Source organism: Dyadobacter sp. 3J3 (assembly GCF_009801115.1).
Classification (GTDB): domain Bacteria; phylum Bacteroidota; class Bacteroidia; order Cytophagales; family Spirosomataceae; genus Dyadobacter.
In genome coordinates, this window is sequence record NZ_VTOL01000008.1 from 115,343 (window position 1) to 173,013 (window position 57,671).

General features: G+C 39.9%; 55 protein-coding genes and 1 tRNA gene (2 of these 56 running past the window's edge). 30 read left to right on the forward strand and 26 right to left on the reverse strand.

Going from position 1 to position 57,671, the window contains the following annotated elements:
* The 7 genes from FZF08_RS17970 to FZF08_RS18000 form a co-directional block, all read left to right on the forward strand.
* On the forward strand, positions 1–868 hold the 3' portion of the coding sequence (locus FZF08_RS17970; protein ID WP_159471249.1) for an HTTM domain-containing protein. It extends 482 nt beyond the left edge of the window; 868 of the gene's 1,350 nt are visible here — the last part of the coding sequence; the start codon falls outside the window, past its left edge; its stop codon occupies positions 866–868.
* A complete protein-coding gene (locus FZF08_RS17975; RefSeq protein WP_159471251.1) occupies positions 849–3,263 on the forward strand; it encodes a TonB-dependent receptor domain-containing protein in 2,415 nt (804 codons plus the stop codon). Before FZF08_RS17970 ends, FZF08_RS17975 begins: the two co-directional genes overlap by 20 nt.
* A 94-nt stretch (positions 3,264–3,357) precedes the next feature.
* Complete coding sequence (locus FZF08_RS17980) at positions 3,358–5,760, forward strand: ABC transporter permease (RefSeq protein WP_159471253.1); 2,403 nt, start codon at positions 3,358–3,360, stop codon at positions 5,758–5,760.
* A gap of 146 nt (positions 5,761–5,906) precedes the next feature.
* Positions 5,907–6,425 carry an RNA polymerase sigma factor gene (locus FZF08_RS17985; protein WP_159471255.1) on the forward strand — a complete coding sequence of 173 codons (519 nt, stop codon included), beginning with the start codon at positions 5,907–5,909 and terminating at the stop codon, positions 6,423–6,425.
* On the forward strand, positions 6,409–7,203 hold the full coding sequence (locus FZF08_RS17990; protein WP_159471257.1) for a HEAT repeat domain-containing protein: 795 nt from the start codon (positions 6,409–6,411) through the stop codon (positions 7,201–7,203). Before FZF08_RS17985 ends, FZF08_RS17990 begins: the two co-directional genes overlap by 17 nt.
* A 103-nt stretch (positions 7,204–7,306) precedes the next feature.
* Positions 7,307–8,089 (forward strand): DUF4097 family beta strand repeat-containing protein, encoded by a 783-nt coding sequence (locus FZF08_RS17995; protein WP_159471259.1) that lies wholly within the window; start codon positions 7,307–7,309, stop codon positions 8,087–8,089.
* Between the two features lie 26 nt (positions 8,090–8,115).
* Entirely contained in the window at positions 8,116–8,811 is a 696-nt protein-coding gene (locus FZF08_RS18000; protein ID WP_159471261.1) for a hypothetical protein, read from the forward strand.
* A gap of 72 nt (positions 8,812–8,883) precedes the next feature.
* Here the strand turns inward: FZF08_RS18000 and FZF08_RS18005 are convergent, their stop codons facing one another.
* The gene (locus FZF08_RS18005) at positions 8,884–9,366 is read right to left on the reverse strand and encodes a low affinity iron permease family protein (RefSeq protein WP_159471263.1); all 483 of its coding nucleotides are present in this window, start codon (positions 9,364–9,366) and stop codon (positions 8,884–8,886) included.
* Between the two features lie 378 nt (positions 9,367–9,744).
* Between FZF08_RS18005 and FZF08_RS18010 the strand changes: the two genes are divergently transcribed.
* Both FZF08_RS18010 and FZF08_RS18015 read left to right on the forward strand, forming a co-directional pair.
* A complete protein-coding gene (locus tag FZF08_RS18010; protein WP_159471265.1) occupies positions 9,745–10,155 on the forward strand; it encodes a nuclear transport factor 2 family protein in 411 nt (136 codons plus the stop codon).
* A 205-nt stretch (positions 10,156–10,360) separates the two neighbouring features.
* Positions 10,361–12,928, forward strand: a complete 2,568-nt coding sequence (locus FZF08_RS18015; protein ID WP_159471267.1) for a M12 family metallo-peptidase — start codon at positions 10,361–10,363, stop codon at positions 12,926–12,928.
* Positions 12,929–13,344: 416 nt separating this feature from the next.
* Here the strand turns inward: FZF08_RS18015 and FZF08_RS18020 are convergent, their stop codons facing one another.
* The 3 genes from FZF08_RS18020 to FZF08_RS31825 all read right to left on the reverse strand — a co-directional run bounded on the left by FZF08_RS18020 (position 13,345) and on the right by FZF08_RS31825 (position 14,037).
* Positions 13,345–13,569 carry a hypothetical protein gene (locus FZF08_RS18020; protein WP_159471269.1) on the reverse strand — a complete coding sequence of 75 codons (225 nt, stop codon included), beginning with the start codon at positions 13,567–13,569 and terminating at the stop codon, positions 13,345–13,347.
* A gap of 127 nt (positions 13,570–13,696) precedes the next feature.
* Positions 13,697–13,855: a hypothetical protein gene (locus tag FZF08_RS18025; protein ID WP_159471271.1), complete on the reverse strand. Its 159-nt coding sequence runs from the start codon at positions 13,853–13,855 to the stop codon at positions 13,697–13,699.
* 50 nt (positions 13,856–13,905) lie between these two features.
* Positions 13,906–14,037: a hypothetical protein gene (locus tag FZF08_RS31825; protein ID WP_229216586.1), complete on the reverse strand. Its 132-nt coding sequence runs from the start codon at positions 14,035–14,037 to the stop codon at positions 13,906–13,908.
* Between FZF08_RS31825 and FZF08_RS31830 the strand changes: the two genes are divergently transcribed.
* Positions 13,972–14,112 (forward strand): hypothetical protein, encoded by a 141-nt coding sequence (locus tag FZF08_RS31830; protein WP_229216606.1) that lies wholly within the window; start codon positions 13,972–13,974, stop codon positions 14,110–14,112. The genes FZF08_RS31825 and FZF08_RS31830 overlap by 66 nt on opposite strands.
* A gap of 46 nt (positions 14,113–14,158) precedes the next feature.
* Here FZF08_RS31830 and FZF08_RS18035 read toward each other — a convergent pair whose 3' ends face one another.
* The 8 genes from FZF08_RS18035 to FZF08_RS18070 all read right to left on the reverse strand — a co-directional run bounded on the left by FZF08_RS18035 (position 14,159) and on the right by FZF08_RS18070 (position 20,425).
* On the reverse strand, positions 14,159–15,214 hold the full coding sequence (locus FZF08_RS18035) for an ArsO family NAD(P)H-dependent flavin-containing monooxygenase (protein WP_159471273.1): 1,056 nt from the start codon (positions 15,212–15,214) through the stop codon (positions 14,159–14,161).
* Between the two features lie 7 nt (positions 15,215–15,221).
* Positions 15,222–16,310 carry an ACR3 family arsenite efflux transporter gene (gene arsB / locus FZF08_RS18040; protein WP_159471275.1) on the reverse strand — a complete coding sequence of 363 codons (1,089 nt, stop codon included), beginning with the start codon at positions 16,308–16,310 and terminating at the stop codon, positions 15,222–15,224.
* 9 nt (positions 16,311–16,319) lie between these two features.
* Positions 16,320–16,733, reverse strand: a complete 414-nt coding sequence (locus FZF08_RS18045; protein ID WP_159471277.1) for an arsenate reductase ArsC — start codon at positions 16,731–16,733, stop codon at positions 16,320–16,322.
* 103 nt (positions 16,734–16,836) lie between these two features.
* Positions 16,837–17,331: a GNAT family N-acetyltransferase gene (locus FZF08_RS18050; protein WP_159471279.1), complete on the reverse strand. Its 495-nt coding sequence runs from the start codon at positions 17,329–17,331 to the stop codon at positions 16,837–16,839.
* A gap of 18 nt (positions 17,332–17,349) precedes the next feature.
* On the reverse strand, positions 17,350–17,928 hold the full coding sequence (locus FZF08_RS18055) for a DUF6428 family protein (RefSeq protein WP_229216587.1): 579 nt from the start codon (positions 17,926–17,928) through the stop codon (positions 17,350–17,352).
* A 47-nt stretch (positions 17,929–17,975) separates the two neighbouring features.
* Positions 17,976–18,305, reverse strand: coding sequence for a helix-turn-helix transcriptional regulator (locus tag FZF08_RS18060; protein WP_159471280.1), 330 nt, complete (start codon positions 18,303–18,305; stop codon positions 17,976–17,978).
* 133 nt (positions 18,306–18,438) lie between these two features.
* Positions 18,439–19,680, reverse strand: coding sequence for a sodium:proton antiporter (locus tag FZF08_RS18065; RefSeq protein WP_159471281.1), 1,242 nt, complete (start codon positions 19,678–19,680; stop codon positions 18,439–18,441).
* A 58-nt stretch (positions 19,681–19,738) separates the two neighbouring features.
* Positions 19,739–20,425 carry a phosphatase PAP2 family protein gene (locus tag FZF08_RS18070; protein WP_229216588.1) on the reverse strand — a complete coding sequence of 229 codons (687 nt, stop codon included), beginning with the start codon at positions 20,423–20,425 and terminating at the stop codon, positions 19,739–19,741.
* Positions 20,426–20,799: 374 nt separating this feature from the next.
* Between FZF08_RS18070 and FZF08_RS18075 the strand changes: the two genes are divergently transcribed.
* Entirely contained in the window at positions 20,800–21,540 is a 741-nt protein-coding gene (locus FZF08_RS18075; protein ID WP_159471282.1) for an Ig-like domain-containing protein, read from the forward strand.
* A gap of 75 nt (positions 21,541–21,615) precedes the next feature.
* On the opposite strand, the gene FZF08_RS18080 is transcribed toward FZF08_RS18075, so the two are convergent.
* The 3 genes from FZF08_RS18080 to FZF08_RS18090 all read right to left on the reverse strand — a co-directional run bounded on the left by FZF08_RS18080 (position 21,616) and on the right by FZF08_RS18090 (position 23,568).
* Positions 21,616–21,690: transfer RNA gene (locus tag FZF08_RS18080), tRNA-Val, on the reverse strand.
* A gap of 23 nt (positions 21,691–21,713) precedes the next feature.
* Complete coding sequence (locus FZF08_RS18085) at positions 21,714–23,030, reverse strand: MFS transporter (RefSeq protein WP_159471283.1); 1,317 nt, start codon at positions 23,028–23,030, stop codon at positions 21,714–21,716.
* 79 nt (positions 23,031–23,109) lie between these two features.
* Positions 23,110–23,568 carry a hypothetical protein gene (locus FZF08_RS18090; protein WP_159471284.1) on the reverse strand — a complete coding sequence of 153 codons (459 nt, stop codon included), beginning with the start codon at positions 23,566–23,568 and terminating at the stop codon, positions 23,110–23,112.
* A gap of 158 nt (positions 23,569–23,726) precedes the next feature.
* Between FZF08_RS18090 and FZF08_RS18095 the strand changes: the two genes are divergently transcribed.
* Together FZF08_RS18095 and FZF08_RS18100 are read left to right on the forward strand one after the other, a co-directional pair.
* The gene (locus tag FZF08_RS18095; RefSeq protein WP_159471285.1) at positions 23,727–25,382 is read left to right on the forward strand and encodes a T9SS type A sorting domain-containing protein; all 1,656 of its coding nucleotides are present in this window, start codon (positions 23,727–23,729) and stop codon (positions 25,380–25,382) included.
* A complete protein-coding gene (locus FZF08_RS18100; protein ID WP_159471286.1) occupies positions 25,382–27,391 on the forward strand; it encodes a thioredoxin domain-containing protein in 2,010 nt (669 codons plus the stop codon). The genes FZF08_RS18095 and FZF08_RS18100 overlap by 1 nt, the downstream gene beginning before the upstream one ends.
* Positions 27,392–27,454: 63 nt before the next feature.
* Here the strand turns inward: FZF08_RS18100 and FZF08_RS18105 are convergent, their stop codons facing one another.
* Positions 27,455–27,976: a DinB family protein gene (locus FZF08_RS18105; protein WP_159471287.1), complete on the reverse strand. Its 522-nt coding sequence runs from the start codon at positions 27,974–27,976 to the stop codon at positions 27,455–27,457.
* 244 nt (positions 27,977–28,220) lie between these two features.
* Between FZF08_RS18105 and FZF08_RS18110 the strand changes: the two genes are divergently transcribed.
* The 5 genes from FZF08_RS18110 to FZF08_RS18130 all read left to right on the forward strand — a co-directional run bounded on the left by FZF08_RS18110 (position 28,221) and on the right by FZF08_RS18130 (position 33,113).
* Positions 28,221–28,769 (forward strand): hypothetical protein, encoded by a 549-nt coding sequence (locus FZF08_RS18110; protein ID WP_159471288.1) that lies wholly within the window; start codon positions 28,221–28,223, stop codon positions 28,767–28,769.
* Positions 28,770–28,928: 159 nt separating this feature from the next.
* On the forward strand, positions 28,929–29,849 hold the full coding sequence (locus FZF08_RS18115) for a hypothetical protein (RefSeq protein WP_200837123.1): 921 nt from the start codon (positions 28,929–28,931) through the stop codon (positions 29,847–29,849).
* A gap of 22 nt (positions 29,850–29,871) precedes the next feature.
* Positions 29,872–31,434, forward strand: a complete 1,563-nt coding sequence (locus tag FZF08_RS18120) for a phosphatase PAP2 family protein (protein ID WP_159471289.1) — start codon at positions 29,872–29,874, stop codon at positions 31,432–31,434.
* 166 nt (positions 31,435–31,600) lie between these two features.
* Complete coding sequence (locus tag FZF08_RS18125) at positions 31,601–32,236, forward strand: hypothetical protein (RefSeq protein ID WP_159471291.1); 636 nt, start codon at positions 31,601–31,603, stop codon at positions 32,234–32,236.
* A 139-nt stretch (positions 32,237–32,375) separates the two neighbouring features.
* Positions 32,376–33,113: a hypothetical protein gene (locus tag FZF08_RS18130; protein ID WP_159471293.1), complete on the forward strand. Its 738-nt coding sequence runs from the start codon at positions 32,376–32,378 to the stop codon at positions 33,111–33,113.
* A gap of 209 nt (positions 33,114–33,322) precedes the next feature.
* On the opposite strand, the gene FZF08_RS18135 is transcribed toward FZF08_RS18130, so the two are convergent.
* Positions 33,323–35,488 (reverse strand): molybdopterin cofactor-binding domain-containing protein, encoded by a 2,166-nt coding sequence (locus FZF08_RS18135; protein ID WP_159471295.1) that lies wholly within the window; start codon positions 35,486–35,488, stop codon positions 33,323–33,325.
* 27 nt (positions 35,489–35,515) lie between these two features.
* On the reverse strand, positions 35,516–36,007 hold the full coding sequence (locus FZF08_RS18140; protein ID WP_159471297.1) for a (2Fe-2S)-binding protein: 492 nt from the start codon (positions 36,005–36,007) through the stop codon (positions 35,516–35,518).
* Between the two features lie 177 nt (positions 36,008–36,184).
* On the opposite strand from FZF08_RS18140, the gene map reads away from it, so the two are divergent.
* Positions 36,185–36,949, forward strand: coding sequence for a type I methionyl aminopeptidase (gene map / locus FZF08_RS18145; RefSeq protein WP_159471309.1), 765 nt, complete (start codon positions 36,185–36,187; stop codon positions 36,947–36,949).
* Positions 36,950–36,976: 27 nt separating this feature from the next.
* On the opposite strand, the gene FZF08_RS18150 is transcribed toward map, so the two are convergent.
* Both FZF08_RS18150 and FZF08_RS18155 read right to left on the reverse strand, forming a co-directional pair.
* Complete coding sequence (locus FZF08_RS18150; RefSeq protein WP_159471312.1) at positions 36,977–37,483, reverse strand: antitoxin Xre/MbcA/ParS toxin-binding domain-containing protein; 507 nt, start codon at positions 37,481–37,483, stop codon at positions 36,977–36,979.
* 76 nt (positions 37,484–37,559) lie between these two features.
* Positions 37,560–38,474, reverse strand: coding sequence for a sugar phosphate isomerase/epimerase (locus FZF08_RS18155; protein WP_159471314.1), 915 nt, complete (start codon positions 38,472–38,474; stop codon positions 37,560–37,562).
* 130 nt (positions 38,475–38,604) lie between these two features.
* Between FZF08_RS18155 and FZF08_RS18160 the strand changes: the two genes are divergently transcribed.
* The 5 genes from FZF08_RS18160 (at position 38,605) to FZF08_RS18180 (ending at position 43,546) form a co-directional block, all read left to right on the forward strand.
* Entirely contained in the window at positions 38,605–39,099 is a 495-nt protein-coding gene (locus tag FZF08_RS18160; RefSeq protein WP_159471316.1) for a VOC family protein, read from the forward strand.
* Between the two features lie 61 nt (positions 39,100–39,160).
* The gene (locus FZF08_RS18165) at positions 39,161–39,853 is read left to right on the forward strand and encodes a molybdopterin-dependent oxidoreductase (protein WP_159471318.1); all 693 of its coding nucleotides are present in this window, start codon (positions 39,161–39,163) and stop codon (positions 39,851–39,853) included.
* Positions 39,854–39,936: 83 nt separating this feature from the next.
* Positions 39,937–40,239, forward strand: coding sequence for a Rha family transcriptional regulator (locus FZF08_RS18170; protein WP_159471320.1), 303 nt, complete (start codon positions 39,937–39,939; stop codon positions 40,237–40,239).
* Positions 40,240–40,380: 141 nt separating this feature from the next.
* On the forward strand, positions 40,381–40,812 hold the full coding sequence (locus FZF08_RS18175; protein WP_159471322.1) for a response regulator: 432 nt from the start codon (positions 40,381–40,383) through the stop codon (positions 40,810–40,812).
* A gap of 133 nt (positions 40,813–40,945) precedes the next feature.
* Positions 40,946–43,546 (forward strand): ATP-binding protein, encoded by a 2,601-nt coding sequence (locus tag FZF08_RS18180; RefSeq protein WP_159471324.1) that lies wholly within the window; start codon positions 40,946–40,948, stop codon positions 43,544–43,546.
* Positions 43,547–43,549: 3 nt separating this feature from the next.
* Here FZF08_RS18180 and FZF08_RS18185 read toward each other — a convergent pair whose 3' ends face one another.
* From FZF08_RS18185 to ruvC, 6 genes are all read right to left on the reverse strand, one after another.
* Positions 43,550–44,974: an amidohydrolase family protein gene (locus FZF08_RS18185; protein ID WP_159471326.1), complete on the reverse strand. Its 1,425-nt coding sequence runs from the start codon at positions 44,972–44,974 to the stop codon at positions 43,550–43,552.
* A gap of 311 nt (positions 44,975–45,285) precedes the next feature.
* Positions 45,286–46,860 carry a DHA2 family efflux MFS transporter permease subunit gene (locus FZF08_RS18190; RefSeq protein ID WP_159471328.1) on the reverse strand — a complete coding sequence of 525 codons (1,575 nt, stop codon included), beginning with the start codon at positions 46,858–46,860 and terminating at the stop codon, positions 45,286–45,288.
* A 75-nt stretch (positions 46,861–46,935) separates the two neighbouring features.
* Positions 46,936–48,048, reverse strand: a complete 1,113-nt coding sequence (locus tag FZF08_RS18195) for an HlyD family secretion protein (RefSeq protein ID WP_159471330.1) — start codon at positions 48,046–48,048, stop codon at positions 46,936–46,938.
* A 69-nt stretch (positions 48,049–48,117) separates the two neighbouring features.
* Positions 48,118–49,440, reverse strand: a complete 1,323-nt coding sequence (locus tag FZF08_RS18200) for a TolC family protein (protein ID WP_229216589.1) — start codon at positions 49,438–49,440, stop codon at positions 48,118–48,120.
* Positions 49,424–50,065 (reverse strand): TetR/AcrR family transcriptional regulator, encoded by a 642-nt coding sequence (locus tag FZF08_RS18205; protein WP_159471332.1) that lies wholly within the window; start codon positions 50,063–50,065, stop codon positions 49,424–49,426. The genes FZF08_RS18200 and FZF08_RS18205 overlap by 17 nt, the downstream gene beginning before the upstream one ends.
* 397 nt (positions 50,066–50,462) lie before the next feature.
* A complete protein-coding gene (gene ruvC / locus FZF08_RS18210) occupies positions 50,463–51,050 on the reverse strand; it encodes a crossover junction endodeoxyribonuclease RuvC (RefSeq protein WP_159471754.1) in 588 nt (195 codons plus the stop codon).
* 7 nt (positions 51,051–51,057) lie between these two features.
* Here ruvC and FZF08_RS18215 point away from each other — a divergent pair, with 7 nt between their 5' ends.
* From FZF08_RS18215 to FZF08_RS18240, 6 genes are all read left to right on the forward strand, one after another.
* Entirely contained in the window at positions 51,058–52,059 is a 1,002-nt protein-coding gene (locus tag FZF08_RS18215) for a lysylphosphatidylglycerol synthase domain-containing protein (RefSeq protein WP_159471334.1), read from the forward strand.
* Positions 52,060–52,092: 33 nt separating this feature from the next.
* Positions 52,093–53,244, forward strand: a complete 1,152-nt coding sequence (locus FZF08_RS18220) for a glycosyltransferase (protein WP_200837124.1) — start codon at positions 52,093–52,095, stop codon at positions 53,242–53,244.
* 121 nt (positions 53,245–53,365) lie between these two features.
* Entirely contained in the window at positions 53,366–53,602 is a 237-nt protein-coding gene (locus tag FZF08_RS18225; RefSeq protein WP_159471336.1) for a hypothetical protein, read from the forward strand.
* A gap of 731 nt (positions 53,603–54,333) precedes the next feature.
* On the forward strand, positions 54,334–55,239 hold the full coding sequence (locus tag FZF08_RS18230) for an AraC family transcriptional regulator (protein WP_159471338.1): 906 nt from the start codon (positions 54,334–54,336) through the stop codon (positions 55,237–55,239).
* 219 nt (positions 55,240–55,458) lie between these two features.
* Complete coding sequence (locus FZF08_RS18235; protein WP_229216590.1) at positions 55,459–56,811, forward strand: TolC family protein; 1,353 nt, start codon at positions 55,459–55,461, stop codon at positions 56,809–56,811.
* A gap of 69 nt (positions 56,812–56,880) precedes the next feature.
* Positions 56,881–57,671, forward strand: the beginning of a protein-coding gene (locus FZF08_RS18240) for an efflux RND transporter permease subunit (protein WP_159471342.1). 2,446 nt of this gene lie beyond the right edge of the window; only the first 791 of its 3,237 coding nucleotides appear in the window; the start codon lies at positions 56,881–56,883; the stop codon falls past the right edge of the window.

A 57,671-nucleotide genomic window follows, 5' to 3' on the forward strand; every position in this document is an offset into this window, starting at 1 on the left:
CTATGCTGGCGTGGCAAAATTAAACAGCGACTGGCTCTTAAACGCTTTACCGCTCAAAATCTGGCTTCCGGCAAAAAACGACATGCCCGTTATCGGTTTCCTTTTCAATTATAAATGGATTCCTTACGTATTCAGCTGGTTTGGATGTTTTTACGATCTGAGTATTCCATTTTTTCTTTGGAACAAAAAAACGCGCCCCTTTGCTTTTATTGCTGTGGTTATTTTCCATGGACTTACCGCAATCCTTTTTCCAATCGGCATGTTTCCTTACATCATGATCGTCACGGCATTGATTTTCTTTTCAGGTCCGTTTCATCAGAATATCATCAACAGGCTTGGAGGTATACTTGGGTTAAAGGTTTCGTTTTTGAAAAATGACAAAAAATACGTTTATAACCAACTTACTTCCAATATTGCAAGCACTGTTTTTTCAATATTTTTTCTAATTCAACTCGTACTTCCCTTCCGGTATTTAGCATATCCCGACGAACTATTCTGGACCGAAGAAGGCTATCGTTTTTCCTGGCGTGTGATGCTCATGGAAAAAGCGGGTTATACCCAGTTTCAGATTAAAGACAAAACAGGAAAAACACTCATTGTAAATAACAATTTGTTTTTGACCACTTTACAGGAAAAAGCCATGTCCACACAACCCGACATGATTTTACAATACGCCCACATACTTCGCGATTATTACAGTCGTCACGGATTCAAAAATCCTGAGGTATATGTTGATTCTTACGTCGCGCTCAATGGCCGTTTGGGAAAACCACTGGTCAATCCCGAAGTTAACCTGGCCGCAGAAACGGAATCTTTCCAACACAAATTCTGGATAACTCACTTCGATAATGAAATTAAAGGTTTTTAATATTTTTATATTTTGTCTGATGATTACCAAAACGCTGGCGCAAACTCAGCTCTCGGGAATTATTATTTCAAAAAAAGATAGTTTGCCGGTTCAGGGCTGCACAATTTTTGTAACCAAAGGAGGTCAAAGCACTACAAGTGACGAGAATGGCAAGTTTCTAATTTCCATCAGCTCAGGAAATCATAGCGTCCATATCTCCCACCCCGATTTCAAATCGTATCAGCATTATTTTAAAACTGACGGTCAACCTGTCATTCTAAATTTTACACTGCATAGTAGAGAAAACGATCTGGAAGAAATTACCGTCACTGAAAAACAAAGTGATTTTGGCTATGCCCGAATGCGCGGCGTTGAAAATATGGGAATTTATGAAGGCAAAAAAACAGAGGTAATTTTGCCGGATAAGCTGGTTGCAAACCTTGCAACAAACAATGCCAGACAAGTTTATGCGCGTGTTCCGGGACTTAATATTTATGAAAACGACGGAGCCGGATTGCAGCTTAGTATCGGAGGCCGCGGCCTGGATCCGAACCGGAGTTCCAATTTTAATGTTCGTCAAAACGGTTACGATATCAGCGCCGATGCACTGGGTTATCCGGAAAGTTATTATACACCACCCATAGAAGCTGTGGGCAGAATACAAATTATTCGCGGTGCAGCATCTTTACAATACGGAACGCAGTTTGGTGGATTATTAAATTTTGTAATGAAAAAACCGGTTGAAAATAGGAAGCTGGAATTGGTTGTCAGACAAAGTACCGGCTCATTCGGTTTTTATAATTCCTTTACGAGCGCCAGCGGAACGGTGGGAAAACTGAGTTATTACACTTTTGTTCAATACAAAAGAGGTGACGGATGGCGACCGAATTCCCATTTTAATAATGTGACTGTTTTTTCAAATGTTAATTACAAAATCTCCGAAAAGACGAAAGTTGGTATCGACATTACACACATGAATTATCTGGCTCAACAACCTGGCGGTCAATCTGACGATATGTTCAATACCGATCCCCGTCAAAGTAATCGTGAACGTAACTGGTTCAAGGTCAATTGGAATATGCTTGCGTTAAATTTTGACCATAAGTTTAATGCGATGAATGAATTTAACCTTCGCCTTTTTGGTCTATCCGCTTTTCGTTATTCGCTGGGTTTTCGGCCAAACCGCGTTGCCACTATTGATGACAATAGCGAAAGAGATTTAATCAAAGGAAATTTCACGAACTGGGGGGCAGAAGCTCGTTATCTAAAAAGATATTACACCGGAAAAATGCAAAATGTTTTACTGGTGGGAACAAGATATTATCACGGTTTCAACCACAGTTTACAAGGAGCAGGAAGTAATGGAAAAGATGCCAATTTCAATTTCGTTGACGCTGATAAACTCGTTACATATGACTACCGTTTTCCAAACCGAAATATTTCTGTTTTTGCTGAAAACGTTTTATATGTCAATGATCGGTTTTCAATAACGCCGGGTATTCGCTTTGAATACATCCATACTATTGCGGACGGTTATTATGGAAATATTTCGAGAGATTTAGCAGGAAATATTATCAATATCTCAAAGACGGATGAGTACAGAACCAACGGCAGACAATTTGTAATTGCAGGTTTGGGACTGAGTTACAAACCTGCCCCGCATCTTGATATGTATGGAAATTTATCCCAAAATTATCGTTCTATCACATTCAGTGACATGCGAATTTCAAATCCTTCATCGGTTATCGACCCGAATATGAAAGATGAAAAAGGTCATTCACTTGATATTGGAATCAGAAGTTACCAGACTTCATTATACAATTTTGATGTAAGCGGTTTTTACCTGAACTATAACAACCGTATCGGGGAAGTACAATTTTATGATGAAAGCAACCGCGTGCTCCGGAAAAGAGGAAATGTCGGACGGGCCGTGATTATGGGTTTAGAATCATATGGTGAAGCCGATTTTTTGAGATTACTAATCCCGAAAACAAATTTTAGCGGCGTTTTATTTACCAATATTGCAGTCATTCATTCCACTTATAAAGAAAGTGAAATTGTTGGTGTAAAAGGAAAACAAGTTGAATTTGTTCCGAAATTCAACATAAAATCCGGCATACGGTTTGGTTATAAAAATCTGAAAGCATCTTTTCAATATACCCATTTATCTGATCAGTTTACCGAAGCAACCAACGCGGTTGATGGTGGCGTAACAGGAGTTGTCGGAATTATTCCGGCCTATACGATTATGGATGCCAGCGTTTCTTACGAATATAAAAAACTTAGATTTGAAGGAAGCGTAAATAATCTGGCAAACCGCATGTATTTTACCCGTCGCGCCACGGGTTATCCCGGACCAGGAATTTTACCTTCCGATGGTCGTGGATTTTATATTACCGTTCAGGTGAAGATTTAAATACGTATGCTCCCCGAAAGTTAAAAATCGTTAAATACCTTTCAGTGATTAGATTAGCAGCATTGAGGCTCTTACTTTTATTACAAAAAACCTCATGCTGCAAAACTACTTCAAAATCGCCTGGCGTAATCTTGTCAAACGGAAATTCTTCTCCCTGGTAAGTATCCTCGGATTATCTGCCGGGATGACTTTCACTTTCCTGATCGGAAGTTATGTCTGGGGAGAATTACAGGTAAATAAATCTTTAAAAAATCCGGATAACCAATATATCCTGCAAAGCAAATGGAAACAACCGGATATGGTTGTTGAAATTGCTACACTTGGGCCGCTGGGAAAGACATTAAAGGAAGAATATCCAAATCTGGTTGCCAATTATTACCGTTACGACGGAATAACAGTTGTTGTGTCAAATGGTGAAAAACACTTCAGGGAGGAGGCCCAGGCGGGGGATTCTACTTTACTTTCCATGTATGGATTTCCTTTGATATATGGTAATCCTCGAACAGCACTTCAACAGCCGAATTCAATCGCACTTACGGAAGAAAAAGCCATTAAATACTTTGGGACAAATGATGTTCTGGGCAAAAATATTACCCTGGATAATTTTGTTGGCGGAAAACAGGAATTCAAAATAACAGCTGTTCTAAAATCTTTACCAAATAATTCCGTAACAAATCTTCTAAAATCACCTGCGGAAATTTTCATTCCATTAAACGGCCTGAATGGCAGAAACGGTGCTGACAGTTGGTCATTTCCTTATATGATCACATTTATAGAACTTAAAAATGGCGTGACAACAAAAGATCTGGAAAAACCGATTGCCCGGATTTTAAAAACAAACACCACTGAAAATATTAAAGCCAATTTGCAGGTATACTCGACACCGTTGAAAGCATTTTACATGGAACAAAATAACGGTCTGGTAAGAAAAATGATCTATACACTTCTCGGTGTATCCATTTTTATATTGCTGATGGCTGTGGTAAATTTTGTCAATATCGCCATAGGAAATTCGTCTTCCAGATTGAAAGAGATTGGTGTCCGGAAAGTGTTGGGCAGCAGGAGAAACCAATTGATATTCCAGTTTTTGGCTGAATCCTTTATTCTGGCCGTTATATCAATGATATTATCCATAGGTCTTTACGAGTTGTTCAGACCTTATTTTGAAGATATGCTCGGAAAAAGCATAAATTCAATTTTCACGCTTCTACCTTATTCTTTAATTATTTCTGTTTTAATTGCTGCGGTAATGGCCTTGCTGGCAGGTATATATCCGGCTTTCATTTTATCTTCCCTTCCCGCAATTGAGTCTGTCAAAGGAAAACTGAAATCAGTTAAGGAAAATATTTTATTCCGAAGAGTGTTAATTGCCTCTCAATTTTCGATTGCCCTATTTGTATTTATCGCTGCAACTTTGGTCTCCAGGCAAGTCAGTTATTTTTTTAATAAGGATCTGGGTTATAATAAGGAATCGATTATTTCGATCGCTACGCCACGGGATTGGACGCCCGGAGGTGTTATCAAAATGGAGGGAATCCGGGAAGAAATGGCTCATCTCAAAGAAGTTGACAAAGTAAGTTTATCTTATGAAATTCCGAATGGAAACTTTGGCGGAAACACGGGATTGTACAAAATGGGACAAGATTCCACGGAGGCTATTTATACGCAAATTCTTTCCACCGACGAAAAATATGCAGAAACATACCAGCTCAACGTTTTAGCCGGAAAATTTTTCTTCGCCAAACAAGGTGTATACCGGCCAGATGAAATTATCCTGAACGAAAAAGCCGCAAAATCACTTGGTTTTATGAATCCCCAGGATGCTATTGGTCAGCAAATCAGGATGCATTTCAGCTCTACTCCTTTAACTATCGGCGGTGTTGTCAAAAATTTTCATTTTGAATCAATGCATCAGGAAATTAAACCTCTGGCCTTTCTCCATATTCGGAATGCGAATATTTATCGGTTTCTTTCTTTTAAAATTCCTGCTGGAAATGTCTCACAATCACTTGCCGCTATTGAAAATAAGTGGCGAATTTTGATGCCTGAAACTGCGTTCGAATATTCTTTCATGGACGACACACTCGCGAAGCTATATAAATCCGAAATGCAGTTAAAACAGGCTGCAAATGTGGCAACCATACTTTCCGTCATCATTGTATTACTTGGAATCCTAGGAATGGTTTCCATGAATGTTTCCCGACGAACACGTGAAGTGGGAATCAGGAAAGTCCTGGGCGCCTCTTATGCAAATGTCACGATGTTATTTTTAAGCGAGTTTTTAATGATGATTTTCACCGCGATGCTCATTGCTTTTCCACTTGCGTTCCTTAGTATGAATAAATGGCTGCAAATTTATGCTTACCGTGTTGAGATTAGCTGGATTAGTTTCGCCACGGTCGGTATCATTTTCTCCTTGGTCGTTTGCATTTTAGTTGCCCTGGTTACTTACAAGGCAGCGGTTATGAATCCGGTTAAAGCAATAAAGATGGAATAGTACACAATTTATTTTCCAAAATATAAAATCCATAATAATCTAACAGACAGATTATTATGGATTTTTTTTGATTTACTTTCAGCATTATCAAAAAAAAATTTCTTAATCTGTAACAGTTTTCCGGTTCAGTCGTCTTTGTCATTGAAATGGATTTACAAGCTTTTAAGCAACATATCGTTCCCGTGCAAGCCCGCCTTTTCCGGCTGGCTCAAATGTTTCTTCGCAATCGCGAGGAGGCTGAGGATGCAACGCAGAATGTGCTTTTAAAGCTTTGGACAAACAGACAAAAATTGGACAGCTATCAAAGTGTGGAAGCTTTGGCCGTACAAATGACCCGAAATGAATGTCTTGACAGGATTAAATCGCATAGCAGAAAAAAGATGGCCCATGATTTTGATATGAAGGAAGTGAAGGCAAATCAGATTTCACCCTATAAGCAGGTGGAAAATGCAGACAATGCCTCCCTGATCGGGAAACTGATCGGAGAACTTCCTGAACAGCAAAAACTTGTTCTTCATTTGCGCGACGTGGAGGAATATTCATTTCAAGAAATTGAAAAAGTTACAGGATTAAGCGCGGCAAACATTCGGGTGATTTTGTCCAGAGCACGCCAAAGGTTGAGGGAGAATTATTTAAAAGACAATGACTATGAACCAGGATATTGACGATTTACTAAATAAATATTACGAGGGAGAAACAACGCTGGAGGAGGAAAAATATCTTCGGTCGTTTTTTCAAAAAGATAATATTCCTGCGTATTTACAAAGTCACGCGGCTCAATTCCGCTACTTTGCTGATGCTGGAAAAGAACAGCCATCAACAGCATTTGATTTTGAGATACCGCAGGAAACTATCGGTAAAAAATCAGTAAAAATAAAGGCATTAACAAGCTGGACTTTACGAATCGCGGCCGGTTTGGCTTTATTAGTTACAGGTTTCGCCTCTGGTTTTATTTATAGTTACAAACTTGAAAAAAATCACAATTCGGAGAATAGTTATATTTCTAAAAGTGAAGCTGAACCCTTTTTAAAAATGAGAAAAGTACTGGCTTTTGATCAATCTGAAAATACTTCGGCCAGTGACCGAATCCAGGCGGTTTCCCAGAGTTATGAATTGTCAGGCGCAGATGCCGAAATCACAGAATTGCTGGTCAATGTCCTCAATTTTGATGTTAATGTAAACGTTCGGCTAGCTGCTTTTCAGGCTTTATTACGCTTTGAAAATGAAGACGGCGTACGTCAGGCATTGATTCAGTCACTGTCAATTCAAACAGACCCGAATCTTCAAATCAGGCTTATTGAGGCTTTGGTGCGAATGAAAGAAAAACGTGCTGTGGACCAAATTCAGCGAATTGCAAAAAATCAGGAAGTGATGGATATCGTTCGGGCAAAAGCGGAAGAAGGACTAAGCTTTTTGAATCAGAAAAAAAATCCAGCCTCTTAATTATTAAACACCGTGTAGTATAAATCTTCATTTTGGAGAGCAGGATATCTATGCCCTTTTCAATTAATAAATAGTATCGATTCACATTTTTTAAATCAAGTCCATGAAAAAAATCACCTTATTAATTTCAGTTATCCTGTGGCTTGCCACGCACGTTCATGCACAGGAATTTAAAACCAAGCTCGCTAATTCAAAGGATCAAAAAGTATTCATTGAAATGAACACGAGCGAAATCACGATTGAAGGAACTAACTCGGACGAAATTTCAATTACGGCTTCCTCCAAAATTGATCCGCTTCCTGAACGTGCAAAAGGATTGAAACCGGTTTATTATGGTGTGGAAGACAACACCGGAATTGGCCTGTCCGTAACGAAAGAAGACGGCGCGATCAAGATTGAAAAAGCGGTGAGAAAATCTATCAAGTACACCATTCGCATTCCTAAAAAAGTCGCCGTAAAATTTAAAGAAACCAACTGGCAGGGCGGTTCCAGCTTGTCCATCAGCAACATGGACGGCGACCTGGAAGTGAGCACACTTAGTGCAGATATTGACCTGTTGCATATAAGCGGCCCTGTGGTGGCAAACAGTACAAGTGGCTCCATTAAAGTGATTTACGAAAATTTAAATCAGTTAAAGCCATCGGCCATATCAACCATTAGCGGTTCGGTAGATGTGACCTTACCGGCAAGTGTCAAATCCAATCTCAGCCTGCACACCATTAACGGAGAAATATATACCGACTTTGACCTTGGGTTGAAAAATGAGAAAAACGGCATGTCGAAAATCAGCATGGGAAGCTCGGTGAAAGGCGCAACCAATGGCGGCGGCGTGGAAATTCAGCTTAACACCATCAGTAATAATATTTATATCCGTAAACAGAAATAACAACAATCTCCCTGACTTTTTTAGCTATGAAAAAATATACATTTTTACTTTTGGTTTTGATCTTCAACCAGGCGTTTTCGCAAAAAATTATTGATAAAAAACTTCCGTTCACTCCCGGTCAAACGGTCAATCTGAATCTGAGGTTCGGAGATAGTATCAAAGTGCGTTATTGGGATAAAAACGAAGTTTCCGTCCACATTTCCGCAACGATCAACGGCGGAAAACTGAATGATGCTTTAACAATAACCTCGGAGAATACGGCTCAGCAAATATCTCTCAAAACGGATTTGAACCAGGATATGCTTTTGGACGGAAAAGCAGAGGATTGTCCGGATAAAAAATACTCTTACAATTCAGAGAAAGGTGGAAAACGGTTTTACGTGTGCAGCGAAATAAATTACCAGGTTTTTCTGCCGCGTCAGGCCAAACTTATTCTTGAAACGATTAACGGGAACATTGATATTGAAGGTGCATCGATGGCCGTAAATGCTAAAACGATAAGCGGTTTCGTGGACATGAGCTGGCCAAAATCAAAAGGCGCCAACCTTGGTATGAAGACAATTACAGGTGAAATTTACACAGATTTTACCATTGATTACAAGGATAAAAAACAGAAAAATCCTATTGTAGGTTATTTACTTGAAGGATCAATGAATGGCGGTGGACCTGAAATAAAGCTGGAATCAATCAGTAATAATGTCTATTTCCGACAAATAAAATAGACATATTTTGTAGTTATTCCAGGCAAAAAAATAACCCGGAATTCATATTACTACCGGGTTATTTTTTGATATTTATTGCTCCGCTATACCTTCATTAGTCTTCTTTTTTATTTTATAACTGTTCTTTTCTTTCTGTAAATTCTCCGCTGCATCAATGGAATGTGAATGATGAATATCATGATCGTCCTCGGAAATATCGGATAATTTTTGGTAAAACTTGTGCAGCACATTGAGCTCATCCTCAGTTAAATCTTCTATGTCAACCATCCTGTTACTTGCATGTTTGCTTGCTGCTATCAGCTCATTCAGTTTGAGATGGACTGCTTTGGAATCTTTGTTTTGGGATTTCTGAATTATAAATACCATCAAAAATGTGATGATGGTTGTGGACGTGTTAATGACCAGCTGCCATGTATCCGAGTAATTAAACAGTGGCCCTGTTACTCCCCAGATGAGGATAATTAAAAAAGCAATCAGGAAAGCTGGTGAGCTTCCCGTCCAGTTCGTGATTTTTGTTGCAATTTTTTCAAACCCCGCACTTATTTTATTTGGCATAGGTATTATTATTTAGTGGATGGTTATAAATTTTGATAGAACCTTTACCATCAAATTTTGTGCCTGATTTCTAATTCTTACAAGAACATACCGTTAAAGCTTCTCATTTAACTACAATTTAATCTGTCCCGCCTCCATACTATTAATGAATTACTGAATTACCATTAATAAAATCGGTTAGATTGGAGCAATTTCTCAATGTTCCTTCTCTAACTGTAATTACCACCACAGGATCATTGACTTGTACCGTTACACCGGCTGATTCAGCACATATCTTTGTGAAGCACAAAGAAAGTACCGTATACAAATCTAATTGGTTAGAACCTGGCCAATAAATTTGGACAAAAGTTTAGAATTCATTTCACTCTATATTAAATCATGGAACAGAAGCTTCCCTTACCACCGTTTGATTTCGATAGCGCTACTCAAAAAGTCCAGCTTGCAGAAGATGCCTGGAATAGCCAGAATCCAGAAAGAGTCTCCCTTGCCTACACGGTAAATACCGAATGGAGAAATCGTTCGGAATTCGTGAATGGTCGGGAAGAAGTCGTAAAATTTCTATCGACCAAATGGCAGAGAGAATTGAGTTACAAACTTAAAAAAGAACTCTGGGCTTTCACTGAAAACCGAATCGCTGTCCGTTTCGAATATGAATACCACGACAAAGATGGTCAATGGTTTCGTGCTTACGGAAATGAAAACTGGGAGTTTGATGAAAATGGATTAATGCAAAGAAGATTTGCAAGTATCAATGATCTTGCCATTAAAGAAGAGGACAGAAGATTATAGTATCATTGTACGTCTTTTTCATAGGTTCGCGAAGCGATAATAGTGTCCGGTTTGGGAGGCGAGCCGGTTTAATAATTTCTAACAAGTACTAAGTAAATCGCTTAATTTCAGTGTACTATCATTAAAATATTTAACTTTATTTCCTTGTTCTCAACGTAGCCTATACAAAGCTGTGTGAGATTTCACCAACCACCACAAGGAAAGAATGATTAGAACTTTTACTATTATTATGCTGATTTGCTTTACGGCGAGTTTAGTTGTTGCGCAATCTGGACAGATATTAAAAAAGTTGGAAAGACCCAAAGATATTTCGGCTACAAACAGCGTCCTTACAAAAACTTCAAATGCACAGCTTAAAGGAATAAACCAGAATTTCCGTCTTGTTTCGTTAAATTTCAGTGCCGATCAATTTCGAAATCTGATTGATAAAAATCTTGAAATTGAAATTCCCGGAATTGAAGATTTGCCGGTCGAATTGGAATTACATCAGGTTACGATCACATCTTCCGATTTTACCATATCCAATTTAACTGATAAAAACCAAACTGAGGCAATTATTGACCAAAGCGTTTTTTACCGCGGAAAAATAAAAGGCGATGAAAACTCGCTGGCATCTTTGAGCTTCATAAATAATGAGCTTTCCGGAATGATTATCGACAGCAGCGGAACAAGAGTCCTGGGAAAAAACCAGGATCCGACTGCGACGGAAACCAGCTATATTCTTTACTACGAAAATGACATTACCGCTGATTTCAAATTTCTTTGCGGATCAATAGAAAAGGATTTCTCCGAAAGAAAAAATGCCCGCTTAACTGAAAAATCCGAGACAGAAGAGTGTAAATATTTAGGTGTTTATATTGAAACAGACAAGTCGGTATATGACAAATTTGGCAGCAAAGCAAATGTCACAGCTTATGTCCTCGGACTTTTCAATCAGGTAGCTACTTTGTTTGCAGCAGAGCACATCGCCTTTCGTATTTCAGGATTATATATTTGGGACACACTTGATCCTTATGCATCAAGCCAAACCAACTTGGATGATGCCTTAAGCGTCTTTCAAAGTTATTGGAATGCTAAAAACAATAATTTTCCGGGACAGTTCGCTCACCTTTTAACCTGCCGGCCTCTGGGTGGCGGAAATGCAAATATGGATGCCATGGACAACCGGAACAAGGCATATGGTGTGAACATGGTTTATGGTAACTACAAAATTGTTCCTGCATATTCCTGGGATGTAAAAGTATTTGCACATGAGCTTGGCCACAACCTGGGCTCACCACATACACATTCCTGCACTTGGCCGGGCGGCGCGATTGATAACTGCACGACGGTGGAAGGAAATTGCCCTCCCGGACCAACTCCCGTAAATGGCGGAACGATCATGAGTTACTGCCAAAATACCAGCATTGGCATCAATCTGGCCCTGGGTTTTGGTCCGCTCCCCGGCAATTTGATACGCAGCAGAGTTTCAAATAATAATACTTTACCCGTTTCGAATAGCATGCCTTCCGATTTACTAGCCTATAATGTCGCAGCACGAAGTGCAACTTTACAATGGAATTTCAGCGGATCGAATACTTCACATATCCTTCAATATAAGACAACATCTTCAACTGGAAACTGGATCGAATTGCAGACGATAAAAAATACAATTCTACTCTCTAACTTATCACCCAATACCAATTACAACTGGCGGATAAAAGGGAATTGCTCTGAATATACAGAAATCCAGACTTTTGCGACAAACAATACTCAGCCGACTTATTGTCAGCCTGTTGACCAATGTTCAAAAGCGATTGGAGTTGGTATAAATTCTGTTTTCATCAATAATCTGTCTTTAAGCACGGCATCGGATTGCGCCGTTGGCGGTTATACATTTAATACTTCCGCTCCCATTCCGCAACTTATTGCAGGGCAAAGTTATGCTTTTAATATTTCATTGATTGGTTACAATTTTGCACAGTACATTAAAGCATGGATTGATTATAATAATGACGGGGAATTCACAACCGATGAATTAATTGCAGAAACGAAAACTTCACTAACCGGCAATTTTTCCGGTACATTTAAAACACCTGATAATCAAATTTCCCTTAGCACCAGAATTCGTATACGATCAAATTATTTCTATGCCAGTTTCAACTCCTGCGACAACCTATCGCTGGGAGAAACGGAAGATTATCTGGTTAATTTTATTCCTTCCATGCCTCTTCCAGTCAAATTTATTTCAGTAAATGTGTCCAGACAAAATAACAATGCTGTTTTGAATTGGGAAACAACGGATGAAGATGCTGGCTTTTTATTTGATATTGAGAAAAGTATTAATGCCAAAGATTTTAAAAATATAGGACAAATTCCAGGCAACGGGCCCTCTTCACAGATTAATAAATATAATTTCAGTGATGAAATAGCCGAACAGAATGTACCAGCATTCTATTACCGGATAAAAATGCCGGATGGTTCAAATAATTTCATTTATTCAAGAATTCTAGCACTGAATTTCAATGTACTGGCAAACCCGGATATCATGATCTGGCCTAATCCATTTCAGGATTATTTGAAGCTTTCAATAAAAACATTAAATAAGGGACTTGTTCATTTCATCCTTTACAACATTCAGGGCAGGGCGGTCAGGAGAGATCAAAAGTATCTTTTACCAGGTGAAACAAGTTATGAAATGAAAAACATTTCAGGATTATCGGCGGGGAATTATATCTTAAAAATTAATGATGAGAAAAATGCTTATTCAGAGATTGTTATTAAAAACCCCTGACTGATAAATCCGTCATAATGAGGATATAGGTAATATTACAATTTTAATTAAAAACTTATCTTTCGAAAATTTTAAATATTCTTAGTATTTCAAATTAAAGATTTCGAAATTATTCTCCTTTGAATTTAGACAAAATAAATAAAATCCATTCCCGGTCAGCCACTTACAAATAAAAAAAGAATCCCGGAAGCCCGAGATTCTTATATATGTTACCCTCCTCTACACACTAAGTAAGTGTGTTATGCTACAAATATATTATAAACAAGCAGAAAAACAAAACCTTACAAAATAAGAAATTATTCACTGGTAATTTTAGTTTGAAGATAATTAGCCCGACATATCAAATAAACTTCGAAATACGGTCATTTGAAAGAATTTTACAAAACCCGCTATTTTTGGATATCTATTAACCTGTATTACAAAACGGTTATAAACTCCGGATCAGAATTTCTGGACTCAAGAAACTCCCATTGTACAATCTCACTTTCCGGGAAAATATTGCTACAATCCCTTACATTTGAATCGTCCGCTGATTCTACATAAGCATTCATGTCCATCACATAAATGCCTTCGCGCCGCACACCTTTCACATCTGTGAAAAGCACTTCGGCCTGATCCGGTGGATATATTTTATCTTTCATGGCAACTTTGAGTAGTAATTTTTCTGCACCTTAAAAAAATCAATCCAGAAAAATTACGTCAAATTTCACCTCTGTGTGTAAGCATTAACGCAAACAAGTGCCACAGTTTTTAAACCCTTGGGCTTGATTAAAATGCTTTTCTGAGATTATCTGCAAATGCCAGGGGCATGATACTCAGCTCAACGGCTCGTGCCGCTTTTTCCACGTCATCTAAAACTCTGATAAATTCTACCTGCACCTTATCAGGACTTCTGGTGCTGGCAATTTGGTCAACGATTAACGGCACGACAGGGTGCGGAGAAAATCTATTTACTTTCTTCCAACCAGCTTGTAAGCCTATTCACTACTTTTTTCTGTACTGCACTCCCCTTGCGAAGAAAATATTTTTAATACTTTCAGATCATGGTTTCCGGCAATCGTGGCGATACCATGGCTCCGAATCAAACTGATTACCTGGTTGGGCCACATATGGTAACCCACAAGATCGCCAAGGCAATATATGGCATCTGGCTTCCGGGATTTAATATATTAAGCACGGCTTAAAAAGCGGTCAGGTTTGCATGAATGTCTGATAAAAGAGCAATTCTCATCAAGCTGTATTTAAATATGCAGTAATTTCATTGACCGTTTGACGGGCAGAGCGTCCAACGCCAATTAATGTCGCAGATGCAAAGCCGGTAAAACTTCCATAACCTACAAGCCATAGGCCTTCCACATCCACAGAACGAGTACCGTCACAGTCTGCCTTTCCTCTTTGCCGGATAATACCCAACCCTTTGAGGTGATCCGTTGCAAATCCAAAACCGGTACACCAGATCATCACATCAAACAGCTGAACAGACCCGTCGGGCCATACCACACCATTTTCATTGATGGACTTAAAGGTTTCACGAGAGATAAGTACGCCCCGGCTCCGGGCCTCTTTCACAGGCGGCACCATCACAATATTTCCGATATTATATTCCCCTGTGTTAAATTCTTTGCCTTCTTTCATCGCGTGGTACTTTGCAGAAGCCACGTCAAATAGCACTCTGCCGTCTACATCGTCAGGCAAGAACTGAGGTATTTTCTCCACTGCCCAAACAGTCGTCGCCACCTTCGAGACTTCCGCCAGGATCTGTGCCCCGGAATTTCCTCCTCCGACGATCACAACATCTTTTCCCTTGAAGGTATCCGCATTGGCGTAAGCCGAAGAATGCAGCTGCTGCCCTTCAAATAAATCTCTGCCTGGTATATCGGGAATGTACGGTTTTTGACATGTTCCCGTTGCGGATATAATTGTCCGGCTTCGGTAATCTCGCTGATTAGAAGTTAAAATGAATATATTATCCTCTTTTCGCACATTTTCTACCTTGACTTCGTGCTGTATTTCAATGCCGTACCGGTTCTGGTAAGCAGCGAGATAGTCCAGCACTTCTGCTTTTGAAGGATACGCATTTTGTGACTTTGGCATCATCCAGCCTGGTAATGTGCTTTGTTGAGCAGGAGAGAACAAAGTCAGCGAGTCCCAGCCGTGCTGCCAGGCTCCTCCGCCAAGCTTTTGGTCATCCAAAATAATATATTTCAGTTTTGCCCGACGAAGAAAATACCCGCAGGCCAGAGCGCTCTGTCCGCCACCGATTATAATAAGATCAAATATCTCCATTGATGGCTTAGACAATTTCAGTTTTATAATATTTGTCACGTAGCCAGAAGGCCACATTCACCAGCGCAATTAGCGCAGGCACTTCCACCAGCGGGCCAATCACACCCACAAAAGCTTCGCCGGAATTAATACCAAAAACACCAATGGCTACGGCGATGGCAAGTTCGAAATTATTCCCCGAAGCCGTAAAAGCAATCGATGCATTTTGAGAATAATCTGCTCCCCGGGATTTGGCAACAAAAAAACTCACCAGAAACATAATCACAAAATAGATTACCAGCGGAACGGCAATCAAAAGCACATCACCCGGAAGCTGAACGATCAGCTCTCCTTTCAAACTAAACATCAGTACAATCGTTGAGAGTAGTGCAACCAGGGTGATGGGTGAAATCATCGGGATGAATTTTTTCTCATACCACTCTTCTCCTTTAAGGGCAGTCAACCCAAAGCGGCTGAGCATCCCGGCGGCAAAGGGAATACCCAGATAAATACCCACGCTCACGGCAATTTCAGCAATTGTAATGTTAACTTCAAAGCCTTTCAAGCCAACCAAAGGAGGTAGCACCGTAATAAAAAAATAAGCATAAAAACTATACAGCAGCACCTGAAAAATGCTGTTGAGCGCAACCAGACCGGCAGCATACTCAGGGCTTCCCTCGGCCAGCTCGTTCCAAACCAAAACCATGGCAATACAGCGCGCCAGCCCGATCAAAATCAGACCAATCATATAATCGGGATGGTTTGGGAGGAAAATAATTGCCAGTAAAAACATCAGCATAGGTCCTATAATCCAGTTCAGTATCAATGAAACAGTCATGACCTTCGTGTTTTTGAACACCTCCCCCATTTTATTGTATTTGACCTTGGCAAGCGGTGGATACATCATCAGGATCAATCCGATCGCAAGTGGTATGTTAGTTGTGCCACTGGAAAAAGTATTAATATATTCCGCTATGGAAGGTACAAAATTGCCCAGTCCCACACCAGTGGCCATGGCCAGAAAAATCCATAACGTTAAATAGCGGTCAAGAAAACCAAGTTTCTTCCGGTTTGATGCAGAGGCACCGGATGGCCGGACGGAGTTATTATCAGCCATACGAAATATTCAAAATTTTTCTTTTATAAAATCCTCACAATAAGCTTTAATCATTTCCCGGACGCGGCGAAATTCCTTTGTTATCTCCTCTTCACTTCCGGTTGCTTTTGCCGGGTCCGGGAAATTATAATGCAATTTTTGGGCATTGGTCGGAAAATAAGGACAGCGCTCTCTGGCATTATCACAAACGGTAATCACAAAATCAAAGTCGATCTCCCGGTACTCGTCTATGTTGTTTGAGGTATGCAGGGAAATATCAATCCCGTCTTCTTTCATAATGGATATAGCCTTTGGATTGACACCATGCGTCTCAACCCCTGCACTATATACGCTGGCTCGATCCCCAGCAAATTGCCGTAAATATCCTTCTGCGATCTGGCTACGGCAACTATTGCCGGTGCAAAGCACTAGTATTTTTTTCATAAAGTTTTATCAGCTGTCAGCTTATTAAAATACATATTTGGTTTGAAATAAATTATTTGATTTTCATTATTAAAATTACGGATGTCTGAATGCCCACAACCACTCATTCCGTCCCTACAACTTTACTTCTTCTTTCTAACAAGCTAACATTACGCCAGACCCCGTTCATTTTTCCAATATTTTCACGGTAACCGATCAGCCGAAAACCATTTTTTTTATGCAGCCCGATGCTGGCACTATTTTCCGGAAATATACCGGCTTGCAGCGTCCAGTAACCTTCCTGTTCACTTTCCCTGATCAAATGTTTTAAAATAAAATCTCCCACTTTTTGTCCTCTGAAAGTGCTGCCTACATAAACACTCACTTCGGCAACGCCTGCATACACACATCTTCCAGAAACTGGTGTTAATGCCGCCCAACCTGCTATTTCACCCTTATCCGTGGTGGCTACAAAACGGAGTTTTGAAACATGAGAGCGGTCCCAGCTATCCCAATCAGGAGTGCTGATTTCCAAAGTAGCCTGCCCCGTCGCAATGCCCTGGGCATAAATTTCCCGGACGCCTGGCCAATCCGTAGATTCTAAAATACGTATTTCCATGATTCTGACTTTAACGAGTTAGCAACATCCGCCTCCCGGCGTACAGCTGGTATCATCTATGCCTGTAAGTACTAATTTCGGAAGCTCTTTCAAGCTTACAGCGGTTTTGTCGGCAGGTGTACAGCATTCTTCCCCGGATAAAGTAGTCCCGCAACTCTGCCCTCTGCCAATGGCTTTGCACTGGGTAAAGTCAGCGGCAAGATTCACAGTGAATGTATCACCTTCTGTTACAAATTCAGAAGGATACATCTGCCGGGTATCGAATTTAGAATTCCCAAATTCAATTTTAACCGTGGCCAACGGGTTCAGCGGAAGAGATTTTTCAACCAGATTTATGATCGATAAAGCCTTGCTAACCTTCATCGCCCGATCTGATTCAGAAAGAGACGGTTCCCATAGCTGCACGATCACCTCCGTCCAACTATTCATCACACCGCCACAATCCACAGAAACGACAAGTGCCTGTTTTATTTCTGTAATATGGTAAGATTCATCTACAAAATGACCTTCTGCATATTGAAATTGCAGGATCTTGTCCGGATTTTCCAATAATGTATTTTTAAAGGCTTGCCAGTTCATTGGATCTAAATTATTCATTGCGATATTACGATTAAATAAAACGATAAAAAACGTCCTGATTTTTACTATCCGCAGCAATTCACTGATACTTCGGTCTCAAAAATTTCACCGAAAATAACTTTTGCTTCCTGCCACACGGTTTCGTTAATACAGTAACAAACGCGCGGTGGATTGATCTCACCATGAAGAATGCCGATTTGTTTCAGCTCTTTCAAATGCTGTGAAACTGTTGCCTGAGCTAGTGGCAACACTTCCACCAGGTCACCGCATACACATGATTTTTCCTTCAGCAAGTGCTGAATGATCGCAATCCTGGCCGGATGCGCCAGTGCCTTGGCCAAATCTGCAATACGGTTTTGTTTTTCGGTAAAAACTTGTGTTTTTGTTACTCCCATAATGCAAAGATAAACAAAAAAATATCAATCGCAATAATACGATTGATATTTAACCTGATCGGCCGGATAGTATTTTCGTTTTTAACTCACTAATAAATGCTTCGTTAAAAGTCACAATATGCGAGCCATGAAATCAATGAAAAATCTCCTCCGAAAACTTATTTTCCAGTTTACGCATTACGCGCGTCGCCGTAAGACCGTGTACAATAATTGATAATAAAACGATAAATGAGACAATTGACCAGAGTTCGTTGCTGTAAAGAAAATCTTTCTGGGTAAGGGCAAATGACAAATAATAGAACGATCCAAGTCCGCGGATACCATAAAAGCTGATACCCAATTTTTCTTTAATATGTAAATGTGAATCCATAAGCCCAACGATTCCACTCAAAGGCCTAATCAAAAATATAAAAACTATCCCTACAATCGCCATGGGCCAAGTCAGTGAATCCAAAATTCCATGCACAAGGCTACCACCAAAAACCAGTAAAACGATAGCTACCAAAATCCGCTCAACCTGATCTGAAAAATTGTGAAGATCCTTATGAAATTCACTTTTAAACTCATAATTCCGGAGCGTTACAGCGGCTACAAAAACGGAAATGAAACCATATCCATGAATCATTTCGGTTAGGCCATAAATCAGAAGTGCGGATGCAACAGCAATAAATCCATCATTGATATTAATGAATTTAGTTTTCCGGGATACATTAAAAATCAGATAGCCTAATAGTTTTCCAAGTAAAAACCCTGCAATAATTCCTGCCGATATTTTATACACAAAATCATAAGCAAACCATTCCAGAATGCTTCCCGCGTTATTTGGCCCCAATGACGCCACAGAAATTGCCAGCCATGTGAAAGGAAATCCCATACCGTCATTCATCCCGGCTTCGGCAGTAAGGGCAAAACGGACATTGTCTTTTCTACTTTCCAAAGGTGGCCCGACCTGCACATCCGCGGCTAAAACCGGATCTGTTGGTGCCAATGCAGCACCAAGTAAAAGTGAAGATGCAAAGTCCAGATGAAGAAACAGATACGACAACATGGTAAGTAAAAAAATACATAAAACCATGGTAATCGTAAGCAACCGTAGCGGAACAGCCCAGGTTTTCAGAGAAAACGGCCGGTCAATTTTCAGTCCTCCGCCCATGATAGAAATGATAATCACTAACTCGGTAAAATGAACTGTATATTCCTCATATCTCACCGGATCCGGCTTGGGCAGCCCCTCTATGAAATAGTAAGAAATAGCACCAAGAAGTAAATAAACAACAGAATCAGAAATACCCGTCTTTTTGGTAAATGACGGCATCCAAGCCATTCCTAGTGCTGCAATTCCTATTAAAGTTATTGTAATAATATAACTATCCATGTCGCAAACATGGAAATAATCATGCCTGAATGACGTAATTCAACTATTGCTTAATGACTCAATAAACCGGAGTAGTTTTTCTTTTGTTTTTACCCCACTTATATTGATGCGTCCAATATGCCATTTTCATGGATAAATACCCGAAACCGGCGCCAAAAAGTACATCACCCAGGTAATGTCGGTTATTGGCAATTCGCAGTAATCCGGTTGTACCCGCCATGGTATAAGCCGCATAGGGCATCCAGGGAAGGCGGTCTTTGTATTCTTCACTCAAAAAAGTGGCTGTGGCAAATGCCTGCGCAGCATGGCCAGAAGGGAATGAATACCGATCAGTTCCATCAGGCCGCGTTTCGTGGGAAACACCTTTTAAAAGCGTCACCGAAGCATACATAAACAATTCCCCTTTTATCAAAATCGCGGTTCGGTTAGGAAAATCGTTTTTTGATTTAACACCAAAAGCATCCAGACCATAGGCAATGGGCAGAGAGGCGTATTCCAGATAATTGTCAAGTTTGGTATGAAAATCAGGAAATTGTTTGTTCCGCTCGTCACGGATTTTAAACTTGACCTGATCCTTAAAAAACACGGTGGTAAATAATCCGGAAGCCATTAATATTCCCGGTACGTATAACTGACTTTTTGTAAAAGAAAGCTTTTGATTGATCTGAACAGAGTCCTGCTGCTGGCTAAATGAAGGCAACGACAGAACAATAGCCAGTTGCAGCAACAAAAATTTACGAAACATAAGATGAGGTTTTAATACAATTTTCCAAGAGGCGTTAAAAGTATAGGCTGATTCTGAATTTTTTCTGAATTAAAGGGATGCAGGGTAACCAGAATTAATTACAATATTGCTGCTACTTTTATTTAAAACTCTGTCTTACGAGAATCATTTTTTTTAGGATTTAATTCAAAAAAGAGATCATTTAATCAGATTTTAACGCATTGGAAGATTAGCACCGTACTTTATATTTTCTTATTTAATTACAAAAAGCGAGAAAAAAATATCTGATTAAAACTTATAATTTTTTTTCTATTATGCTTAATTTATCAAAGGGTTAGTGTGCGTCAAAAACAATTCTTATTATTGATCATTATTCCCCTAACCAACTGATTGCCATGAAAAAAATATATCTGCTTCCATTGCTATTTTTGATCGTAACAGGCTGTTCCAAAAAGAGCGATCCTGAACCGGATGTTACTTTGGATTCTGCCACGCTTGACTTGAAATATAATGCCACGCATCAGTTTGCGCTAACCAAAGGTACTGCCGCGGTAACGCCCTCAACCTATACCTGGAAGTCCAGTGATACATTGGTTGGCAAGGTTTCAAAAGACGGAAATTTTACAGCCAGAAAAATTGGAGAAACGACCATTACAGCAATTGCTGATGGAAAAACATTACAATCTAAGATTACGGTTTCCCCAATGAGCACCCTGGCAGCAGAGCCGGTAACGGATTGGGGCGCTACAATCGCTCAGATTAAAGCAAAAGAAAAAAGGGCCTTATTATCTGAAACAACGGGAACAATCTTTTTTAAAGGAGAAAATGCCAAAATAGCAGCTTCTGGTTATGTCCTTGAAAATGGAAAATTAACTTCTTCCGCTTTATTATTGACCACCACACAAGCCGTAGCGACCGAAGCATTAACCTTTTACTCGGAGCGATATCCGGATTATGGAACTTTGGATTCCAGTGTTGTTTTCATCAACGATGCCAGAACATTTGGGGTTTTAGTCGGTGTTGATGCTGATCTTGGACTTTATGCAATTTATAGTCCATATGATCCTAATGGAAGGTTGACAAGCGCTTCTGTGGCGGATAGATTGAAACGTTTTAAGATTGGGCGTAAGCTTTGAGGTTGATTTTTCTGGTATTATAAACAAAAACCCGTTCGTCCGAACGGGTCTTTGTTTATAATACAGGAATAAATGTAGGACGTAGCGGGCTCGAACCGCTGACCTTCGCGTTGTCGACGCGACGCTCTGAACCAACTGAGCTAACATCCTTTCTTGACATTCGTAAATATATGTTAATTTGCTTTTGTCTGCAACCCATACCTGTATACCTTTTGGGAAGGTATTCTGGATAATAGAATAAGCCCGACGACAAAAATCAAAAGTAAAGCAAGAATACTGTTGCGCATGCTTCCGGTAATTTGTTCTACGGTTCCATAAATAAATGTCCCCAGAACGATGGCTATCTTTTCCGTGACGTCGTAAAAACTAAAAAAAGAAGCTGTATCAACTGTATTTTCCGGTATCAATTTTGAATAAGTTGCTCTGGAAAGTGACTGAATTCCACCCATCACCATGCCTACCGCACAAGCTACGATATAAAATTGCCCGGCAGTGGTTGTGTAATAAGCACCCGCACAAATCCCAATCCATATCGCTACACCGATCATCAGCGCATAAATATTTCCAATTTTTGAAGACAACCACGAAAAGGAATAAGAACCTATAATACCAACAAGCTGGATTAAAAGCACGGTAATGATCAAACTTTGAGAAGGTAATTTCAATTCGTTGGAGCCAAAAATAGTTGCGACATACATAACCGTTCGCAAACCCATGGTATAAACAAAAAAAGCAAGCAGGAATTTGGCAAGATAAGGCTGCTCCCGAAGCTGGCCGTATACTTTAACCAATTCTTTAAACCCGCTAAAAATCCAGTTTTCAACTTGCTTTTTTCCTTTATTAGCCGATGGCAAGTATCTAAAAGGAATCTGCGCAAACAATATCCACCAGACACCCACTGTAAAAAATGAAATTCTGGCAGGCATTGCTTTATCGGTAATCCCGTAAAATGATGGAAAAAGCACCATACTTAAATTGAAAATCAATAGTAGAACACTTCCAAAATAACCCATGGAAAACCCTTTGGCACTCACACGGTCGTAGTTTTCTTCGGTGGCTATTTCGGGAAGATAAGAATCGTAAAAGACAATACTTCCGCTCCATCCGATCAGACTCAAAGCAAAAATCAATACTGAAATATTCAGTGTATCTTTTGTAAAGAAAAACAGCAGCATACAACTTATTGACCCCAGATAACAGAAGAATTTCATGAATCTTTTCTTGTTTCCGGTAAAATCCGCAATGGCTGTACAAAGTGGAATTAGAAGCGCAGTCAATAAAAAAGAAGCTGATACGGTATAAGAAAAAAGTACAGTGCTCTTAATCGAAAAACAAAAAAAATCAATCAAACCCGTTCCTGCTGAGGCATTTAACGCTGCGGCGCTGAAATAAACAGGAAAAATACTGGAAACGATTACCAGGGCATGTACAGAATTTGCCCAGTCGTACATACACCAGGCATTGATTATTTTCGGATCGTTCTTTTTCATAAAGGGTATATTTCCCGTAAAACTAAGAAAAGCGACAGATTCCTCTGCCGCTTTTCTTACAATATTTATAAAAACCTTACTACTTTATTACCGGTTCAAAAACCATAATTGTTTCAGCATCCACGCCGCCAACAGGCATCGTACTTTTTAGTCTGAGTTTGCTATTCGTCAATTCAACAACACCAAATTTTCCGGAAAAACCAGTTATCGCAATATCTAGAGTGGCTGCATTATCAATCAGATACCAGGTCCCGCCATTGATAACCTGACTTGATTTTTGTTCAAGTGCTTTGGTAACATTGTTAGCCAAAAACTGGATATCCATATAAGTAGCAATATCTTTCGTCTGCTGATTCAGCAAGGACGGTGCGATAGTATTTCCGCTTAAATCCGTCACTGAACTCATGCGCCATGGATAATTTACAAGAATTTTACTCTTTTCCGTAGGCTTCACAGAATCGTCATTATCTTTACTTCCACAAGAACCAAGTGAAAATAAAATGACAAATACAGCAACAAAATTAATTAATCGATTCATTTTTGTGTTTTTAAAGTAATAGTTTGGCTAAAATTCCGGTTTCTGACTTCAAACCTTTAAGAGTGAATATCTTGTAAAAGTTAAATTAACAGATTTTCCAGGAGTTTTGCAAAATTAACGAATTTGTTTCATCAATTCTTATCGAACGACACACAAATATGTTATCAAGATATTTACATATAGTAATTACACTTCTGACAATCAGCTCAATCCACACCTTTGCACAGGATTGTACTCCATCTTACATCTTAAATCCGGTTACAGGCAACAATGCTATCGAATGGAATAAATTCCCTGAATTCAGTTTGCCTTTCAAAATAATATACAATGGGCCGCGCTTTGGTGATACCCAGTCGCTGCCCTTGAAACACGGATTTAGTCACCTTGCTCTATTTTCAGGAAATGAGCCTGCAACATTACCCGCCGCAAACCGCGCTTTGCTTTGGAATAGTGTGGCGACCAATTCAGGAAATCAGCCATGGGGAATCAATGAACTCAGAAGTCCGTGGGGAAATGACACGACAGCATACCGCCAGGGTTGGGCTTCATATCTTACTTTGCTTGCAAACAGTTTTCAGGATTCGCAGGGTAGCGGCGTCCCGAAAGCAGATATTATTTGTTTGGATGTGGAGCGCATGCTTACAGAAGATCGTGACATTTTAAAGCTTAAAACAAACGCCGCCACACCGGCGAAATATGCTAATCTTTCTGATGCGGATTTTCTCGCTACCTATAAAAAGGACATTCGCTGGTGGTATACCGAAGCCGTAAATTATTTAAAAAGTAAAGGTTTTGACAAATCTTCAACCATTACGAGTTACAGTGATGTGCCTGTGCGTGCAACCTGGCTTAATATTGAAAGTAACAGCTGGCAGGACTGGACGACAAATACAGCCCGGACCCATTATCTGATGCAGGATGATAATGGCAAAATCGGCGGTACTTTTTACAATTCGCTAACAAGTCTGACTCCGTCCCCTTACTATTATTATGGATACAGCAGTCCGATTGGCAAAGATTACCTTACCTACCTTTTATTTCAGGTTGAAGTAAATAATGCATGGAGCAACAAACCAAATATTCCATTTGTGTGGATGCGGATTCATGACAGTTTCGATCCGACAGTCCCGATGATTTTGCCGTTTCAGGCTCAGGCAACGGCCATTTTTCCATTCTTTTCGGGAGCAAAAGGACTTTGGCTTTGGGAAAATGGTGGAATTGCCAATTCCCGACAGGAAAATTATGCTGCCTATGAGAATTTTATTTATGGACTTTACCGCCTTTCTGAGTTTAAAGATATGTTCGAGGGCTCTTACGATCTGGTTATTCCGGAGTCTGCAAGAGATCTGATGACTTCCAAAAAACCGGTTTGGCGAGGCGTTGTAAAAAATGGAAATATTCTGATTGCCGCTCAAAATCCATATGCTGGTGATAATGACGTAACGAGTGTGACACTTTCTTACCAGAAATGGGTAAAAACGATAAGTTTGAAAGGCAAAGAAGTTTTCCTTTGCAAGTTTGATCTGAGCCAGGATAATTCTTCAACGGAGCCTAATATTACGGAGGCATTTTTATATCCAAATCCGATGGCGGCGGATTCCAAAGTAAGGCTTACCGGTATAAACGGCACAGTCAACGTCGATTTTGATCTTTTTAACAATCAGGGGAAACTTGTTTATTCCGGAAAACTGCAAGCTATTGCAGGTTCAACCGATCAAAGTGTAACGCTTCCCCAGCTTGGCATGGGCTTGTATATTGCCCGTTTCAAAAGTCCAGATAAAACGATTACCCAGAAAATTATCATCACAAAATAATGAACCGTCTTAGCAAAGAAACCAGCCCGTATTTATTACAGCACGCCAACAATCCGGTTGACTGGTTTGCCTGGGGAGACGAAGCGCTGCAAAAAGCAAAAGCTGAAAATAAGCCGATTCTGGTTAGTATTGGTTATTCTGCCTGTCATTGGTGCCATGTCATGGAGCGCGAAAGTTTTGAGCATGACAATGTTGCCGATGTCATGAACGAGCATTTTGTCTGCATAAAAGTGGATCGCGAGGAAAGGCCGGATGTGGATGCCGTGTATATGGATGCCTTGCAGGCGATGGGTACACGCGGTGGCTGGCCACTCAATGTTTTTTTACTTCCGGACAGCAAACCATTTTATGGCGTCACCTATTTGCCGCCGCAAAACTGGGTACAGCTTTTGAAAAGTGTGAACAATGCTTTTGTAAATCATTATGACGAACTGGCAAATTCTGCGCAAGGATTTGTTGAAAATATGGTTCAGCCGGAAACCAGTAAATATAATCTGACAAGCTCCGATTCTGGTTATACGATTGATGATCTGGATCAGATGTATGAAAAACTCAGCCTGAATTTTGACATAAAAAAAGGAGGCATGGACCGGGCACCAAAATTCCCGATGCCATCCATTTATAAATTTTTGCTCCGTTATTTTGATATAACCCAAAATTCTGCCGCGCTCGCACAGGTTGAGCTTTCACTTAACAGAATTGCGCTGGGTGGTATTTATGATCACGTTGTTGGCGGCTGGGCAAGATATTCGGTTGATGATGAATGGTTTATTCCACATTTCGAAAAAATGCTTTATGATAACGCTCAGTTACTTGGCATTTTCGCAGAGGCTTATTCCTTAACTCAAAACAATCTTTATTCCGATCGCCTCACTAAAACGATTTCCTGGCTTCGCAGTGAAATGCTAAGTACGGAAGGAGGTTTTTATTCTGCACTTGACGCAGATAGTGAAGGTATTGAAGGACGATTTTATATCTGGAAAAAAGCAGAGCTACAAACTGTTTTGGGTGATGATTTTGAATGGTTTGCCAAATTGTACAGCATTAGCGCACCAGGAAATTGGGAGGATGGTTATAATCATCTGCACCTTACAAATTATGTTTCAGAAACAGCAAAAGCGGCTGGAATTTATTCTGATTCTTTTGATGCAAAATATCAGAGTGCACTCCAAAAACTGGCAGAAGCACGTGTGAGCCGCATACGTCCGGGACTTGACGATAAAATACTGGCTTCCTGGAATGGACTTTTGATCAAGGGTTTGACAACTTCCTATCAGGCTTTGGGTGACGAATCCATCCGTGATATGGCGGTTATGGGAGGACGGTTTATTTTGGAGAAAATGACCGAAAATGGAAAATTATGGCACAGTTATAAAAATGGGAAAGCCAGCATCACTGCTTTTCTTGAAGATTATGCTGCCGTTATTGAAGCCTATCTGGGGCTTTACCAAATCACTTTTGATCCTTCATGGCTGACGGAAGCGGTTCGTTTAGCGGATTATACCATTTCCAATTTTTACGATTCCACTGATGGCTACTTCTTTTTTACGGATTCAGAAGGTGAAGCTTTGATCGCTCGTAAAAAAGAACTTTTTGATAATGTAATTCCCGCTTCAAATTCCGTGATGGCGCACAATTTGTATGTATTGGGGAAAATTTTGGATCGTCAGGATTATCTTGATTTGTCGGATCAGATGTTATCAAAAATGAATAAAATTCTGCTTGCTGATGTGCAATGGGTCACAAACTGGGCCGCACTTTATTGCCAGAAAGCCTCTCCTACTGCTGAAATCGCTATTGTTGGAGAAGATGCGGATGAGCTCAGAAAAGATTTTGACCGGTTTTTTATTCCAAACAAAGTAGTCGTCGGAACAAAAACTTCATCGCAGCTCCCGTTGCTTGAAAACAGGACAAAGGTTAATGGCAAAACTGCGATTTATGTTTGTTTTGATAAAACCTGTCAGCTACCGGTCAATTCCGTTGAAGAGGCACTGGAACAACTTGGTTGATTTTTAATTTACTATAACAAAAAAGGCATTTATGATGACGTAAATGCCTTTTTTGTTATTCCATCACGCTAGCAACGGAAAATATCTTTCCTGGATTATATTCATATGGTGAACCGGGTGACCGATAATGACAAACCCAAGCGCCAAAGGAGAAATTGAAGTATTGTTGGCCGTTCCGAAACAAATAATCATTTCATCACTCATGTTTTTGTAAAGCAAAATAGTAGATTGACGCAGCAAATTAAACTCCTCCATCAAATCTGTCACTGAACGTTTACTAGCGACCGTGTTGGCAGCAAGTTCTGCTTCTTCATAACCCGAAAGCTCAGTTTTATCATTTCTTGAAAAACGAAGCGCGCGGTAAGCCATGATACGCTCATTATCTATCACATGCTGTAAAATATCCTTCACAGTCCATTTGTCTGGTGCATATATTTTGTCCTGTAAATCAGTCAGTTTACCTATTTCAGAATAAATTTTGTCGGGAGAATATTTTTCAAAAGCATCAAAAATATCAATGTCTTCAACCAGATTAATATAGCGGTCAAAAAATGGAGGCATAGGGATAATGTCAGATCTTTTCATAGAAATGGGCTATTTTGAGTCTCAAAATAATAAAGAATCTTTGAGAAAAGATTAGTGCTAATGCATATTTATCCCAATTAATTTCTGAAATCAATTGTAGTGCAGAATATTATACATCATTTTTCATTTATCTAAATAATATATCGAAAAACAGCCTTATCGCACCAGTATCATATCTTTAATTCAAGCCATTTATTTTAAATCATAAATAAATCATTATATTTGACTGAATAATCCTTGAAAATTGAAAAAAATAGTTGCCATAGGCTTACTTGTTTTGTTGCTCTACAATATGTTGGGGCTGACTACGGCTGTATTGCTTTTTGACAACCAATATAAATCATCTGTTTCTTCTAACAGCGAAGGTGATTACCAGCTTTTAAAAGTATATGTTCCTTCCCTGCCTTACACATCAAGCTGGGAAAATGAAGACGAGATCCAAGGTCTTACAAAGAGCGACGGGAAGTTTTACAATACTACGCACGTACTGCATGCAAATGACACTCTGTATGTCACATTGAAATCAAACCAGCCAGCCCGCGACCGTTTTTTCGAGCTGGCAAATCAGATGCAATCCATGGCAGATCCTGGAAATCAGGCTGATGGTTCGCCTGGAAAAGCTTTAAAATTGCTGGATAATCTTATCAAAACATACGTTCAGAATATTTATCATTTTTCAATTCCCCCACAGAAATTCTGTCTGGGTGATGAAATGGTCATTTATCCGTCAAAGGAAGTAAAGCATACCCGCTTTCTTTTAAAACTTCCGACACCTCCACCCGAGCACTGTTAATCATTTTACTTTCAAATTTTGTAAAACCTGATGTAATTATGCAATCCGGGTTTTCGAAGTTATCCTGACTTTTTGAAAAATTTTCTCCACGCCAGGTAACATTTATTTAATCAACCCATCGCTTTTGAAAGCGGTTGCTACCACTTTTATATATAGAATATGTATTCAACTATACGGAATAAAAAACATCTTTTGATGTTAATTCTGGCTATGATAAGTTTCACCGGCGCATATGCACAAATGCCGAATGATGCTGTTTATATGTCAAAAAATACTGCTTGTCTTGCCCTCTCCTACACGCATAGTTCGTGGGATAAATACTGGGAAAACACTTTAAAAAGAGACAATCTAAACATTGGAACGCAAACAACCCAGGTTGGAATGGCTATGCTGGCCGTTGGGGTTACCAAAGATTTGAATGTTATTGTGGGCCTTCCTTATATCTGGACTCAGGCAAGTGCCGGAAATATGAAATGGAGCAGAGGGCTTCAGGATGTTTCGGGCTGGGCGAAATATCGTTTTTATAATAAAGCCGGATTGTCATTAAATGCAGTTGTAGGTGCATCGATCCCAAGCTCAAATTATGTCCCGGATTTTATGCCATTGTCTATTGGTTTGCAATGCAAAACAGCTACCGGAAGACTTGTAGCACGTTATCGTCACAAAACCGGTATTTACGCGACTGCTTATGGAAGTTATATTTTAAGAAGCAAAATTACGATCGACCGCGATTCTTACCTGATGGGCGAAACGCTTTACAACACAAACCGTGTGAGTGTACCTAATGCTTTCGACTATTCTGCCCGTGTTGGTTTTACAAACAAGGCGATTCAGACAGAAGTTTATGCAGAACGCCTGGAATGTGTAAACGGAGATAATATTCGCCGTAACGGAATGCCTTTTCCTACCAATAATATGAAGTCTACAACGGTGGGATGGTACGGAAAATTTCAGCCTAAAAACATCGGTTTCAATGCCCGGGTTGCTTACGTGACCCGCGGACAAAATGTAGGACAGGCGATGACCTATTCTGCCGGAGTTTTGTATCAGTTCAGATATATTAAATCTGGCAAAAAATAATTACAGTCATTACAAAGATATTATGAAGAAGATATTTAATTCACGTGGCCGCGCTGCATCTTTTGCAACAGGTTTATTTTTAGCTTTTACCGTTTTTTCATGCAGCAAAACGGTCCATGAGCCAACGGCATCCATCAATAATCCTTCTACCCTGGATGAGAATGCCGGAACATGGAAACCCTATATTCTGGCGACATCCAGCGATGTTCCGGTGGACGAACCTAAGGCAGCTACATCAGCAGAATACATTGCTGAAATTGCAAAATTGAAAGAAACTATGGCAACCGTTACTCCTCAGCAGCGCGACCAGATCAATTATTGGGGTGCCGGAGCAGCTTACCGCTGGAATGAAATTGCCCGTGAACTTGCCGCACGTTATAACAGTCCGCCGGCTGCAAATGCAGAAGGAAAATACCCTGTTCCTGATGCTGCAAATCCTTTGGCTGATCCAAAATTCCCATTTGCCAATCCACCATATAGTGCCCGTGCGCTTGCTTATTTAAGTGTTGCTCAGTATGATGCGTTGGTAAGTGCATGGAATTATAAATTTAAATACAACCGTAAAGCGCCATCAAAAAATGACGCTTCAATTAAAGCGATTCTTCCGGTTTCGGATTTGCCATCTTATCCTTCCGAGGACGCTGTGGTTGCTGCTGCTTCTTACACGATTTTAAAAGCCATGTTTCCAGGGGAGATTCCTTTTCTGGATGCAAAATTAGCTGAACACAAAAACAGCCGTTTGCTGGCGGGAATGAATGTTGAAAGCGATATCGTAGCAGGAAATGCACTTGGAAATGCTGTTGGAGCCAAAGTGATGGCCCGTGCAAAAACAGATGGAATGGGTGCAGCCAACAACCAGGCAAAAGTGCCGGATATCATCGCCAATGCTCTGAAAATTGGTATTACCGAACCTTGGAAAAGTCAGGAATTCCCTGCTCGCCCACCTATGCTTCCCACTTATGGTGGGGTTCTTACCTGGAATTTTAATACAGCAACCATCGCTACGCTTCGCCCTATTGCACCACCGGCAATAGGTAGCCCTGAATTTGAAGAAAATATGAAAGAACTATTAACACTTGCAAAAAGCCAGACAAGAGAACAAGCCAGAATTGCGAATTTCTGGTCGGATGGTGTTGGAAGCTATACACCTCCAGGACACTGGCACCGCAAGGCAGCCGCGTTGGCGCATGACAATAATTTCAGTGAAGTAAGGACCGCCAGAACATTTGCTTTGGTTGGAACAGCGCTTCAGGATGCCGGGATTTGCTGCTGGGATGCCAAGTATTATTACTACTATCCCCGCCCAAACCAGATGAATAGTAAGGTAAAAACGTCTGTTGGTTTGCCTAACTTCCCTTCTTATACATCCGGACATTCGATGTTTTCGGGAGCTGCTGCGGAAGTACTGGCACATATTTTCCCTTCTGAAAAAGAGGCTGTCGACGCCATGGCCGTTGAGGCATCCGTTTCACGGATTTACGGTCTCATCCACTATCGTTTTGACTGTGAGCAAGGATTGGTAACGGGTCACAAAGTTGGAAATTATGCAGTTCAGCGCGCTCTAACAGATGGTGCTGAAAATTAGAAAATATTAGGATTTATAGAAAATCGGTGCAGTCATAAGGGCTGCTCCGATTTTTTTTTAAAATTTCTACTAAAAAGAGGTTGGTTTATCGAATCCAAAAAATTATTCACTTCTCGAAATAGGGGCCTTTTCGGTTTAAGTTGTTATAGATTTAAAACGAAAAGTCATGAAAAAAATATTATCAACATTAACTCTTTTATGCTGTTTGCTGAGTTCTTATTCCTATTCGCAACAGGTGCAAACCGTTTTTAGCGGCAGCAAAATCAAAAGATCCGGTGGCTATGCAGCCATCTCCAACAAGTTTACCACCATCAACGGCGATTTTGCAAACATGCCGGAAATCTACGGTGGCTGGTTTGTTAACAGTAAATTCCTGATCGGTGCAGAGTTAGCGGCAACATCAAATTTTATTCCTTCACCTAATTTCAGTAATTCCCCGGATAAGAAAATAACGTATCAATACGGACAGTTCGGTCTGATGACGGAATATATTTTCGCATCAAATAAACGAGTGCATTTTGCAGTAAATCTTATGAATGGTGCCGGTTTCACTTTACAATATGACAGAAAAAATTGGGACGACTGGGATCACGACGATGACTGGAATGACAACCATACCGATGCCAAATGCTTCTACGTAATTGAACCGGGAGCGCAGGTAGAAATTAATCTCCTGAAATGGATGCGGATAAGTCCGGGCATATCCTATCGGAAAACTTTCGGAGCGAAGGGAAATGGCTTAACCGATGGAGATTTAAGCAATGTATCTTACAATATGACATTGAAATTCGGTAGGTTTTAGCGGATTTTAAATTTAGCTAAAAGGGCGCTACGGCTGACTTGACTACCACTAATCCTTGTTTCTCTCCTTTCATTAAACTCTTGGTTTAGCTATATAAGACGGTTTAGTACTTTGTATTTTTTACTTACTAATACAAAATATGAGAAATCTGCTCCTTGCTATTTGCCTATCAATATGCTGTTTGAACATAACCTATGCGCAACTAAGACCATCGCCGAAAGCTTTTGAAAAGAAGTGGGCAAAACCTGAAACTTATGATATGGCCTGGTACGCTTTTCGCGATACCACAAAAATTGAGATTGGTAAAGTTTCAACCCGGATCATTGAAAATAAAGATCAGGTTTTGGTCATCACCTCCGTAGATATGAAAGGCATGAAAGGAACCTGGGTTGACTCTTCAAGTGCTGATAAACAAACACTTATACCCATTCGTCATGCATCTTACAATGCGCAACGCGACATGGCTCTCAACTTTGGTAAAATTGTAACGGGATTTTACAATGATAAAAAGCAGGGTAAAAATACATTAATCAATGATACAACGAAAACGTCATACTTTGATAGTAATATGTATCCGGTATTGGTTCGTTGGCTCGCCCTAAAAGAGGGATTTACCCAGAAAATAGCGATTTACGATTACAACCCTTCGGCTAAAATTGGAGTGATCAATGCTACTGTAAGTGGTGTCACAAGTGGGACTTATAGTAGCAAAAGATCAGGCATAAGAGAGGTTTGGATCGTAGATGTGAACGATGAAATCAGCAATGGAAAATCTCAGTATTTTATTGACAAAGCAAATAGAAAACTCTGGAAACAAACCATCGAAGCCAAGGGACGTACTATGATGATGGTTGCCATTGAAGAGAATGCGAACTGAACTGCATTTCCCTACCAATGTGATTGAAATGAGAACAAACAAATTGTTCGATTAGCGCCAGCCATTTCATTATAACATTCAGGTTTTCTAACGATAAACAAAAACCCCGAAATATGCCTGATTGGCATTTTCGGGGTTTACTATTTTAACTTTTCTCTCTAGCTGAATCTACCCAACTATAATTCTGAAAAAGTTTAGCGTACAATTACTCAACCGTTCAGATTATTAATATCAAATGGAAGTTTTCGCATTCTCTTTCCCGTAGCTGCAAAAATAGCGTTGCCCAGCGCAGGAGCTATTGGGGGAAGTCCCGGCTCGCCTACCCCACCCGGACTTGAACCACTATCCACTATATGTATCTCTATTTCAGGCATTTCATTTAGCCGCATAATATTGTATTGATGAAAATTACTTTGATCACAAACACCATTTGTAAAAGTAATACCATCTTTTGTAGCCGCAGTAATACCCATTACGATATTACCTTCTGTTTGTGCTTTCACATTATCCGGATTTACATAATAGCCGCAATCGATTATAGAGATAACCTTGTCAATTTTAACTCCGTTACCTTTTTTTGTTACCGTAACACAAGTGGCGGAAATGCTGTCAAACGATTTAAAAACTGCAATTCCCTTTCCTTGGCCTTCGGCAAGTTTCTCACCCCAGGCTGCTTTTTCTGCCAGTGTTTCTAAAACCTTCCTGAAACGCTCATCTTTTATGATTTCCAAGCGTGCCTTAACCGGATCTTTTTCCGCCAAATGTGCAAGCTCATCAATAAAACATTCCTGCCCCCAGCCAAAATTAGAAGCATAAACCGATCGCCACCAAACGATGGGAATATCCGTTTTTACATGCGTATAACTTATTTTTGAAGCTACATCAAAAATATACTTATTATTACTTGTACTGATTTCTTCACTCAGCCAGGGATCAGCCTCATCAGGTTTTAGCCCTTTAAATACCTGACCCAAAATTGATTCACCAATGGCATGGTGATGGTACCCGGCTATTTTCCCATCCTGAACAAATCCCTGCATATGGCTCAGCATACCCGGACGATATGGCCCTTGTGAAATATCATCTTCTCGGGTCCAGACAACCTTGACCGGTTTTTTCAATTCTTTTGACAAATGACACGCTTCCAGAAGAAAATCATGATAAGCTTTCCGGCCAAATGCGCCACCTAAAAGTGTCACATTTATTTTTACTTTTTCGGGAGCAACTTTCATGTAGGCACACACATCACGCAAGGCCCAATCCGGACCTTGTACCGGTGCCCAAATTTCTATGGTTCCGTCATCCTTTACATGAACTACCGCATTTTCAGGTTCGATAGGTGCATGAGCAAGAAATGGGGTTTCATAATGTGATTCAAGTTTCTTAACAGCTGAACTATATTTAGCATCAAAATCGCCTTTTTCTTCATAATTGATTCCTTGCTTTTTGGCCGCTTCATAGGTTTCTGCAAAGTATTTTTCAGTACTCAGCGTTTTTTCATAATCTGCATTATCCCATTTTACTTGCAATGCTTTTCTTCCTTTTAATGCAGCCCAGTAATTGGTACCAATCACAGCCACCGCTTCGGAAGTCCGGTGTGGCATGGTCCGTTCTGTTTTTACAACTTTAAGGACACCTTTTACTTTTTTAGTTTCGGTATCATCAATAGAAATAATTTTCCCGTGAATCGCGGGTGAATGTAAAATACTGGCATAAACCATTCCCGGAATATCTACATCAATACCGTAGACTGCCTTGCCTGTTACGCGTTCCGGGACATCCAGTCGCTTATTATATTTGCCCAAAATTTTAAAATCCTTTGGATCTTTTAATTTTGGGTTTTTAGGAATTTCAAGTTTTGAAGCATCGTCTGCCAGTTCACCATAAGTCAGGCTTTTACCGGAAGGTTTATGGACAATAGTTCCGTCTTTTGCAAAACATTCAGCTACAGGGACATTCCATCTTTTAGCAGCAGATTCTGTCAGCATTTCTTTCGCTGCTGCTCCGGCCTTACGGATAGGTTCCCATAGCGAACGTACAGAACTACTGCCACCAGAAGTCTGGCTGCCATATTTATCTTTCCCGTCACTTTGAATAATTTTGACCTGATCCAGACGCACTTCAAGTTCCTCCGCCAAAAGAGACGGTACGGCCTGTGTCGAACCCTGGCCCATATCTGGACGAGGATTTACAATCGTGATGTTGCCGGCGGTATCAATGATGATAAACGGATTGATTTCCAGTTTTAAAATTGCCGGATTAAGCTTCTTTACTACTGCATCTTTTGAAAAGGCAGAAATGCCAAGAGCAAGGCCGAAAGAAGTCAAACCGGTGGTTTTCAGGAAATCACGGCGTGATGTTTGTATATTTTCCAATGTCTTAAATGCGCTTTTTGTGAAAAATTATCTTTTCCCGATTCCCTTTTCTTCTACCTTAATCGCTTCCGCGGCACGGTGAATCGCTTTACGGATACGGTCATACGTTCCGCATCTGCACAAATTTCCGCTCATCGCAGCATCAATATCCTGATCGTTTGGATTTGCATTTGTTTTAAGAAGTGCCACCGCCGACATAATCTGTCCCGACTGACAATAACCGCACTGTGGAACCTGTTCTTCAATCCAGGCCTGCTGAATGGCGTGCAATTTTACATCACCAATTCCTTCGATCGTCGTTATTTTAGCATTTTTCCCGACACTTGAAATTGGCGTCTGGCACGAACGTGCAGGCTGGCCATCCAGATGTACCGTGCAGGCACCGCAAAGTGCCATTCCACACCCAAATTTTGTCCCTTTCAAGCCGACCACGTCTCTGACAACCCAAAGCAAGGGCATGTCATCTTCCACGTCGACTTTTACTTTTTTACTGTTAACTGTTAAATTATATATCGCCATAGTCATTGGAATTTTATATGTCCAAACCCTTCTAAAAGTATTAAAAAAATATGAAAACTTAAAACCTTGATTCAGAGACTGATCTCGGCTTTAAAAATTGGCCGTTAAACTATATTTCGTCAGCTCTTGTTGGATTTTCATTAGTCGGTTTAAAATATAAAGTCAGGAAGCAGGGTTATGTTAATTTCATCAGCAGCAGAACTAGAAGGAATTCAAAAAATAAGTGAGGCGGTTGCCACTACTTTGAAAGAAATGCGGACTTATGCCAAGGCAGGCATGACAGCAAAAGAACTGGACGATTTTGGTGGAGAAATCCTGAATTCATTAGGAGCCAAATCTGCTCCAAAACTTACTTACGGATTTCCTGGCTGGACATGCATTTGTGTAAATCATGAAGTAGCGCACGGAATTCCTTCGGCTGGAAAAATATTGAAAGAAGGTGACCTGATCAATATTGACGTATCGGCGGAGCTTAACGGATTCTGGTCCGACAACGGTGGTTCTTTTATATTGGGTGAAGATGCTAACAATCACCAAAAGCTTGTAAGTGCCTCCAAAAATATTCTGCATAAAGCAATTTATCGTATCAAATCAGGCGTAAAAGTTTCGGATATTGGACATTTAATTGAAATAGAAGCGAGAAAAGCGGGCTATCGTGTGATTAAAAACCTGGCCGGACATGGAGTTGGAAGAAGCTTGCATGAAGATCCCCACGAAATCCTGAACTGGTGTGATAACTCTAACAAACAGCGTTTTAGAAAAAATACGGTGGTTGCAGTTGAAACTTTTATTTCTACTGCATCAACCATTGCCCAAAAAGGAAAAGATGGCTGGACGCTGACAGGAGATAAAGGCGGATACGTTGCCCAGCATGAGCATACAATTCTGGTTACGGACGGGAAGCCGGTGATTTTGACTGCTGTTAATGGGATTTGGGAGTAGAACCGAGTCTCTAAGTCCAAATACTTATCAGGAATAAACACCATCTTCAATGCGGGACATGACCTGATTTATCAGTTTAATTCCCGTTGGTGTACTCAACAAATCAAAGGGTTTTTGTTGATTTAATGCTTTATTTCCTTTATGCAGCCAACGATTTAGCTTTTCTGAATCTTCAAAAATGGATAATCCTTTTGCAATGGTATTGGCAATCTCTATTGATAAAGAGGATACAAGATTTCCAAAAACGTCGGTTTTCTTCTTACGTGTTAAGGTTTTATATGAAAGACTCAGCAATACAGCCATATCTTTCATGGGTACCTCCAATACATTTGCCAAACTTTCAATGGATAACTTAGTTACACCCTTATCGCTGGCAAGCAAGAAATCTAACCCGGAAACAGGTTCGTTCAGCATAAACTGCTTACCTCCGAGGATCATCCGGGTAATTTCATTGGCCGGAGCTTTTCTGCGAAGAACTACTGCCAGATCTTCACCAATCCCTGATGACTTGCGACTATTTTTAATTACTTGCATAAATGGACATTTTACCCAAAATTTACAGATAAAATGTCCATTTTTAAACTCGATTGAAATACTTTAACATTTATCATCAAATCCCTTCCGTAACCTTCCTCATCTTTTCCAAACCGGTTTTAGCTACCAGCAAAGCATCCTGGGCATAATAATCCTTATTAAAAACCTCAAAAGAAAGAATGACTGGCTTTTCGGGATTTTTAAGTGTTTGCAGTAATTTTTTCAATGGAGCCGTTCCGTCACCCGGATATATTCTGTCGGCGTCCACAATTGTTTCTCTTGGCGGCGTTGCGGGATAGTCATTTATGTGGAAAATTTCGATCAAAGGCTTGCCTACATCTTTTACACTATCCATTCCCGAACCTCCTTTGTGCAAATGATACACGTCCATCAAAACTTTTGCTGATGGGTGATTGGATTCTACGGCCACATAAAGCAACTCTCCTACTCTGCTGAGATTCTTTGAAAAACCCCAAAGTTCAAGATGCGGAACCACGCCTGTCTGGTCTCCAAGTTCAAGGATTTTCCTGTATCGCTCCGCCATTTTGGGCAATTCCAGACTTTCACCCGTTGTTGCGCCCATGGGCGGTGCGGCCACTCTCGGACAGCCGATCTGGGCAAGCTGATCCATTTCCATTTTCAACTGGTCTAATGCTTTTGAACGAGCAGTCTGATCGTCAACTATCCAGGTTGCAAAACCGATCGCGTCTTCAACTTTCAAACCCAGATCATCAATAATCCGTTTGGCTTCGGCCAAAGTAGCTCCGGTTTTGATATAATCCTGCAATGTATTGATCCAAATTTCCACAGATTTATACCCTGCTTTGGCTGCTACTTCGAGCTCCTTTTTAAAACCAAGTTTATGACCACGCAAAGTGCTCATATTAAGCGAGTATATAAAAGAACTTTGTTTCTCTTTTTTTGTTTCCACAGGTATTACGGTGGCTGTTGATACTGCCAGAACGGAAGTAAGGGCTTCTCTGCGATTCATCACGAAAGTGTTTTTATCTAAATGATTTCCTACCAAAGAAAAACCAGACGGTTTTTTACCGGTGAAAGTTCGAATTTGATTGTTAAATTAGAGTTTGTTTTTCCTATCGCTCATTGTTTTTGACTTTAATATGTCTGTTGAAGAATATATAGTACCTGCTCAAACCCGGATCGGGCACGTACACCTGAAAGTTTCGGATCTGGAAAAATCCCTCGATTTTTATTGCGGCTTATTGGGTTTCGAGATTACAGCACGTTATGGCGATCAGGCTGCATTTATTTCAGCTGGCGGTTACCATCACCACATCGGTCTGAATACCTGGTATAGTAAAGGATTTCCTCCTTCAAGTCAGCAGGGTGTGGGCTTGTTTCACACAGCTATTGTATATCCGACCCGAAAAGATCTGGCGGTAATTTATCAACGGTTGATCAACGCACATTATCCGTTAAGCGGTGCAAGCGACCATGGCGTTTCAGAAGCCTTATATCTCAACGATCCTGATAATAATGGTGTGGAATTATATTGGGACCGGCCCATGGAATTCTGGCCAAAAACAGAAGACGGCTCTTTGGAAATGTACACCAGGGTTTTAAACCTGAGCGGACTTTTAAATGAATTGAAATAATTAAAATTGATAATCAACAGATTATACCTGTAATTTTTGTCCAACATCAATATTAAAGAACATGTCCGAAGAAAATAAACTCGATAAAATCATTGATGCAAGAATGAAACTGAAGGCTCGGTTTGAGGAAAAAATGTTGCAAACCCCTTCAATCGCAGATGACAAGCCGATGGGAACAGGCGAAATCAACAGGCATGGTATGCCTAAATTGCCTGTTGGACAAATAAAAACAACAAAGTGGCCGGTACTGGATCTTGGGTTTAAACCTGATATCGCTCACCTTGATTGGAAATTAACTATAAACGGAGAAGTTGATTCCCCATTGGAGCTAAGCTGGCGGGATTTTATGAATCTGCCTCAAACCAGTGATGTCAGTGATTTTCACTGTGTGACTACTTGGTCGCGAATGGATGTTCCCTGGATTGGGGTGAAATTAGCTGATATTGCGGCATTGGTAATGCCTAAATCCACAGCTACTCATATTATTTGTTATGGCTATGATAAGTACACAACCAACATTTCTATTGAAGAAGCATTGAAGGAAGACGTATTGCTTGTTCACACTGCTGATAACAAACCACTTGAACGAGACCATGGCGGTCCTGTACGCATGATCACGCCTCAATTATATGCATGGAAAGGTGCAAAATGGATTAACAGGATTGAGTTTCTCAATAGAAATAAGCCTGGTTTCTGGGAAGTCAGAGGATACTCTAACACAGCTTATCCATGGAGAAACGACCGTTACAGCTGAGAAAATAATTCGCCATTTTGATGTGATTTAGACATGGTATGATATTTGTCATGTAAAATAATAGTAACAAATCACAAATGGGCATGTATTTCGTATCATATAATAATGGGAAACCTACAACCTCCTCTTCGGCAGTAGCCGATCAGTTCGGAAAATCTCATAATGATATTCTAAGAGCAATTGAGAAATTGGAATGTAGTAAGGAATTTAAAAAGTCTAATTTCTTTCAGTCTCCCAGCCTTTGGCCATCGGGAAAGCCAGACCCTGCAATTCTTATTACAAGAGAGGGTCTTGTACTTTTGGTAATGAGCCTTGAAAGTGTAGCACCGATTTCATTTCGTAATAATGTGATTGCAAAATTTGATGGCATGGCATCTTTTCTGTAAAAAGTATTACTTCAGATATTAGTTACACGGCAATTGAATATGTTCTGCCTATGACATTCAGATGCCTTTGTCCTGACCAATAATTTTATCTGATTTTGTATTGACCCGATAAAAATCTACATTTCGGAAAAATAAGTAATTATGCTTACCGACGATGGGCCAATAATTGTAATTGAGGATGATATCGACGACCAGCAATTACTTGAAATGGTATTTGCCAACCTAAATTACGCGAATAAAGTTTTTTATTTTGATGATGGAGATGCGGCTCTTAGTTTTCTGAACAAAAAAGAAGTTAATCCATTTTTGATCCTCTCAGATGTCAATATGCCAAGGCTTAATGGTTTTGAGCTCAGGCATATCATCAAAACCAACGAGGATCTGAGTATCAAATGTATACCCTATCTTTTCTTCACCACCGGTACTACAAAACAATTGGTAGTAGATGCATATTCTCTTTCGGTACAAGGTATTTTTCAAAAACCAGCTGGTTTTGACCAATTACAGCAAATGATTGGAACAATCATTGACTACTGGAAACATTGCATAGCCCCAAATCGTTATCCTGATTGATAAATACCCCACTTTTGGTGTTTAACTAATTTCTGAACCGACAGTATTTAACTTCTCCCCGACTCAAAATATTTTTACTTTCCCGGTAACAATATTACATTTGGTAAAGCTCAACGGAAACTATTTTCTTCACATGCATTCATCAATAAAGGACAAAGCTCTCCGGTGGTCTTATATCAGCATTTTCATCGGTCTGATTTTAATCTTTGCATCCCAATATTTTGCTTATAAAAATGTTCAGGACCTTTCACTGCACAATCAGGAAGTAAATGTTACCATAGGAATATTAAACCAAACAGCAAATTTCGGCTTATCCGTCAAGGATATTCAATCGAATATGCATGAGTTTGTCATTACCGGAAATGAAAAGCTGCTGGACGATACTTATTCTAAAAAAGTAAAACTTTTAGGAATGAGCGACACACTTTTCAATTTGGTAAAAAATGATAAAATACAAACCGAAAGAGTTAAAGAATTATTGAATATCTCTGGTAAAATTGTTGAGCGCACGCACTCTGTGATAACCGTATACCGAAATCAGGGAACTCAAAAAGCATTTGGTATGATACAAAGAGGGGATGGTTTGCGTCTGAACCAACTCCTGATGAATAAAATTCAAGCCATTGAGCAGGCGGAAAACAGATATCTTGATAAAGAGAGAATACTAATCCAGACAACCCAGAAAAAAACTACCCTGTTCATCATGGGAACCAGCATTTTTGGTTTTTTTCTCACGGTTCTTTCCATTGTCTCCCTGCTATGGAATCAGAAAAAACAACGACAGCTTCAACTTGAAATCAAACAAAAAGAACGGCTTCTTTATCAGTACATTGAAGCAATTCCTGATGGGGTTCTGGTACTTGATACCAACAAAGACATTGTACTATTGAACCAGTCTGGTAAAGAAATGCTTGGGTTAGACAAAGACAAACCACTTTCCGAGCAGATTAATAAAATCACATTGCTGGATCCGCTACGGTACAATATTCGGTTCACATCCGATACTTTGCCCGTAAGCGAAGCCCTTGATGGTATAAAATCGACTGGTAACAAAATTGATCTGCTCAAAAATAACACCCTCTACCATTTGGAAACCAGTGCCAGGCCGATCCTTGGCCTGGATGGAGAAATTACAAATGCCATAACTGTTTTCAGGGATATAACACAACGCGCCAATTACGAAACGGCACTGGAAAAAGCACGTTTGATCGCAGAAAAATCGGTTTTGGTGAAAGATATTTTCCTTTCTAACGTAAGTCACGAAATAAGAACCCCGCTGAATGCTATTATTGGCTTTACCAATTTACTCGAAGAACAGGTCAAGGATTTGAAAAGCAGTGATTATGTCAGTTACATTAAAATTGCAAGCAAGAATCTTCTCGACCTTATAAATGATATCCTTGATTTTTCTAAGATTGAGGCGGGACAGGTCATTCTGGATAAAACCAATACATCTATAACAGACCTTGTTAATTCTGTTTCGGTCATTATCAGTCAGCGGGCCGGAGAAAAAGGAATTGGTTATGAAAAAATCCTCTCCACAGCATTGCCACAAATGATTATTTCTGACAAATTGCGATTGACCCAAATTTTACTGAACGTATGTGGAAATGCGATAAAATTTACTGAAAAAGGCTCTGTAAAATTAATCGTTGAGCCAGTTTCAGATTTGAAAGACGATATTCAAATCATACGTTTTTCGATTATTGACAGTGGAATCGGCATTCCAGATGATAAAATAAATAAGATTTTTGAACGATTTGTGCAAGCCTCCGAAAGTACTACGCGGTTATTTGGCGGTACCGGGCTGGGTCTTAGTATTGTAAAATCGCTCGTTCACTTACTTGGAGGAACAATTCGTGTTGAAAGTATCCTTGGCACTGGAACAACTTTTATTCTGGAATTTCCTTTTGAAGTCGTTACGGACCTGACAGATATTGAAGTTACGGATGATACTTCATCGGTGATTGGTCCGATCGGTGATATCAGGGTTCTTGCTGCGGAAGACAATCTTTTGAACCAAAAACTGCTGGAAGCTATTTTTGAACGTATGTCGATTCCTTTGACTATTGTACATAACGGCCAGGAAGCTATTCATGAACTTGAAAAACGCGATTATGACCTTGTGCTGATGGATATTCAAATGCCAATTATGGATGGTTATACAGCGATTAAGAAAATTAGAAGTGATATTTCTCAAACCGTACCGATCATAACCATGACGGCCCATGCTATGGTTGGGGAAAAAGAAGAATGCCTGAGCATAGGCGCAAACAGTTATATTTCAAAACCTTTCCGGGAAAACGAATTGTTACATGCTATTTCAAATCTGACCGGTAAACAAAACCTTAATTACAAAGAAATGAATCCAGCCAATCTTAATGGTGAAAGTTCCCAGGATTCGGGACTACTGAACATGACCTACTTAAACGAGATCACTGGTGGTGACGAGGAGTTGAGAGATGAACTTATTTCGCTTTTTGAAAGTGATTTAGGAACTCAATCTGAGCTAATCGCCAAGGCAGAAGAATCAGGGGATAATGAAAAGTTGCGCCAGGTGGTGCACAAATTCCGGTCGTCTTTATTTTCTGTCGGGCTGCTTTCTACCGCAGATAAGTACAAAAAAATTGAAGGAGATTTGAAAAATAATATTCGGTCGGTGGATTTGAAAGAACAGTTAAGACAGCTCAAAATAGAAGCAGAAACTGGCTTAACCGAGCTTAAAAATCTGTAACAATTACAAACCGGAAGCCATTTTAGTTTTAATATCATCTAGAGCTTTTTTGATATCAGACTGAGTCATTGGCTGCCCTTTTGAAACAACAATGTAAATTTTTTGAGTAGAAGAAATGTTTAAAAGCGGATTTTCATCTAATAAGAGAATATCCGCTTTTTTGCCTTTTGCCAAACTTCCATATTCCTTTTTATTCAGGAAAAGTGCGGGATTAATGATGGATGCCTGCAAGGCCTGAAGCGGAGATAAACCTGCTGCGACCATCAGTTCAAGTTCTTTGTGCAAACCAATTCCGGAATAAGTAAATGAATTCAGGTAACCGGCATCCGTGCCCGCCATGATTTTCACACCTTCTTTTTGAAGCAACGGAAGCAGTGACTCTGATTTTTCAATCATTAATTTGCGAAAAGCAATCGCCTCTTTATCATCCTTACTAGTTCTGTCAATACGCATTTGATATGTTTTTTGAAGACCTTTTCCTATGTATTGAAGATAGGCGTCGTTCTGATGATTATCTTCATCCAAATGTGCCAAAAGATGTGGCAGCGAAAGTGTCGGCGTTAGATACATGTCATGTTTTGCCATATCTCCGTACACTTTCATAGCCGTTCTTTCGTCAAAATCCGCCAGAATCCGGTTATTCAATTCTCTTCCTTTCAATTTTCCTGATGCTGATAATTCAGCAATTTCTTTTTCATTTTTTGTCCCCGCACGAAGTACATAAGACATATGTTCAATGGAACTCAATCCGGCTGCCATCACATCCTGCATGGTAAGAGAAGATGGAATGTGTCCGGAAACCTTGTATCCTCTTTTTCTTGCCTGACGAACGGCTTCCAAAAATAATTCAGGTTTCATTGTATTATCGGTAATTTTCACAAAATCGACTTTCAAACCATCCAGTGAATCCAGTGCTTTCGGAATTTCCCCGGCTTTTGAAATTTCTATATCCCCGAGCCAAACCGATTTGTAACCTTCCAGTTTTGGACCCAAGGTAAAGATAGTCGGGCCGGAAAGTTTACCTGCATTAATTTCCTCGCGCCATTGCAAAACACTATTGCTGATATCGGCGGAAGCATCACGAACCGTCGTAATTCCATGCGCAAGAAATAACGGAAGCAGATTTTTATTTTCCTGAATCAAACCCTCACCGCCGCCAAAGTGCATATGCATATCCCAAAGTCCGGGTATTGCGAATTTCCCTTTTCCTGATATTGAAGTTTTTGCCTCAATATTTGCAGCCTTTCTTTTATTATAAATGCCTGTGATCACATCTTTTTCAACCGAAATAAATTGATGCGGAATCAATTTTCCTGTTTTGATATCAATAATCGTGACATCAGAAATGAGCAGATCTGTTTTTACCTTTTGGGCAAATGAAGAAAATGAAATTAATCCTGACAGGAAGATGATGAATATGTTTTTCATTGTAAATATTGGAATGAATATTTTTGCGCTTCTTTATCGTCGGCATACTAATGGCTGATCCTGTCAAATCCTAAAACATTCCATGATTTCGGGAATCTGAATTATATAATCAATTCTCAAAGTTGGTAGTATATAGCTACAAAGGACGAATATAAACATACACACAAAACAGGAATTTCTTTCGAATACGGTGACCTGATTTTTCCAGTTTCTGGTACTATTAGACAAATTGAAAAAAAAGAAGCTCTCCCTCTATATCGGGAAAGCTTCTTTCAAACTACTACTATACCAAATTTAACAAACACTTATTTTTAATGTACAGATGACGGATCAATCTTCGTTTTTCCTGGTCTTGTGATTAACACAAACGGCACACAAAATAGGAACAGTAATCCCAGGAAAAGAAATACGTCCATGTAAGATAGTACCGTGGCTTGCTTGTAAATACTATATTCAAGTACCTGGTAACCACTTTTTAATGCAATATCAGGTGCCATTCCTTTGCCCATAAAATTCCTTTGTAACCCTTCAACACGTTGTTGAACAACAGGATTGTTAATATCAAGCCGACTTACAAGGTCACTTCTGTGCTGCATATTTTGTCTTGCAATGTAAGTAGTAATTACCGCCACCCCGAACGATCCGCCAAGCTGACGCATCATACCGGTAAATGCAGCACCTTCACCAATTTCGCGGCCTTTCAAAGTTGATAATGCAAGCGTCGAAATAGGTACAAAAAGGAATCCTAAACCTGCTCCTCTGACGATCAGCATCCAGAAAAATGCATCTTTGCCGGTATCAGGTGTAAGAATATTATAACCCCAAAAACTGTAAACAAAAAATACAACCATTCCACCCGCAACCAAATATTGCTGTTTAACGCCGCGCTGAATGAGCTGCCCGACAATCGGCATACAGAAGGCTGTTACAAGTGCGGCCGGCACCATCAGCATACCTGATTGTGTGGCGGTCCAACCGAGTGTGGCCTGTGTGTAAAGGGGGATAATAAAGGTTGAACCGTAAAGACCAAATCCTAATACAAAGGAAAGAATAGTCCCAACCATCAGATTACTATTTTTAAGTACTCTCAGCGCTACAATTGGACTTTTGTAAGTTAACTCTCTCCATATGAAAAAGAAGAAACCCAATACTGCCGTTATACTGCATATAGTAATGATCTCGTCATTAAACCAGTCATCTTCCTGACCTTTTTCCAAAACATATTGTAAAGATCCTACGGCAAGTGCAAGAAGACCAATTCCCCACCAGTCAATTTCATTGGCTGATTTTTTCTCGGAATATTTCGGGCTGCGGATAAATTGCATCGTCAAAAGCGCTGCAATGATACCCAACGGAATATTGATATAAAAAATATAAGGCCAACTGTAATTATCCACGATATATCCACCAAGCGGAGGACCCAAAGTCGGACCAACAATAACCCCTAAACCATAGATAGCCTGCGCCATTCCGCGTTTTTCTGGTGGGTAACTTTCTGTGATCAACGTTTGGGCAGTAACAAGTAATGCACCACCACCAAAACCCTGGATCAATCGAAAAAATACAAGTTCCCAGATATTGTCAGAGTTTCCGCAAGAAAAAGAGGCTACCGTAAAAATGATAATAGATGCTGCAAAATAATTACGACGGCCAAATTGTTGTGAGAGCCAGCTTGTCATCGGAACAATGATCACGTTACCGATGGCATAAGCGGTGATTACCCAGCTCACTTCTGAAAGTGTTCCACCCAAATTCCCACGCATGTCATTCAAAGCCACGTTCACGATTGTCGTATCGACAATTTCCAAAAGCGCACACATTACGGCTGTGATTGTAATGATAACCCGTCGAAAGCCGTATTCTACCAGGGATGGTTGTAATTCCATATGCTTGTTAATTTATTGATGAGAAGATTTTCTGGTGAGTTTGCCGGGCAAACTCACCAATTAAATTTCTGCATCTTAATCCAGCTCAACATCTACAAACACATTCATTCCAGGGCGCAGACGTTGAATAAATTCATCTTTGCTTTCCTTAAATTCGATACGGATCGGCAAGCGCTGAACAACTTTTACAAAGTTCCCACTTGCATTATCAGGAGGCAAAAGTGCAAAACGAGCTCCTGTTGCAGGAGAAAATGACGCCACTTTTGCTTCAAAAACGTGATCAGGATAAGCGTCAATATGAATTTTAACGTTCTGTCCAAGTTTCATTTTTGTAAGCTGCGTTTCTTTAAAGTTTGCAACAACCCACGGCTGAGAGTTCGCTATGATACTGAAAAGAGATTGTCCTGCCTGTAAATATTGTCCTAACTGCGCATTCACTTTTGAAACGTGTCCGTCTGTGGGTGCTGTGATAATGGTATATGACAAATTCAGTTTTGCATTGTCAATATCAGCCTGACGTGCTTTAATGGTTGCATTAACTACACCCGTCTGACGAGAAGTTGCTGCTGTTTGAGAAGTTGCAGCCTTTGCCTGACGTTGCGCCGCATTTTTCTGAGAAATAAGAACTTGTAACTGACGTTCGGCTGTTTGTTTGGCTGCCAAAGCCTGCTCGTATTCCTGCTGTGTAATGGAATGGTCTTTAATCAGGTTTTCGTAACGAACCAAATCCTGGCTGGTTCTCCATACACTTACTTTTGCCTGCTCAATTTGTGCTTCGGCAACTTCCACATTCGCAACATATGTACTGCCCGATGCAACGGATGCCGATGTAGTAGCATTTGCAACAACCAGATTTCCCTGAGAAGCATACAAATTAGCTTCTGCCTGTTCAAGTTTAATTTGTTGGTCACGATTGTCAAGTACAATCAGCGTATCTCCTTTGTGTACCAGCTGATTATCTTTTACTTTAATTTCGGTAATGTATCCCGAAATACGTGGAATTACCGGACTGATATCTGCATCTATCTGTGCATCATCAGTTTCTTCATGGTGTAATCCGTGGTTGTATTTTGTGTAGCCCCAGGTTCCTCCTACAATAACAAGAACTGCCAGGATGATCGGGAAAGTGTAACTTTTCTTTTTAGGTGCTGGTTCGTTTGCAACGCCTGCTGTTTGATTGGTATCCATAATCTTTGGAATAATATAATGTTAGAAAGTGCGAAGGAGCTGGCAAGATCCACCGCTGTTAAAAATTGGTTAGTTAATAACGCCGGCTGTTTGTTCAAGCTTTTTGTAAGCTACGATCGCATCCGCTTTTGCAGCAGCATAGTTAATTTTAGACTGAACCTGAGCCACATCCGCGTCCAGTAACTCAGTGGTTGTAACCAAACTGTTGTCATATTTATTTTTCGTGATCCGGTAATTTTCATTGGCCTGCTCCACTGCTTTCTGATAAACTTCAATCTTCTTTTTACTCAACACGTAATTGTAATAGGCAGTATTTATGTCCAGATGCACACGGTCAAGTAAAATTTCTTCATTGGTTTTAAGCTGGTAAAGTCTTGTTTTGGCTTCTTCAATCTTCGCACCTGTTTTCCAAAGAGAAGCCAGATTATAGCTCACTCCGATTCCCGCATTAAATGCATTCGGAACCGTTACAAAACCAGGAATACTTAAAGCAACATAACCGCCCGTTAAAGCGACACTTGGATATAGATCAGCCTTGGCTACGTGAATATCCGAACCGGCAGCTTTTTGACGAATCGCGATTGCAGCCATATCTTTCCGATGCGTCAGTGCTGTTTGTTCCCAATCCATTGCATTTCCCGCTTCTTTCAATATTTCAAAACTTGCAGAATCAGCCGCAAGCTGAGTTTGTTCAGGCAAACCAAGAATCAGGTTCATATTAATGGTAGTGATTTTGAGATCATTCTCAGCATCCATTAATGTCAACTGCACATTAGATTCCTGCAATGTTGCTTTCAATAAATCGTTTCGGGCGATGATACCGTTTTTTTCACGATTTGTGAATTCTGTAACACGTTCATGTTCACGGACCAGGTTTTCCGCAACCAGATCAACCGATTTTTTCGCTTTATAAAGATTACTGTATGCCATAATCGCATTCTGAATCACAGCCTGACGATCGGTTTCTGCATCCAGTTTTGATGCCTCCTGCAAATATTTGGCTGATTCAAGACTGTATTTATATCGAAAACCAGAGAAAAGAGGCACAGAAGCACTCGCCATTCCATACATAACCTGATTGACATGCACGGAACTTCCTGAGCCTGATGAATCACTTGAACTGCTTGATTTTAAATTAATGTTAGGCGAGTTAACTCTTAAATAAGAAGCCGAAACACTAAAACTTGGCAATTGGTTGTCCTTGATCTGACGGATATTAAGTCCCGCCATATCAACATTCGACTGACTTAATTTCAATTGTTTACTATTTTTCAGACTAAGCTCTACGGCTTCTTCCAGGGTAATATTCCGGGTCTGGCCGAAGGAATGGGAAGCGATCAGGATTAAACCGACCGCCACAAAAGCCATTCTTCTACTACTCGATGGTCTCATATGCTACTGTTGCTTTAAAGATACTTTTTAAGTGTTTGCTCAATTTTTGTTTAAGGGATTTGTCAAATTCTTCCTGCCCCAATGATTCCAGGTTATTTATTTTTCTGTAAAAAGATTGTGTGGTAAGAAAATGATTGACCGTTCCGTAAAGTGTGGCTGAAAACAGTGTTACATCAATATCATTTTTGAAATGCCCTTTCTGCTGTCCTTCACGAAGAATGCTGTTGATTCCATCCCAGTTTTTAACTTTCAGCTCAAAAATCAAATCCGAGATCACCTGTGTACGTTCTTCGCCAGAGAGTTGCTCGCGCAGCATAATGTTATGAAAACATTGGTTTCCTAAAAGTCTTTCAATGACACCGTCAATTAAAATATAAATTTTTTGAAGTGGTGTAAGATCCTCATTCGAAACAATGTTTTCCATTCTCTCTGCCGATTCAACAATACGTACCTCAAAAAGTGCCTCGATCAACTTCTCCTTTGAACCGAAATAATATGAAATCATCGAAACATTAATATCGGCCTCATGCGCGATATCACGAATTGAAGTCCCCGAAAAGCCCTTAGCCGCAAAAAGCCTCTCCGCTACCTGAATAATCTGTAATTGTTTTGCGTTGTATTCCATGTCATCTGATCATCAGCATATTAATGATTAAATTCAATTCTGTGCTGATTGAAGTACAAATGTAATATAAGAAAAATTATAAATCAAACGTTTGTTTAATTTATCAAAACAAACGTTTGATTTATTCAACCATTCATAGGATAAGTACCATTAAATTTAGATTAAAAACACAAGCAGGCTTACATCAGATTCAGGGAGTATAAGAATCTGATCTTTACACTTTTTGACGATAAAAAGTGAATTTAAAGATACAGCATGTAATGCGCCAAAATGGGTACAAGAAATATATTTTTATTCAATATTTATTACGTACACTGAGCTATGACCAGATGTACAATCGAATAATTAAAACAGATTTTGACTATTCCACATAACAAAAGGCAGCTGGTTAAAAATGCTATTTAATCCTGCCAGGATTTTCACTTACAAAAGCTCCCCAACCCCCTTTTTTTGATTTTTTACTTCCAGAAGATGAAGCTGCTGCCGCAGGCGAGTTTGCATGATAATGATGGCAAATTGCTATGGCAATTCCATCAGTGGCATCCATAAATTCTTTACTCAGTTCCATCTTCAGGATTTTTTCAAGCATATAGGCCACCTGCTCTTTCGATGCTGCACCACTTCCGGTCACCGATTGCTTCACTTTTTTAGGTGAATATTCAACAATAGGTATATCCCGCGCCAAGGCAGCGGCCATGGCAACACCTTGTGCACGCCCCAGTTTCAGCATCGACTGCGGATTTTTCCCATAAAAAGGATCTTCAATAGCCATCTCGTCCGGCAGGTAATCGTCGATCAATTGCGAGATACGTTCAAAGATTTTCTTCAACTTCAACTCGTGCGTAGTATATTTGCTGAGATGAATCACACCATATTGAACCAGCGTAATCTGTTGTCCCTTTACCGATATTACCCCATAGCCCATCACTTGTGTTCCGGGATCAACTCCAATAATCACCTTTTCGGTAGCGTCCGCCTGCTGCATTTGTATCATGGTGCAAGATAAGCAACTCTCTTCTCCAAAAGAAAAAACAACTTGGAGAAAGCTTTTTTGGGTGGCCAAGCTTGTGGTGACGTTATTGATTGTCAGCTACATTTACCACACTTTTGAAAATGAACAAAAAGGTATTCAGGATATTGGTTTGGTGTATAAGACCATTTTCGTTCGAAATCATGTTTTAATTATCTCTATTATATTAATATTAGTACCAGTAAACTGGGCATTGGAAAGTCTGAAATGGCAGCGATTGGCCAGAAAAGCAGTGCCGGTTACATTTTGGGAAGCATTTCAGGGGACACTTACCGGATTGGCCATTGGTGTGGCAGCACCAGCGCAACTCGGGGATACAATCGGAAGAGTAGCATCACTCCGCTCCCACGATCGGCTGAAAGCGATTGGTGCAGCCCTGGTTTCCAATGGTATCCAGTTTTATGTTTCTATTATTGGAGGCGGAATTGGTTTGCTCTGGGTGGGCGAAAAACTCGGTCTTGATCCTTTTTCCAGAACCGTACTAAACTCGCTTCTGATTATTTTGATCGCACTTGCACTTATAATTGTTTCACGTCGCCGAAAGTTAACAGGCTGGAAATCTGAAAAAGTTTTCTTGTCTAAAATGCTATCGTATTTTCAGATTATCGGTCAGTATAGTGCAGAAGATCTGGCCATAGCAACCTTGTACGGATCACTGCGTTATTTTGTTTTCTTATCCCAGTTTGTCCTGGTATTATCTCTTTTCGATTTTGGATTAAACTATACGGATCTTTCTGCCTGCACGGCACTTATTTTTCTGGCCAAAACACTTATCCCGGCGGTTAACGTTTTGGGAGATTTAGGGCTTAGAGAATTCACAGCGTTATTCGTTTTTAAACAATATAATTTACCAGCCGAACAAATTATCGCAGCCACTTTTCTGGTCTGGGTTATAAACGTTCTCGGCCCTATACTCATTGGAATTTTCCTACTTTGGAAATATAAATTGAAAAGCCTGAAATAGGCAGTTAAATGTCCTGACTTAATATTTATACAAATGATTGAACACTACGTAGCACCGTGGATGGTGCCTGTTTTATGGATTTTAATATGCAGTTACGGCATTTTCACAATCCTATTATGCATACTCTGGAATTCCTTGCCTTCGGTCAATAAAAAACAAAGCAATACGTCCAACTTTCTTTCGGTGATCATTCCCGTACGTAACGAGCAGGAATCAATTGAAAGCCTTTTAAATGATCTTGAAAAGCAAAGTTTTCCAAACGAACGATTTGAGGTCCTGGTGGTAGACGACGGATCAACGGATCGGACAGCCGCGATTGTCAAAAGACTGAGTGCCCATTCGACTTGTACCATTTCCCTAATCTCACTCACCAATACCCCAACGACTTCACCAAAAAAACGAGCAATTGAAACTGCAATAATTCAGGCGAAGGGAAATATTATCGTTACCACGGACGGCGATTGTCGTGTGAAACCCCAATGGCTTCAGGCAATATCTGATTGCCAGATGTCCACCAAAGCAAAATTGATCAGCGGGCCTGTTACTTTTTTCAAGGAAACTTCATTCACAGATTATTTGCAGACTGTGGAATTCTCCAGTCTGATCGGCAGCGGAGCAAGTGCTATTGCAGCAGGTTTTCCTTCACTTTGCAATGGAGCAAACCTGGCTTACGAGAAAAGTGCGTTTTTAGCTGTAGACGGTTATGATGGTGTGAGACATATTGCTTCGGGCGATGATGAATTTTTAATGCATAAAATTGCCGCCAAATATCCGGGAAGTGTCAAATTTTTGAAAAATCCGGAAGCCGTTGTATCAACAAAAGCACATAAAGATTGGTCACTATTTTTCAGACAACGAAAACGATGGGCTAGCAAGTGGAAACACTACCAAAGCAAGACGCCATTGATACTCGCGCTTTATGTATTTTCATGTAATCTTTCCGTGATTCTTTCCGCGTTTTTGTGGGTATCCGGAAACCTCGACACGCAGAATTTTTGTATTTTACTTTTGATCAAATGTGCCCCGGAATGGTTATTTTTAGGTACAGTTCTACAATTTCTTAGAAAATCTGTGTCCATTTTCTTCATACCGTTTACTCAAATCCTCTACCCTTTCTATGTATGTTTTTTTGGTTTAATTGCACAAAAACCAGAATACGAATGGAAAGGTCGAAAACTGATCTGATTTTAATAAATATCACCTCGCATAATCTAATCAGGCATGGTTTTCGTAAATACTATTCGTACAGAGAAGTACAGGGTCTGGTAACGCCCTTTTTCTGACAAACTAACCATCATGAAACAATATGAAAAGTCTTTTCTCATTCTCAAAACGTTGCCTGGATGCAATCCTGTGGTCCCTTGGATTATCTTCGGTGGTACTTATTTTAATGCTCGGTTTTTATATATGCTGGACAAAACCGCTATCAAAATCCGGAAATTTCGAATTAGCTGAAAAACCCGTAAAAGAAAAACAGATTCAGTCTTTTCAGAAAACACCTTTACCTGTTTTGGACAAACGTTCGGTTTACGCCGGGATGTAAAAGCTTCCAGGTAAATTACCTTTAAATTAAGTGCTAAGACATACTAATAATTAGCCTTAAATCTCCTCTCTCCTTTTTTTAATTCAAATATTATTGTCTTAGATTGTCTCTTGAAAGCGCCTGAGTTTTCGAGGTTGTTGGCCATATATTTTCACAAAATTTCTAAAACAGGTTTGTTTTTTTTATCGATTTTTTCTACAAAAATTAATCCTTAAATATTTTATAAAATTGTCGAATAATATCGATTGATTCTTGACATTGATTTTACGATTGAGTAAGTTTAACAACCTAATTTACTCATCCTTAACTTCATGTTATGAGAGAGCACAGAAATACTTCGCTATCAAATCCTGGTGACTCTACTCCCAGTAACCTCGCTCAAACAGGTAAGACATACGCATGGAAGCCAAAAGATGATATTCGTATCAGGGAGCTAGCTAAGTGTATAAATTTCGTATCTCATCCGATATGTCACGATCTTTCCTTGATTGATCCTGATTGTTTACGGCATTTTGAAGTTATTGATTACTAATGATTTGTTAAACCGGATTTATAAACGGTTTTTGTCCCTACCTTCTGTTTTGGATCCTGACGCTCATTGCCTTTTCATTATTATAAAGTAAACGCACTAGCCCTTGTCATTATAGACTGAAAAAATTAATTTATTATTAGAATATCGGTCATTTTCACTAATCTTTGCTGCTGTTATTTGAATTTCATAGCTTTATAGCATGATAATCAGTGAGTCAATCGAAGATTTTTACAAGTCGCACCCTACCGCCAAACCTCTTTCGGCGGATCACAATAATGCAGCAAAACCGCAAGGACACTTCAATGTATTTTCACGGAAATTTTGTAATCGATATAATGCGTACAGCCGCAGGGACTATTACAAGATCTCTCTGATCATCGGCAAAGGAAAATTGCTTTATGGAGATACCGAAATTGAGATAAACCAAAACGCACTTGTCTTCTTTAACAGAAATGTTCCTTATTCATGGGAAAATATTTCGGAAAACCAGTCCGGATATTTTTGTCTTTTCAATGACGAGTTTTTGAATGGAATGAGGCATACGAAAAGTGTTATGGATTCACCCATTTCTAAAATTGATACAATTCCTGTATTTTTCATAACAGAACAACAGGAAAAGTATCTTTTGGACTTATATCAAAAAATATGCGCTGAGGTTGAGTCTAACTACGTTTACAAATATGACCTTATCAGAAACTATGTGAACCTGATCATTCACGAAGCTGTTAAAATGCAAGCTTCGGAAATCAGCGACAGCCATGTGAACGGTTCGAGCCGGATTACATCTTATTTTTTCGAGCTGATGGACAGACAGTTTCCGATAGACTCTCCCGAACACAAATTACAGCTTCGCACAGCCAAAGATTATGCACAAAGGTTATCCGTGCACATCAACCACCTGAACCGCGCACTAAAAGAAGTAACCGGAAAAACTACAACCGAACACATTACCCAGAGGTTGATACAGGAATCTAAACTATTATTAAAAAATTCTAACTGGACAATTTCTGAAATAGCTTATTGCCTGGGATTCGAATACTCAGAGTACTTCAATAATCTTTTCAAGAAACAAACCGGAATAACACCAAATTCATTTCGAAAATGAATGTTTGAATTTTACAGTTTATTGTTTGAAATAGATAGTAATAAGTGCTTTGCCCTATCGTATTTTTGTAACATTAGAATACAAGTTTAGAAAATGGTTAAAATGAAATTAAATTTCGCCCTGAGTCCGTATCAGACTTCAATAATCTTCTGTAATTTTTACTATTTGCCCAACTTGATAAAATATAAAAAATTTTTATTTCTTGTCATACTGAGTTTTTTGCTTTCTGAAACAAAAACCAGATCCCAGGCACTTACACTTTCTGACGCCATTTCGACCGCCAAAAGCAATTATGGCACACTCAAAGCAAAAGCGAATTATATCAACGCCTCCAAAGCAACCGTTCGCCAGACCGAAAAAGATTACTTACCTAACCTTAACCTTTCTCTTCAGCAGGATTATGGAACTGTAAATGGGCAGAATGGCCCATTATATGGTTTGGGAGGACTTGGGGTTGCATCGTCCGGTTTGCCGCTAAGCAGCCAAAACTGGAATTCAGCATTCGGTGCGATGTATCTTACCAATGTCAACTGGGATTTTTTTGCTTTCGGGCGGGCGCGGGAAAAAATAAACGTCGCCAAATCCACCGTGGTTCGTGATCAGAGTGATCTTGATCAGGAATTATTTCAACACGAAATTCGTGTCGCAGCTGCTTACCTGAATTTACTGGCAGCACAAAGACTGATAAAATCGTGGCAAAATAATCTTGTTCGCGCAAGTGCTTTGAAAAATGTAGTAGTTATAAAAGCAAAAAACGGATTGATCGCCGGTGTGGATTCCTCACTTGCCAATGCGGAAGTTTCCAGTGCCAAAATCGCGATTACCCGTGCACGGGATTTCGAACAGGAACAAGCAAACCGATTGGCCGTTTTGATGGGTGTTGAACAACAGGCGTTTATTTTGGACACAGTTTTCATTACCAAAATCCCTATTTCTTTCAGCGACTCCATCACCAGTTCAAGTCCTGACCATCCGCTATTAAAGTATTATTCCAATCGTATTTCGCTTAGCAACCAACAGGCAAAATATTACCAGACGCTCAGTTATCCGACATTTTCAGCTTTTGGTGTTTTTCAAACAAGAGGTTCTGGTTTTAATTCTAATTACGCAAGCGATCAGCATTCCTACACGCAGAATTTTTATGATGGCGTAAAACCCGTTCGCTCTAATTATCTTTTTGGCTTAGGTGTCGTGTGGAACATGACCAGTATTCTCCGCGTCCGCAATCAGGTTTTGGCGCAAAAGTTTGTTTCCAACGCCATGCAGAATGAGTACGATCTGATTGATCAGCAATTAAAAAACCAGCTTCTTTTATCCAATAACAAGATAAAAAATGCACTGGATAATTATCAGGAAGCACCGATCCAGATTAAATCTGCCTCGGATGCGTTTATCCAGAAAAGTACACTGTATAAAAACGGGCTCAGTAATATAGTAGATCTCACACAGGCCTTATACATTTTGAACCGTGCAGAAACCGACAGAGATATCGCATTTAGTAACGTTTGGCAAGCGCTTTTGTTAAAAGCCGCCGCCGCAGGAGATTTTAGTTTATTTACCAGCAGCTTTTAGAATTTGTTATAATTAGGGAAAGCCATTTTCAATGGAGCAGCCCTACTGTATAATTCCTACCCAATTAATATGGATTTAATAAGAAATGCACTTCGTAAACCCATTTCGGTTTTAGTACTTGTTGCCGGGATGTTCTTTTTTGGTATCAATGCAGTGCGTACGATCAAAGTGGATATTTTTCCGGCCATGGATTTGCCCGTTATTTATATCTCTCACCCCTTCGGAGGTTTCACCCCAAACCAGATGGAGGCCTATTTCGGCAAGCCTTACGTTAATATATTTCTGTTCGTAAATGGTTTGAAAGCCGTTGAAACAAAAAATATCCAGGGGCTAACCCTGATGAAACTAAGTTTTTACGAAGGCACCAATATGGCGCAGGCAGCGGCAGAATTAAGTGCTTTTGCAAACAGGATGCAATCTTCCTTTCCACCCGGATCACAGCCACCGTTTATTATCCGGTTTGATGCTTCTACACTTCCGGTCGGACAATTGGTTTTCAGCAGCGCCACACGTTCCAATAATGAACTTCTTGATCTTGCGCAGGTTTACATCCGTTCTTCTTTTACTTCGATACCAGGACTAGTTTCGCCTCCGCCTTTTGGTGGGAACCTTCGTACCATATTGATTAAAGCGGATCCTGATTTACTTCGTTCACACAACCTTACGCCTGATCAGCTGGTAGAAGCCATCCGTTTAAACAATCAGGCAACGCCGGCAGGAAATGTTAGGATCGGGGATAAAAATTACCTGACGCCTGCAAATACTTCTATTAAAAACGTAAAAGATTTTGGCGACATTCCTTTGTTTAAAGGAACGGTGCAAAATTTATATTTAAAGGATGTTGCCACCATTGAAGATGG

Coding starts and splice junctions, on each gene's coding strand:
- arsB (WP_159471275.1), bottom strand. CDS start 16,310: ATGGCTGATAATAACTCCGTCCGGCCATCCGGTGCCTCTGCATCAAAC.
- FZF08_RS18150 (WP_159471312.1), bottom strand. CDS start 37,483: ATGCAAGTAATTAAAAATAGTCGCAAGTCATCAGGGATTGGTGAAGAT.
- map (WP_159471309.1), top strand. CDS start 36,185: ATGTTAATTTCATCAGCAGCAGAACTAGAAGGAATTCAAAAAATAAGT.
- FZF08_RS17980 (WP_159471253.1), top strand. CDS start 3,358: ATGCTGCAAAACTACTTCAAAATCGCCTGGCGTAATCTTGTCAAACGG.
- FZF08_RS18035 (WP_159471273.1), bottom strand. CDS start 15,214: ATGGAGATATTTGATCTTATTATAATCGGTGGCGGACAGAGCGCTCTG.
- FZF08_RS18065 (WP_159471281.1), bottom strand. CDS start 19,680: ATGGATAGTTATATTATTACAATAACTTTAATAGGAATTGCAGCACTA.
- FZF08_RS18170 (WP_159471320.1), top strand. CDS start 39,937: ATGTATTTCGTATCATATAATAATGGGAAACCTACAACCTCCTCTTCG.
- FZF08_RS18220 (WP_200837124.1), top strand. CDS start 52,093: ATGATTGAACACTACGTAGCACCGTGGATGGTGCCTGTTTTATGGATT.
- FZF08_RS18010 (WP_159471265.1), top strand. CDS start 9,745: ATGGAACAGAAGCTTCCCTTACCACCGTTTGATTTCGATAGCGCTACT.
- FZF08_RS18120 (WP_159471289.1), top strand. CDS start 29,872: ATGAAGAAGATATTTAATTCACGTGGCCGCGCTGCATCTTTTGCAACA.
- FZF08_RS18020 (WP_159471269.1), bottom strand. CDS start 13,569: ATGAAAGATAAAATATATCCACCGGATCAGGCCGAAGTGCTTTTCACA.
- FZF08_RS18050 (WP_159471279.1), bottom strand. CDS start 17,331: ATGGAAATACGTATTTTAGAATCTACGGATTGGCCAGGCGTCCGGGAA.
- FZF08_RS18115 (WP_200837123.1), top strand. CDS start 28,929: ATGTATTCAACTATACGGAATAAAAAACATCTTTTGATGTTAATTCTG.
- FZF08_RS18090 (WP_159471284.1), bottom strand. CDS start 23,568: ATGAATCGATTAATTAATTTTGTTGCTGTATTTGTCATTTTATTTTCA.
- FZF08_RS18225 (WP_159471336.1), top strand. CDS start 53,366: ATGAAAAGTCTTTTCTCATTCTCAAAACGTTGCCTGGATGCAATCCTG.
- FZF08_RS18085 (WP_159471283.1), bottom strand. CDS start 23,030: ATGAAAAAGAACGATCCGAAAATAATCAATGCCTGGTGTATGTACGAC.
- FZF08_RS18095 (WP_159471285.1), top strand. CDS start 23,727: ATGTTATCAAGATATTTACATATAGTAATTACACTTCTGACAATCAGC.
- FZF08_RS18130 (WP_159471293.1), top strand. CDS start 32,376: ATGAGAAATCTGCTCCTTGCTATTTGCCTATCAATATGCTGTTTGAAC.
- FZF08_RS18230 (WP_159471338.1), top strand. CDS start 54,334: ATGATAATCAGTGAGTCAATCGAAGATTTTTACAAGTCGCACCCTACC.
- FZF08_RS18100 (WP_159471286.1), top strand. CDS start 25,382: ATGAACCGTCTTAGCAAAGAAACCAGCCCGTATTTATTACAGCACGCC.
- FZF08_RS18055 (WP_229216587.1), bottom strand. CDS start 17,928: ATGAATAATTTAGATCCAATGAACTGGCAAGCCTTTAAAAATACATTA.
- FZF08_RS17985 (WP_159471255.1), top strand. CDS start 5,907: ATGGATTTACAAGCTTTTAAGCAACATATCGTTCCCGTGCAAGCCCGC.
- FZF08_RS31825 (WP_229216586.1), bottom strand. CDS start 14,037: ATGTGGCCCAACCAGGTAATCAGTTTGATTCGGAGCCATGGTATCGCC.
- FZF08_RS18200 (WP_229216589.1), bottom strand. CDS start 49,440: ATGAGACCATCGAGTAGTAGAAGAATGGCTTTTGTGGCGGTCGGTTTA.
- FZF08_RS17995 (WP_159471259.1), top strand. CDS start 7,307: ATGAAAAAAATCACCTTATTAATTTCAGTTATCCTGTGGCTTGCCACG.
- FZF08_RS18070 (WP_229216588.1), bottom strand. CDS start 20,425: ATGTTTCGTAAATTTTTGTTGCTGCAACTGGCTATTGTTCTGTCGTTG.
- FZF08_RS17975 (WP_159471251.1), top strand. CDS start 849: ATGAAATTAAAGGTTTTTAATATTTTTATATTTTGTCTGATGATTACC.
- FZF08_RS18005 (WP_159471263.1), bottom strand. CDS start 9,366: ATGCCAAATAAAATAAGTGCGGGGTTTGAAAAAATTGCAACAAAAATC.
- FZF08_RS18075 (WP_159471282.1), top strand. CDS start 20,800: ATGAAAAAAATATATCTGCTTCCATTGCTATTTTTGATCGTAACAGGC.
- FZF08_RS18160 (WP_159471316.1), top strand. CDS start 38,605: ATGTCTGTTGAAGAATATATAGTACCTGCTCAAACCCGGATCGGGCAC.
- FZF08_RS17990 (WP_159471257.1), top strand. CDS start 6,409: ATGAACCAGGATATTGACGATTTACTAAATAAATATTACGAGGGAGAA.
- FZF08_RS18140 (WP_159471297.1), bottom strand. CDS start 36,007: ATGGCGATATATAATTTAACAGTTAACAGTAAAAAAGTAAAAGTCGAC.
- FZF08_RS18105 (WP_159471287.1), bottom strand. CDS start 27,976: ATGAAAAGATCTGACATTATCCCTATGCCTCCATTTTTTGACCGCTAT.
- FZF08_RS18215 (WP_159471334.1), top strand. CDS start 51,058: ATGGTGCAAGATAAGCAACTCTCTTCTCCAAAAGAAAAAACAACTTGG.
- FZF08_RS18015 (WP_159471267.1), top strand. CDS start 10,361: ATGATTAGAACTTTTACTATTATTATGCTGATTTGCTTTACGGCGAGT.
- ruvC (WP_159471754.1), bottom strand. CDS start 51,050: ATGCAGCAGGCGGACGCTACCGAAAAGGTGATTATTGGAGTTGATCCC.
- FZF08_RS18195 (WP_159471330.1), bottom strand. CDS start 48,048: ATGGATACCAATCAAACAGCAGGCGTTGCAAACGAACCAGCACCTAAA.
- FZF08_RS18125 (WP_159471291.1), top strand. CDS start 31,601: ATGAAAAAAATATTATCAACATTAACTCTTTTATGCTGTTTGCTGAGT.
- FZF08_RS18190 (WP_159471328.1), bottom strand. CDS start 46,860: ATGGAATTACAACCATCCCTGGTAGAATACGGCTTTCGACGGGTTATC.
- FZF08_RS18205 (WP_159471332.1), bottom strand. CDS start 50,065: ATGGAATACAACGCAAAACAATTACAGATTATTCAGGTAGCGGAGAGG.
- FZF08_RS18155 (WP_159471314.1), bottom strand. CDS start 38,474: ATGAATCGCAGAGAAGCCCTTACTTCCGTTCTGGCAGTATCAACAGCC.
- FZF08_RS18175 (WP_159471322.1), top strand. CDS start 40,381: ATGCTTACCGACGATGGGCCAATAATTGTAATTGAGGATGATATCGAC.
- FZF08_RS18180 (WP_159471324.1), top strand. CDS start 40,946: ATGCATTCATCAATAAAGGACAAAGCTCTCCGGTGGTCTTATATCAGC.
- FZF08_RS18165 (WP_159471318.1), top strand. CDS start 39,161: ATGTCCGAAGAAAATAAACTCGATAAAATCATTGATGCAAGAATGAAA.
- FZF08_RS31830 (WP_229216606.1), top strand. CDS start 13,972: ATGGTTTCCGGCAATCGTGGCGATACCATGGCTCCGAATCAAACTGAT.
- FZF08_RS18045 (WP_159471277.1), bottom strand. CDS start 16,733: ATGAAAAAAATACTAGTGCTTTGCACCGGCAATAGTTGCCGTAGCCAG.
- FZF08_RS18060 (WP_159471280.1), bottom strand. CDS start 18,305: ATGGGAGTAACAAAAACACAAGTTTTTACCGAAAAACAAAACCGTATT.
- FZF08_RS18185 (WP_159471326.1), bottom strand. CDS start 44,974: ATGAAAAACATATTCATCATCTTCCTGTCAGGATTAATTTCATTTTCT.
- FZF08_RS18000 (WP_159471261.1), top strand. CDS start 8,116: ATGAAAAAATATACATTTTTACTTTTGGTTTTGATCTTCAACCAGGCG.